Origin of the sequence: Streptomyces sp. T028, from assembly GCF_048159505.1 — a bacterium.
Lineage (GTDB): Bacteria > Actinomycetota > Actinomycetes > Streptomycetales > Streptomycetaceae > Streptomyces.
Map to the genome: position 1 here is coordinate 71140 of NZ_JBLRVZ010000034.1, position 57056 is coordinate 128195.

The window sequence follows — 57056 nt, forward strand, 5'->3', positions numbered from 1 at the left end:
CGCCCCTCCCCTTTTCCCCGGGTCAGGTGGTTTCGGGCGACTGCGTCGGCGACGGGAGGGTGCCCGTGCGCGCCGCCTCGCCGTACCAGTGGGCGCTCGTCTTCGGCGTCCGGGTGAGCGTCGCGTAGTCCACGTACACCGCCCCGAACCGCTTCCCGTAGCCGTACGCCCACTCGAAGTTGTCCAGCAGGGACCACAGGTAGTAGCCGCGTACGTCCGCGCCGTCCGCGATCGCGCGGCGGACCGCCGACAGGTGGCCGTGCAGGTACGCGACCCGCTCCGGGTCGTGGACGCGGCCGTCCGGGTCGGGCTTGTCGTCGTAGGCCGCGCCGTTCTCGGTGATGTAGACGGGAAGGCCGGGGGCCTCCTTCGTGTACCGCATGATCAGCTCGTGCAGGCCCGACGGGTCGATCGTCCAGCCCATCTCCGTGCGGTCGCCGGGGGTCTGGTGGAAGGCCACGTCGTCGGCGCCCGGCCACGGCGAGTGGTCGCTCGCGCCGTGCCCGTCCGTGCGCGGGCCCTTCACCTCCGCGTCCGCCGCCGAGACCAGCGTGGGCGTGTAGTAGTTCAGGCCCAGCGCGTCCAGCGGCTGGTGGATCGCGCGCAGGTCGCCGTCGAGGACGTACGACCAGTCCGTGAGGCCGGAGGTCGCCGCGAGCAGCGTCTCCGGGTAGGCGCCCTTCAGGATCGGGCCGTGGAAGACCCCGTTGGCCAGGTCGTCGATCTTGCGGACCGCCGCCGCGTCGTCCGCCGACTCCGAAAGGGGGCGTACGACCGAGGAGTTGAGGCTGATCGCCACCGTATTGCGGGCCGGCATGACCGCGCGGAGCGCGGAGGTGCCCAGGCCGTGTGCCAGGTTCAGGTGGTGGGCCGCGCGCAGGGACGCCGCCGGGTCGGTGCGGCCCGGCGCGTGCACGCCCGACGCGTAGCCCAGGAACGCGCTGCACCAGGGCTCGTTGAGGGTGATCCAGTTCTCCACGCGGTCGCCGAGCGCCTCCCCGGCGATCTGCGCGTACTCGGCGAACCGGTACGCCGTGTCGCGCTCCGGCCAGCCGCCCGCGTCCTCCAGCTCCTGCGGGAGGTCCCAGTGGTAGAGGGTGACGGCGGGCTTGATGCCCTTCGCCAGCAGCTCGTCGACCAGCCGGCGGTAGAAGTCCAGGCCCCGCTGCACGGCCGGGCCCCGGCCCGTCGGCTGGACCCGGGACCAGGAGATGGAGAAGCGGTACGCCGTCAGGCCCAGCTCCGCCATCAGCGCGACGTCCTCGCGGTAGCGGTGGTAGTGGTCGACAGCGATGTCACCGTGCTCGCCGCCGAGGGTCTTGCCCGGCGTATGGCTGAAGGTGTCCCAGATCGAGGGGGTGCGGCCGTCCTCCCGCACCGCCCCCTCGATCTGGTACGCGGAGGTCGCCGCGCCCCAGAGGAAGGCGGGAGGAAAGGTCACAGGGGTGACGGGATCAGTCATGGAAGCGCTCCCATGGATGGTCGTCGAGGCCGTGGAGGCCGACGAGGTTGGGGGGAAGTGGGGTGATCAGGGCCGGGGCGGCGGTGACCCGGCCCCTGTGTCGCAACAGGTCAGCCCTTCACCGCGCCCTGCATGATGCCGCCCACGATCTGCTTGCCGAAGATCGCGAAGACCACCAGCAGCGGCAGCGTGCCCAGCAGCGCACCCGCCATGATCAGCGACTGGTCGGGTGTGTACCCGCGGCCGAGGCCCGCGATCGCGACCTGCACGGTCGGGTTGCCGGTCTGGCTCAGCACCAGGAAGGGCCACAGGAAGTCGTTCCACGTCTGGACGAACGTCAGCATGCCGAGCACCGCCATCGCGGGGCGCGCCGCGGGGAACACCACGTGCCACACCACGCGCCAGCTGCTCGCACCGTCCACCCGGGCCGCCTCGATGATCTCGTCGGGCAGCGCCTGGATCAGGTACTGCCGCATGAAGAACACACCGAACGCGCTCACCAGCGACGGCAGGATCACCGCCTGCAGCTGGTCGGTCCACTCCAGCTTGGCGACCATCATGTACAGCGGGATGACGCTCAGCTGCGGCGGCACCATCATCGTGCCGATCACGATCAGCATCAGCGCGTTCTTGCCCTTGAACCGCAGCTTGGCGAAGGCGAAACCGGCGATCGTGGAGAGGATCACGATCGTCGCCGCGGACGTCCCCGCCACGATCGTGGTGTTGAGGAAGGCCTTGCCGAGGTTGGCGTCGGTCCAGGCGACGTCCAGCTTCGTGAACAGGTTCGAGCCGAACCACAGCGGCGGGGGCGTCTGCGCCAGCCGGTTGTTGTCGCGGGAGGCGGCGATCGCCGTCCACACCAGCGGGAACAGCGAGCCGATCGTGAACAGGATCAGGACGGCGTACGCGATCGGGCCGCCGTGCAGCTGCCCGCCCGCCCGCGCGGACTTCGGCCAGCGCACCCGGCGGGCCGCCGGTGCGGCGGCTGCGTCGTCGGGCTGGTGTTTGTTCAGGGTCGTCGTCGTCACGGCCGGTACTCCTAACTACTGGCGCGCAGCCGGCGCGAGATGACGTAGTTGACGATGCCGACGACGATCAGGATCAGGAACATCGTCCAGGCGATCGCCGAGGCACGGCCCAGGTGCTGGTTCACCCAGCCCTGCTCGTACAGATACAGACCGAGCGTCTGGAACTGGTGCTCCGCGCCGCCCGAGGCGCCCTTGTTGGCGTCGAACAGCAGCGGCTCGCCGAAGACCTGGCTGGCGCCGATCGTGGAGACGACGACCGTGAACAGGATCGTCGGCCGCAGCGACGGCAGCGTCACATGGAAGAACTGCTGCCAGCGGCTCGCGCCGTCCAGCGCCGCGGACTCGTACAGGTCCTGCGGGATCGCCTGCATCGCGGCCAGATAGATCAGCGCGTTGTAGCCGGTCCAGCGCCAGATGATGATCGTCGACACCGCGATCTGCGACGGCCACTTGTCGTTCTGCCAGTCGATCGCGTCGATCCCGACGAAGTGCAGCGCCCAGTTGATCATGCCGTAGTCACGGCCGAAGAGCAGGACGAAGACGAGGGAGGCGGCGGCGATCGAGGTCGCGTACGGGGCGAGCATCGCGACCCGGTAGAAGGTCGAGGCGCGCAGCCGGTAGTTGAGGATGTGCGCGAGGCCCATCGCCATCAGCAGCTGCGGGACCGTCGAGATGATGCCGATGGTCAGGGTGTTCTTCGCCGCGTTCCAGAAGAAGTCGTCGTCGAAGATCCGGGTGTAGTTGCGCATCCCCACCCACGTCATGTCGGTGGGGGCGGTCATCTCCACCTGGTGCAGCGACGCCCAGCCCGTGTAGACCAGCGGGAACAGACCGAAGGCGAGGAACAGCAGGAAGAACGGCGAGACGAAGGCGTACGGGGACCAGCGGATGTCCCGCTGCCAGCGGCGGGACAGCTTGGCCCGGCGCCGCCGCTCCGCCTCCGTGGCCTCCGCGGGCACGCGGCCCGGGGCCGCGCCCCCCTCCTTCGCGGGGGGCGCGGCGATGTCGTGGCGGGTGGCCATACGGGTCACTTGTCCAGGTTGTTGTCGATGGTCTTGGTGGCCGTCTCCCAGGCCTCCTTCGCCGACTTGCCCTTTGTCACGAGGAAGACGCCGTTGTCGGCCAGACCCTGCGCGATGATCTGGTCCTTCGGGCCGATCACCTGGACCGGGGCGGTCTTGGCGGCCTCGGCGAAGATCGTGCCGATCGGGGAGTCACCGGTCATCTCGTTCTTGGCGCCGGTCACTTCGGCGGAGGTGTACGTGCTCGGCGCGCTCGGGAAGTTGCCCTGCACCTTGAACAGCTTCGTCTGCTGCTCGGGCGCGGTCAGCCAGGTGATGAGCGCCTCGGCCTCCTTCACGTGCTTGCCGCTCTTCGGCACGGCCAGGAAGGAGCCGCCCCAGTTGGCGGACTTGGGGGCGGTGGCCACGTCCCACTTGCCGGCGTCCTCCGGCTTGGCCTTGCCCTTGATGGTGCCGAGCATCCACGGCGGGCAGGCGATGGTGGCGAACTTGCTGTTCGCGATCGTCTGCTCCCAGGTCGGCTGGAACTGGGTCTGGGACTGGACGAGCCCCTCCTCGGCGGCCTTCGCCGTCAGGTCGAAGGCGGTCTTCACGGCCGGGTTCGACTTGTAAATGATGTTGCCGGAGGAGTCGTAGAACTTCTCCTTCTCACTGCCGAGGATCGCGTTGAGCAGACCGCCGGGGGAGTCCATGAAGAAGGTGCCCGCCTTGGCCTTCTTCTTGTACTGCTCGCCGGCCTCGACGAACTTGTTCCAGTCGCCCGTCCACAGCTTGGCGACCTCCGCGCGGTCGGTGGGCAGACCGGCCGCCTCGAAGAGGTCCTTGCGGTAGCAGATGGCCATCGGGCCGACGTCGGTGCCGAGCCCGATCGTCGCGCCGTCCTTGGTCGTGGCCTGCGCCCACTTCCAGTCCAGCCACTTGCTCTTGTCCACGCCGGAGATCTTCGACACGTCCACGAACTTGTCCGCCTGCGTGGCCACGACCTCGGCGATGTTGCCCACCTCGATGGCCTGGACGTCCATCAGGCCGCTGTTGGTGGTGAGGTGGTTGACGAGCGCGGGGTAGTAGTTCTCGTTCCGCTCGGTGACGTTCTCGGCGATCTTGATGTCCGGGTGGAGCTTCTCGTACTCGGCGTAGAGGCCGGCCTCCTTGAAGCCGAAGGTGCCGAACAGACCCAGCGTGATCGTGGTCTTGCCCTTGCCGCCGCCGGACGACGAATCGTCGGATGCGTCGCCGCCGTCGTCGGCACAGCCGGCCAGCAGCCCGGCGCCCAGCGACGCGACGGCCGCGAGGACCACCGCCCGGCGGGCGGTTCGGGTACGTGCTCGCATTGCGTCCTCCTGTTGCCCTGACGTGCCGACCCCCCGGCCAACTGCATTGTTGGGCCCGTTTGTTTCTCGCTGCGGCTCGGGCGGGGAACGTGCGGGATGTGTATGTGTCAGGTACCGTGGGAGCGCTCCCACAAGTGATGTGTTGAAGAGTCGTCGGTTCGGGCGGGGGTGTCAAGGGCGGGGACAAGGAGAGGTGCGTTCAGTTATCCGGCCGTTAGCTAACCCCGGCGAGTGATGCACATTTGGTCCAGTTCGGCATATGTCCGACTGTTGGGCTCAGGAGGGGCCGAGCGGTCGGGACTGTTAGATTCCAGGCCAGCGTGATGACGACGGCGGGAAGGCGGAGCCCATGGCAAGCCACGGAGCGCGGGGCCGCAGCGGCGGCAGGCCCACCCTCGAAGAGGTGGCCGCCCGGGCCGGCGTGGGCCGCGGCACGGTCTCCCGGGTGATCAACGGGTCGCCCCGGGTCAGCGACGCGACCCGCGCGGCGGTGGAGGCGGCGGTCGCCGAACTCGGCTACGTCCCCAACACGGCCGCCCGCGCCCTCGCGGCCAACCGCACCGACGCGATCGCCCTGGTCGTCCCCGAGCCGGAGACCCGGTTCTTCGCCGAGCCGTACTTCTCGGACATGCTGCGCGGTGTGGGCGCCGAACTCGCCGACACCGAGATGCAGTTGCTGCTGATCTTCGCGGGTAGCGACCGTGAACGCCGCCGCCTGGCCCAGTACCTGGCGGCACACCGTGTGGACGGCGTGCTGCTGGTGTCGGTCCACGCCGACGACCCGCTCCCCGACCTGCTGGCCCAGCTGGAGATCCCGGCGGTGATCAGCGGCCCGCGCTCCGCCGCCGAGACGCTGCCCTCCGTGGACTCCGACAACTACGGCGGCGGCCGCTCGGCCGTCGAGCACCTGCTGGCCCGGGGCCGCACCCGCGTCGCCCACATCACCGGCCGCCTCGACGTCTACGGTGCCCAGCGCCGCGTCGACGGCTACCGCGACGCCCTGCGGGACGCCGGGTACGAGGCGGACGAGAGGCTGATCGAGCCCGGGGACTTCACGGAGGAGGGCGGGCACCGGGCGATGGCCGCGCTGCTCTCCCGTGACCCTTCGCTGGACGCGGTGTTCGCCGGCTCGGACGTGATGGCGGCGGGCGCCCGCCAGGCCCTCCGGGAGGCGGGCCGCCGTATCCCCGAGGATGTGGCCCTGGTCGGCTACGACGACTCGGCCATCGCCCGCCACATGGACCCGCCCCTGACGAGCGTGCGCCAGCCGATCGAGGAGATGGGGCGGCGCATGCTGGACCTCCTCCTCACGGAGATCGCGGACCGCCGCCCGGCGGTGTCCCGGGGGCTGGAGCGGCGGCAGGTGGTGCTGGCGACGGAGCTGGTGGGGCGGGCCTCGTCCTAGGGCGTGTCCGCAAAGTCCCGTCGTCCGCCCGGAGGGCGGGCCGGGCGGCGTCAGGTGCGTGCTCTGGGGGTCCCCCCGGCCGGAGGCTGGGGGAGTGCCGGGCACGGACCCTCGTACTGGTTGTACGTGGGTTCGTGCCCGGTGCGGCGAGTGGGGGTACCCCCCTCTGGGGGAGCGTGCATGGCGTCGCCCGGCAGGCGGGACTTTGCGGACACGACCTAGGGTCTGTCGGGGAGGGGTGGGGCGTCGAGGCGCCAGCTGATCTCGCCGTCCTGTTCCTCCTCGGTGGGGGAGAGTCCGGCGGCGCGGGCCACGGCGGCGGAGGCGTGGTGGTCGGGGTGGACGTGGGCGGTGATCGTACGGATGCCCTGTCGCCGTAGCTGCCTCACGAGCCCTCGCGCCGCCTCGGAGGCGAGGCCGCGGCCCTGCCAGGGCGTGCCGACGACCCAGGCGATCTCGGCCTGCTCCGCGCCGCTCACCGTGGCCTGGACGGTGCCGGCGAGAGCGTTCTCCCCGGTGAGCCGCAGGACCCAGTTGTGCCAGGAGACGGCCGGGTCGGGGGAGCCGGCTACGAGACGTTCGTAGCGGGTGCGAAGGGCTTCGGGGGTGCTGGGGGTGCCGCCGATGAAGGTGTGGAGGGCGGGGTCGGAGAGGACGGCGGCCATCTCGGCGGCGTGCTCCACTCGGAGGGGGAGGAGGGTGAGACGGGCGGTGGCGATCGGTTCCGTACGCAAGGCGGCTCCCCGTGCTTCCCCTTGTCTTTCTACTTGTCTTGCTTCGCTCCCCGGAAACGCATCAGCCGGTGACCTCCCTTTCGGGAAGTCACCGGCTGATGACTCAGGGTGAGTGACGGGACTCGAACCCGCGACATCCTGGACCACAACCAGGTGCTCTACCAGCTGAGCTACACCCACCACGACCGGCTGTTGACTTTGTGTCGTCCCCGACCGGCCGAGAAAAAGTGTACAGGGTCCGAAGGGGTGCTCGCGCACGGCTTTTCCCTGGCCGTCCGAGGGCCGCTCCCGGCGCCCTACTGGGCGGGCAGCACGTGCTTCGCGGCGATCGCCTTCGCGGTGTCGGAGTCGGGGCCGGGCTGCGGTACGAAGACGGCGTCGCGGTAGTAGCGCAGTTCCACGATCGACTCGCGGATGTCGGCGAGGGCGCGGTGGTTGCCGTTCTTCTCGGGACTGTTGAAGTACGCCCTCGGGTACCAGCGGCGGGCCAGCTCCTTGACGGAGGAGACGTCGACGATCCGGTAGTGGAGGTAGTCCTCGAGGGTCGGCATGTCGCGGGCGAGGAAGCCGCGGTCGGTGCCGACGGAGTTGCCGCACAGCGGGGCCTTGCCGGGTTCCTTCACGTGCTCGCGGACGTAGGCGAGGACCTGTGCCTCGGCCTCGGCGAGGGTCGTGCCGCCGGCCAGCTCGTCCAGCAGGCCGGACGCGGTGTGCATCTGGCGCACCACCTCCGGCATCGTCTCCAGGGCCTTGGCCGGCGGTCGGATGACGATGTCCACCCCCTCGCCGAGGATGTTCAGCTCGGAGTCGGTGACGAGGGCGGCAACCTCGATGAGCGCGTCGTCGGACAGCGAGAGGCCGGTCATCTCGCAGTCGATCCACACCATGCGATCGTTCATGCGACCACCCTAAAGCTGACGTCCGCTTTTGGAAGGCCCCCGTACGGCGGCGGACCCTCCCTGGGGGCTGCCGCCCGGTGCGGTTTCTTGGGGTGCGGGTAAGCGGGCACGCATGTCGACGCGCCTTTCACCAGTGCAGACACGATGACCACCGTATCCGTCGCCCTGGACGTCCTCACGGGCCGTGAGGACCCTTCCGAGAGGCCACTGGCAGTGTCCGGCACTCCCCTTCCGCGCGAACCCGGAGCCGTTCACGCGTGCCGGCGACCAGTCGGGTTGGTCGACCAAACTGCCCCGAAGTTTCATACGCGCGTCTTATACGAACGTCTTGTACATACGTATAGATGTCGTCTACGGTGAACCCATGAACACCGACAACGCCAAGCGTTCCGCGCTCACCATCGACGGCCGCACCCTGTCCTACGTGGACTTCGGCGGACCGGGCCGCCCGCTGCTCGCCCTGCACGGACACATGTCCGAGGGCATGTCGTACGCCGAACTCGCCGCCCGCCTCGCCCCGGACTGGCGGGTCATAGCGCCCGACCAGCGCGGCCACGGCAACTCCGACCGGGCGGCCGACTACAGCCGGGAGGGCTACCTCGCCGACCTGGAAGCCCTCATGGACCACCTGGGACTGGACCGCGCCGCCCTCCTCGGCCACTCACTCGGCGCGATCAACGCCTACCAGTTCGCCGCCCGCCACCCCGAGCGCGTGACCGCGCTGGTCAACGGCGAGGGCTGTGCCGAGCTCGGCCTGGACGGCAGCAACCCCCTGGCGTTCGTGCTGAACCTTCCGGAGGGCACCTGCCCCGGCCGGGAGGCATTCGTGGCGCAGCTGGGCCCGTTCGCCCCCTTCCTCGAATCTGCCGTTCGCGAGCGGCCGGACGGAACTTGGGGCCTGCACTTCCACCCCAAGGACATCTACGAATCCGAGGACCGGGTCCACGGCGACCACTGGGCAGACTGGACCGGCTCCGCCTGCCCGGCACTGCTGATACGCGGCGCCAAAGGCGGTGTGCTGTCGGCGGAGCAGGCAGCGCAGATGACCGCTCGGCGGCCGGGCACCCGTCTCATCGAACTGGGGACGGACCACTTCCTGTACGCCAACGACCCGGTCGGTTTCGCGGACGCGGTCCGGGACTTCCTTGCCTCGGCATAGCCATGGCCCGCGGCCTTTCCGGCCCCCACCGATGGATCATGATGCGGCGTTCTCGAGGCGCGGAGCTTGCCCAGGCCTTGATGTTCGGGGCGCCCTTACGGGAGATCACCGGCAGGATCCGGCGATGCCGTAGCGCAACGACATGCCACACGGGGCTGAATCCGACACATCGTCAGCTCCAGGCCGGCCACGGCGGAAACCTTCTGGCGCGTGACTCCGGCACAAGTGCCCCCGCTGTGCCGCCCAGTGCCCTACGGACCCTGAGAACGGGCGTCCCTGGTGCGCTCGGTGCAGGGTGCACTTCGGCCTCTCTCGACCGCGTGATCACTGAGATGCATGCCGCCCCCGGTCTCCTGCCGGGGGGCCGCCCCCAGACCCCCGGCCTATGCCCACCCACCACCCGACTGGGTTGGACAAAGGGCACCCCGTCCAGCCCGTCTGGGGGTGCCCCCTCTGGGGAGTTTGAGGACGAGGCCCGTTCAGGGCCGATCGGGGGTTCAGGGGGCGGAGCCCCCTGGGGATGGGAAGGGCAAGGGCGGCGGGGCGAGGGAATCGCCTCCGCCGCCCCGGGTGCCTACGGCGTCACATACCGCTCCGCTGCCCCGGCAGGCTCGCCCGAGAGGCCGCGTACGCCTCGCGGGCGTGGTCCGCGGACAGACCGGACGCGGAGCCCAGCGCGCCGGAGCCCGCCGTGCGCCTGATCTGCGGAGGGACCGGACCCGGCCCCTCCGGGTGGAGGGACGGAGGCGGCCCCGCCGGTGACGGCGACGGCGGCTCGGCCTCCAGCGGCCGGTCGCCCTGCGGCCGGCGCGCCCGGTACGCCGCCCGGTAGGCGGCCGGGGACGAGCCGAGCTGGCGGCGGAAGTGCCCGCGCAGCGCCACCGGGGAGCGGAAGCCGCAGCGCCCCGCGACCTCGTCCACCGAGTAGTCCGACGTCTCCAGCAGACGCTGCGCCTGGAGCACCCGCTGGGTGATCAGCCACTGCAGCGGCGCACTGCCGGTCAGCGACCGGAAGCGGCGGTCGAAGGTGCGGCGCGACATGTACGCGCGCGCAGCCAGCGTCTCCACGTCGAACTGTTCGTGGAGGTGTTCCAGCGCCCAGGCGACGACCTCGGCCAGCGGGTCGGCGCCGATCTCCTCCGGTAAAGACCGGTCGAGGTAGCGCTCCTGGCCGCCCGACCGGCGCGGGGGGACGACGAGACGCCGGGCCAGCGCGCCGGCCGCCTCGTTGCCGTGGTCCGTCCGCACGATGTGGAGACAGAGATCGATTCCGGCGGCCGTACCCGCGGACGTCAGGACGTCGCCGTCGTCCACGAACAGCTCTCGTGGATCGACGTGCACCGACGGATAGCGCTTGGCCAGCGTCGGTGCGTACATCCAGTGCGTGGTGGCCGGGCGGCCGTCCAGCAGACCCGCCGCCGCCAGCACGAACGCGCCGGTGCACAGGCCCACTATGCGGGCACCCTCTTCATGGGCCCGCCGCAGCGCGTCGAGCGCCTCCTCCGGTGGCGGAGAAGTGATCGAACGCCAGGCCGGCACGACGACCGTGCCCGCCCGTGAGATCGCTTCCAGGCCATGCGGTGCGGTGAGTTCCAGGCCCCCTGTGGTCCGCAGCGGGCCCTCTTCTCCGCCGCACACCAGCAAGCGGTAGCGCGGCACGCCGGCGTCCTGGCGGTCAATCCCGAACACCGACAGCGGAATGGAACTCTCGAAGATGGGGCCGCCGCTGAACAGCAGCACCGCGACGATCTCCTTGCGGCGTCGCCCGGAAAGCTTCCGGGCCGCGGCTTCCGGCGCGGCAGTGGAGTCGTGGCTCATCCTGCTAAGCCCCCCTCGGTGGTCGCGGCTCCTCGGTTGTGTCGCTCCTGCACGTTTCCCCTCGGTCCTGCACGAGTCCCCCGCCGTAGACAGTCAAGATCGAATCTACTGTGTCGCGCGACGCCGGAGTGGCCAGTTCAGCACCCGGCGGATTGTCGACTTGGCAACTTGGCGTGAAGCATTCGATCACGAAGCGTTGCACTCGTGGAGCGTGCAGGGAAGTGCGCCTCGTCGTAGTGGCCAATCCCCATAGGGTGCGCAGGGTTCCCGAGGGCTTATCCGTGCAGGTGGCACGGGGGGTGGGGGGTGGTTACGGCAAGGGATGCACGGGAGGCGGAAGTTGGCTGAAAAGCGCCGGTCCGGTGCGTGAAAACCGGTCAACCGGCCGGTGAGTTTCCCCCGGAGTGACGACCGCCACGATGCGACCCCGTTCCGGTGCGCTGATGGCGCCCCCGGTGGTGCGCCTGCGGCGCGTGCGGTTCTCCTTGTTTCTCCGCGAGGAGCCGGGCCGCGCCCCGCTCCGACTGGCGCAGCAGCAGTCGGCAGACGGCCGTGACGGCGGCGAGGCCGAGCGCGGTCCCGGCGGCGCCGGCGAGCGAGGTGCCGTACCAGAGGAGGACCACCGGGACGAGGACGCAGGAGAAGGCCGCCCAGCGGATCAGATCGTCGGTCGCGCGCTCGCCGGTCCTGCGCTCGCCGGTCCTGCGCCCGCCGCCGGGACGGTGGGCGGACGGCCTGCGCGACGGGGGCATGGGGCGGGCTTCTTTCCGGGGCGGCGGTGTACGGTGCGCGGGGACGGCCCCGGCGCACGGTGCTCAACGCGGGTGGGCGCGGTCGGTCACTCCGGAGCCCGCACCGGTCGGCCACGGGTATCGGCCACGGGTTGTCGGCCACGGGCATCAGTCGCGGGCATCGGCCACGGGTAAGTGAATCCTGTGCAAACCGCCTGTACCGGGCAGCAACCATTGCGTTACGGGCGCCCCCTCGTGCATGCTCCCTGGAACCCCCACCGAGGGTGCTCGGGGTCTGGGCGTAGGAGGAGTGGCGCCGTACCCTTGGGGGTATGGGGTTGGGAAGACAATTCCCGGACACAGCTCCGACGCTCAAGCCGTCCAACCCATACAAGGATCGATACGCCGAGACAGCCATGGCCGGTCACGAATTCTTCGAACCCGCGGACCGCAAGCGGCCCGTCGCCGACCCCACGGCGGCCGAGCCCCTGGCGGCGGAAGAGGCACGCCCCACCTGCGATCCCGCCTTCAAGCACGGCGTGGTCGTCGGCTTCGACGGCTCCACCTCCAGTGAACGCGCTCTCGCGTACGCCATCGGCATGGCCCACCGCTCCGGCTCGGGCCTGATCATCGTCCATGTCGCCAACCGGCTGCCCACCACCGTGTGGGCGGGCTGCGAGCCGCCGGTCTTCGTCGACGTGCCGGACCACCGCACCGAGGTGCTCGGGCTGGAGCTCGCCTGCGCGGACTACCTCGCCGAGGTGCCGTGGATCCTGGTCGAGCGCGGCGGTGACATCTGCCACGAACTCGAAGAGGTGGGGCGGGAGTACGAGGCGGACGCGATCGTCGTCGGCTCCACGCACGGCATCGTGGGCCGCATCTTCGGCTCCGTCGCCGGCCGGCTCGCCAAGCGCGCGAAGCGGCCGGTCATCGTTATCCCGTAGGTCTTCCGCAGCCCCCGTAGTTCTCCGGCGGCCCTCCCGGACTCCCTCTTCACGGCGTCTGCGCGATGTTCGAATTCACTTGCTCCCACAGGTATTTGTGCCCTTGTGAAGGGCATATATCGGTCACCGCGCATCGCACAAACGCATGAAGGGAGCCCGCCGTGGACAATGACGTCTCCGCGGGAAGCACCACCACGATCGTCGGCCGACTCGCCCTGGGCATCACCCTGTTGGCGTTCGGACTCGGGCACACCGACCTGATCGACGGCGTGACGGCGGCGGACGCCGTGACCATCGCTCACTACGTCGGCGGCGTAGCACTGTTCGTCGTCGGCCTGTTGGCCCTCCGCGACCGCGACTCGGCGGGCGGTACGGCCTACACCGTTCTCGGCGCGTTCTGGTTCACCTGGGCCCTCTCCGCGGGCTCCCAGGCCTCCGACAACGCCGCCGGACTCTTCCTCCTCCTGTTCGCCCTCGTGGCGCTCTCCCTGACCGCGGCGGGCGGGGACCAACTCACCCGTGGGACCTACGGGTTGTTCCTCGTCGCGCTCGTCCTGATGGCGGTCGCCTCGTTCGCCGACAGCGACTCGCTCACCAAGGTGGGCGGTTGGTTCGCCGTCGCGGCGGGGGCGGTCGCCTGGTACGCCGCCACGGCGGCGATGGCCCACTGGCCCACCGCGCTCCCGCGACGGGCTGCCGGCCGCGGTGTGACGGCCGCCGGCTGAAACGGCAGCCGACGCCGGGGAGTTCGGGCAGCCCCCGGCCGACCGAGCGGACCCCCGCGACCGATGGCGTCGCGCGGGGTCCGTTCCGCGTTGCGAGTCCCCTCGTGCCGCGTTCCCCGTTTCCCGTTGCGAGTCCCCTCGTGCCGCGTTCCCCGTGTCCCGTTCCCGGTTTCCGTGATCCTTGTTCCCTGTTCCACGGCTGGAGTTCACCGCTCCGCCATCTCGCCCCGGCGCGCCCCTGATCAGGTCTTTTTCAATCTTCCCAAGCCGATGACAGAACCTGACCCCCGCTTTAGCATCGCCGGATGCGTATGTCCCAGCTCCACGAATCCAACGCCCGCATGATGGCCCACGCACCATCCGTACGGCCGGTCTCCACGGGCGACATCATCCGCACGCACCGCAAGAAGTTCCCCTATCGGGGTTTCGCCGAGATCGACTCCCCGTACTGTCCGCCGTTCGTGATGTTCTGCGTGAACGACGACGCGGTCGCCCTCGACACCCTGTGGAACGGCGGGTTCGGCTACGAGCCGGGCAGCCTCGCCACCTGGTCCCGGCTGGCGGCGAAGAGCACGACGATCGCCGACGTCGGCGCCCACGTCGGCTACTTCTCGATGATCGCCGCCCTCGCCAACCCTCAGGCGACGATCCACGCGTTCGAGCCGGTGGACATGATCCACGCCCGGCTCTCGGTCAACGTCCGCTCCAACGGCGTCCAGAACGTCAAGCTCTACCAGGCGGGTGTGTCCAGCGAGGAGGGCTGGGCGGAGATCAGCGTCCGGTTTTCCGGGAACCTGCTGTCGACGGGCTCGACCCTGGAGCACGCCGCCGCCGACGCCGAGCAGAAGCGCATCCGGCTGCGCGCGCTCGACGAGGTCTTCGCCGAGACCAGGCTGGACCTGATGAAGATCGACGTCGAGGGGCACGAGCTGTCGGTCCTGCGTGGGGCCCGCCAGGTGCTCAAGCGCGACCGGCCGACCGTCATGCTGGAGGCGCTGCGCGACGCGCCCCTGGAGACGCTGACCTCCGAGTTCGACCCGCTCGGCTACGACTGCCACTGGGTCACCGAGGCCGACGGCACCCTGGTGCCCTGGCACCGGCCCCGGCCGCCGAAGACCCGGAACCTGATCTTCACGCCGCAGAGCTGAGAGCGCGCCGGGCGACACGTTCACGCCCGGCGCGCTGGACCTCGTACGGCTGCTTCCTGTAAGGCTTTCTGTACGGCTGGCCGCTACTCGACCGTGACCGACTTCGCCAGGTTGCGCGGCTTGTCGATGTCCCGGCCGAGGGCCTTCGCCGTGTAGTAGGCGAGGAGCTGGAGCGGGATGCCCATCAGGATCGGGTCCAGCTCGTCCTCGTTCTTCGGGACGACGATCGTGCGGTCGGCCTTCTCCTGCTCCTGGTGGGCCACGGCGATGATCCGGCCGCTGCGGGCCTTGATCTCCTCCAGGGCGGCGCGGTTCTTCTCCAGCAGGTCGTCGTCGGGGACGATCGCGACCGTCGGCAGGGCGGGCTCGATCAGGGCCAGCGGACCGTGCTTGAGCTCGGAGGCCGGGTAGGCCTCGGCGTGGATGTACGAGACCTCCTTGAGCTTCAGGGAGGCCTCACGGGCCACCGGGTAGCCCCGGACGCGGCCGATGAAGAGCATCGAGCGGGCCTCGGCGAGCTCGTCGGCCAGCTTCTGGATCTCGGCCTCCTGCTCCATGATCTCGGAGATCTGGCCGGGCAGCCTGCGCAGGCCCTCGATGATCCGCTTGCCGTCGCGGACCGAGAGGTCGCGGGTGCGGCCGAGGTGCAGGGCGAGGAGGGCGAAGGCCACCGTGGTGTTGGTGAAGCACTTCGTCGAGACGACACACACCTCGGGACCGGCGTGCACGTACACGCCGCCGTCGGCCTCGCGGGCGATCGCCGAGCCCACCACATTCACGACACCCAGCACCCGCGCGCCCTTGCGCTTGAGCTCCTGGACGGCGGCGAGGACGTCGTACGTCTCACCGGACTGGGAGACGGCGATGTACAGGGTGTCGGGGTCGACGACCGCGTTGCGGTAGCGGAACTCGGAGGCGGGCTCGGCGTCGGCGGGGATGCGGGCCAGCTCCTCGATCATCTGGGCGCCGATCATGCCCGCGTGGTACGAGGTGCCGCAGCCGAGGATCTTCACGCGGCGGATCTGACGGGCCTCACGGGCGTCCAGGTTGAGGCCGCCGAGGTGCACGGTGGAGAAGCGGTCGTCGATGCGGCCGCGCAGCACGCGGTCCACGGCGTCGGCCTGCTCGTGGATCTCCTTGTGCATGTAGGTGTCGTGGCCGCCCATGTCGTAGGAGGCGGCCTCCCACTCCACGGTGGTGGGCTCGGCCGTGGTGCGGGTGCCCTCCGTGGTGTAGGTGCGGAAGTCGTCGGCCTTGAGGGTGGCCATCTCGCCGTCGTCCAGCGTGACTATCTGCCGGGTGTGGGCGACCAGCGCGGCGATGTCCGAGGCGACGAACATCTCCTTCTCGCCGATGCCGAGGACGACCGGGGAGCCGTTGCGGGCGACGACGATACGGTCCGAGAAGTCGGCGTGCATGACGGCGATGCCGTAGGTGCCCTCGACGACCCGGAGGGCCTGGCGGACCTTCTCCTCCAGGGTCTGAGCCTGGGAGCGGGCGATCAGGTGGGTGAGGACCTCGGTGTCGGTCTCGGAGAGGAACTCGACACCGTCCGCCTCCAGCTTGCGGCGCAGGTCGGAGGCGTTGTCGATGATGCCGTTGTGGACGACGGCGACCTTGTTGTCGTCCGACATGTGCGGGTGGGCGTTCACGTCGGAGGGGGCGCCGTGGGTGGCCCAGCGGGTGTGGGCGATCCCGGTGGTGCCCTTGAAGCGCGCCGGAACCTTGGCCTCCAGGTCCCGGACCCGGCCCTTGGCCTTGACCATCTTCAGACCGGCCGTCTTCGGCGAGGTCACGACGATGCCGGCCGAGTCGTAGCCGCGGTACTCCAGCCGCTGCAGGCCTTCCAGCAGCAGCGGGGCCACGTCACGCTTCCCGATGTATCCGACGATTCCGCACATATAAGAGGTATCCCCAAGCTGTTTCTGTCACCCGTGGTCTCCCGCGGGTGAGTCACCCGTAGACGATCCGCCGCAGCTGCCGGATGGACAGCTCCGGCGGCGCGACCGCCCGGTACTGAAGGTCCGCCGCGATCCGTTCGAAGATCTCCGCGTTCACCAGGCCGCCGGCCTGGAGCTCGCGGTGGCGGCGACGGACGTAGTCCTCGGTCGTCTCGTCGAAGAAGGCGAGCACGTCCTGGATCACCCGCAGTGCCTCGCCCCGCTGAAGGGGCGTGGACCGCGTCAGATGATCAACCAGTTCGTCGTGCACCCGGTAGATCCTGAGGTACGCGAGCCGGTTTCGCAAGAAACCTGCCCGATTTCGGGCAGAGTCCTGTTAAGAGGCCTTGGGGGAACCTTGAATGTGTTATGAGCGTGTGTTCGTGAACCGTCCATTCGGCGTCTTGCGATCCGTCGCCCGGGGCGACGACTTTCAGACGCCAAGGTCCCCGTCGGCGGGACGGCGTACCCCGAGACCGAGGGGGTTGTGTACGTCATGGCGGGCGCGGCCGCGCGACGCGAGGCGTCGCGGTGACTTTCCGGCGGAGCCGGACAGGAAGCAGCGGCCGGTAGCCGGTGACACGTTGAACGAATGTGGACGTCACCCCCGCGCCGAAGGGCCACCACACCACCCTGAAGGTCCAGGGCATCGCCGAGACCGGCGACCGCATCGACCACTTCACGGTGGCCCGCAAGGCCAAGTAGCACAGCCGTACGCCCGGCAGGCGGTCCTCCCAGGAGTCACAGGCGCCGGAGGACCGCCTGTTTGGCCATGGTGAACTCGTCGTCCGTCAGCACCCCGTCCCGGTGCAGCTCGCCGAGCTCGCGCAGCCGGCGCAGCAGCGCGTCGTGGTCGTCGCCGGAGGCGGCCGGGGCGGGGATCTCCGGCTCGGCGCCGGACGGCAGCGCGGTGGGCCGTAGGGTGTCGTCGGGGGCTGCGGCGGGATGCGGCAGCCGGGCCTGCACGGCCGCCGCGACCAGGGCCATCAGCGGGTCCTTCTTGAAGCCCCACAGCTCGACGGCGTTCGGGTCGTACTTCGGCGGGGCCTTCGTCGGCGCGTGGCGCACGGTGAACCGCAGATGGCCGTTCTCCAGGCCGACGGCCGGCTGCCACTCCACGCCGATGACGTCCTCGACGCGGATCGTGCGGGCCCCGGCGGAGGCCTTCGCGTCCTCCGTCTTCCAGTTCCACTCCAGCCGTACGAGGTCGCCGTCGAAGCTCGCCGTGCCGTCCCCGGCGGAGAAGGACAGCGGCACGGCCGGCCCGGGCAGCAGATACGCGTCCACCGGACCGGACGGCACCCGGTCCAGCAGCAGCGCGTGCCGCACCTCGTCCACGAAGTACTCGGCGACCCCGTACCGGTCGGAGTCGACGAGCAGCTGATACGGGTCGTGCGGCTCGGCCAGCCGGCCGCCGGTGGCGTGCAGCAGCGGATCGGCGCCGTCCCGCAGCCGCAGCCTGAGCCGCCCGCTCTTCTTGCCCTGCTCGAACGAGATCCCCGCCAACGCCCCCAGCGGGACCACGAGTTCGCCCAGTTCCTTCCGCAGCAGCCCCACGCCCCTGTCCCGGCCCGGCGTCAGCCGCAGCGCGTCACCGTCGAAGACCCAGGTGCCGTCCTTCTGGAGGATTTCCGCCATGGGGCGATTCTGGCACCGGGCCGTCAAAGCCCCAACGCGTTCGCCGTCGCGTCATCGACACCGCCGCCGCCGTCGAGCGAGAAGCGAACCGCCTTGCCCGCGGCGGCAGTCGACCGCATCCCGACCTCGCCGGAGCGCACCCCGAGCGCGATCTCGGGGTTGTCCTGGCAGACGAGGGTGAACGCGTCGTCGCCCGCCCGCTCCGGCAGGAACGCCTGGTCCTCCGGGAAGGGCGCGTCGGCCTGCTCGTTCGCGCACGGCCGCTGCTGCATCCCGTCGCCCGCGACCCGCTCGCCCGCGATGTCCAGGCAGAGCCGCGACGCGACGTTCACCAGGGCCACCGCGCCGTCGTCCAGGGCGACCACCCGCCACTGCTGGGCCTCGCCGCCGTCACAGGCGGCCAGGACGGGGTCGGGGGCGGGCACGGGGCCCTGGGTCCGGGGCTGGGTTTCGGTCCGGGACTGGGGCTCGTCGGGGGCGGCACCGCCCGTGGGGCCGGTGACACAGCGCCCGTTCGCCACGCTCTTCAGGACGACCGGGGCGGCGGAGGCGCCGGTCGTCGAGGGCGACGGCGACGCGGAGTCCCCGACGGCGGCGGACGGGGACACGGCGCTCGCGTCGGCCGCGGGCTCGGCGCCCGCGGCGGGGTCGGAGCCGGACAGCAGCCGCAGGACGGCGGTGGTGAGGAGGGCGGTCAGGACGACGGTGACCGCCACCGTGACCACCGGCCGTCTGCGGCGGCGGACGGGCGGGCCGGCGGCGGGCTCCTCCGGTGATACGGGCGGATCCACCGGTGTACGCCCCGCCGCTCGCCCCGCCTCCCGGGCCGCCGCTCGCCCCTTGCGATAGGCGCCCCCGCCCCACACCAGCACCTGGTCCACCAGCAGCCGCCGTGCCTCCTCCGTCTCGCCCGAGGCGAGCGTGCGCAGCAGCCGCAGGTCGTGGGCGCAGAAGCGGCAGATGTCGAGGTGCTGCCGGAGATCGGCGGGGGCCTCGCGGTGCGTGCCGCGGGCGATGGCGCCGAGCATGCCGCCGTAGTGGAGGCATCGAGGGTCGGCGGTGCGGTCGGCGCGCACCCGCAGGAAGGTGTCGACCAGTCGGCCGCGGGCCGACTGCGCGAGGGACTCGGCGAACTCCTCGCTGGTGTTCAGGAGCCGGGCCGCCTGCGCCGACTCGCCCTCCTCGGCGAGGCACAGCCACAGCGCGGCCCGTGACTGGTCGGCGAGTTGCTCGAAGGCGGCCAGGAGCACCGAGCTGTTCTCCACCCGGCGCAGGGTGTCGATGGGGCCGAAGGTGTCGGCTGCCCGCTGCGACCAGGCGCGGAACTCCGGGCGCAGCAGCGCGGAACGCTCGTCGCGCAGCCAGCCGTCGGCGGTGCGGCGTACGTCGGCGAGGAGGGCGGTGCGTAGGGCGGGGCCGCCCGGTTGCCGGGGGCCGCGGGCGAGGACCTGGGCCGCCAGGTCGGTGGCGTCGCGCGGTTTCGCGCAGAAGGCGTCCGCGTAGGCGTGGACCGCGGGGGCGTGTTCCGGCAGGAGCCCGGACACGGCCGGCGGGTGGTGCGGGGCTTGCTGTGCAATGTGCTCGGACATGAAGTCGGCTCCCCGAAAGCAGCGGGCACGGCAAGGTGTGGACCGTAGTTCCGCTCTCTGTGAGGGGAGTGTGCGGACGGACAGGTTCCCCCGAGGACCGTACTCGGGGGAACCCGCCGTCCTGATCAGAACCCTGTGACGGGATTTTTCAGGGTGCCGATCAGTTGGAGGGCGCCCGAGGGGTCGGCCAGGTCCACCATCTGCTGGTTGTTGCGCAGCTGGAGCCGGTTGAGGCAGGACCGGGCGAACTCGGGGGCGAACATGTCGTACTGGCGGAACTTGTCGGCGAGTTCGGGGTTCGCCTCCTGGTAGGAGCGGGTGACCTCGGCGACCGTGCGCCAGAAGTCGTCCTCCTCCAGGATCCCCTCGGCGGCGAGGTCCGCCGCGAGGAAGCGGAAGAAGCAGTCGAAGACGTCCGTGAAGATGGACAGCAGCTTCTTGTCCTCGGGCACCTCGACGCGGATCCGCCGCACCTCGGGCGGCAGCACCGCGTCCGGGTCCATGACGGCGATCTCCTCGGCGATGTCCTTGTAGATCGCCCGCTGCACGACCCCGTCCCGCAGCACGAGGATCGTGTTCTCGCCGTGCGGCATGAAGACCAGGTCGTAGGCGTAGAAGCTGTGCAGCAGCGGGGTGTAGTAGGCCTCGAGGTAGTGGCGCAGCCACTCCGCCGCCGCGAGCCCCGACTGCTCGACGAGCGCGCCGGCCACCGACTTCCCCTCGTGGTCCACATGGACCAGGGACGCCATGGTCGCGAGCGACTCGCCGTCCCGGAGCGAGGGCACCGGGCTCTCCCGCCACAGCGCGGCGAGCATCTTGCGGTACGGCGAGTAGCGGTCCGTCGCCGCCTCGTACTCCAGGTGCCGGTAGCCCACGGCGGCCCGCTCGCGGATGATCGACAGACCCGTCGACTTCAGCACCGGGTCGTTGTCGATGAGCTGGGCCAGCCAGTCGTTGATCGCCGGGGTCGCCTCCATGTACGCGGCGGAAAGTCCGCGCATGAAGCCCATGTTGAGGACGGACAGGGCCGTCTTGACGTAGTGCTTCTCGGGGTGCGAGGAGTTGAAGAAGGTCCGGATGGACTGCTGGGCCAGATACTCGTCGTCGCCCTCGCCCAGGCACACCAGGTTCCTGCGCGCGACCTCGGCGGCGAAGGTGACGGTGAGCTTGTTCCACCACTGCCAGGGGTGCACGGGGATGAGGAGGTAGTCGGCGGGGTCGAGGTCCTGCTCGCGCAGGATCCCCTCGAACCGTTCGACGGTCGCCGCGCCCAACTCCTCCCGCAGGAAGGTCTCGTACTCGATCCCGACGCCCGCCGTGAAGGCCGCCCGCGACCGGTGCGCTGCCAGCCACACCAGCCGGACCGGGCTCGCGGTCTCCGGGGCGTACGACAGGTACTCGTGGACGCCGAAGCCGAGCCGCCCGTTGTTGGCGACGAAGCAGGGGTGGCCCTCGGTCATCCCGGTCTCGATGGCCTGGAAGCCGCTCCTGACCAGCTCCGCCGAGGTGATCCGCGGTTTGGTGAGCTTGTAGCAGGTGCCGGAGAGGGTGGAGGAGACCTCCTCCAGGTACACCGGCAGGATCTCGTCGCTCAGCCCGAGGGCCTGCCGCAGCTCGATGAAGAAGTCCAGTGCGGCGACGGGGAGTTCGGCGCCGTCGCGGGTGCGGGTGATCGAGTCGGCGTCCACCTGCCAGTGGTCGAGGGCACGGCGTACGGCGGTGAAGCGGTAGGACGTCAGACCGTCGTCGCTGCGGACGACGTACCGCCCGCCCTGCTGCCCTCCCTGCTCCTCGGGCTGCTCCCCGGGCTGCTCCTCGGGTGTGATGAGCCGCTCGTGTGCGAACTCCGCGAGGGCCTTGCGGACGAGGAGGCGGTTGGCCGTCTCCCAGCGTTCGGGGGAGAGGTGGGCCACGGCGGCGGTCGGGCTCACGCGGCCACCCCCGTCGCCGCGAGGAACTGTTCTCGGGTGCAGAAGCTCAGCAGGGCCATCTTCTCCGGCTTCTGGATCTCGCGTTCGGCGACGAAGCCGACGGCTTTGTTCAGGGCGTGGACGGCCGTGTTGGCGAGGTCCGGTTCGACGACGACCCGGGAGGTGGCCGGGTCGTCGAAGAGGTGCGCCATCACGGCGGTGATGACGGCCCGGGTGAAGCCGTGCACGGGCGTGTCGGTCGCCGGCGTGAGGAAGTGCATGCCGACGTCGCCCGGCCGGGGCTCGTACAGGCCGACGAGCTCCCGGTGGGCGGGGTCGTACTTCTCCATCAGGAAGACCGGTGTGCCGTTCTCGTCGAGGCCCAGCAGCGCGTGGTGGTGCGGGTCCGCGGCGATCTCCATGTAGGCGCGCTCGACGTCCACCAGCGAGGCGTCCTGCATCATCCAGTAGGCCGCTTTGGGATGCGTCACCCAGGAGTGCAGCAGCTCGGCGTCCCTCAGCGGGTCGAGCGGGCGGAAGGTGAAGGTCATACGGAGAACTCCTGGAACGCGATGGTCTTCTCGACCGGGTAGTACTCGCTGCCGAGCAGCTCACGGATGATGAGGCTGTTGCGGTACGGGCCCATGCCGAGGTCGGGGGACGTGACGGAGTGCGTGTGCACGCCGGCGTTCTGCAGGAACACGCCCCGGCCGGTGGTGTCGACGGCGTAGTTGCGGGCCACGTCGAAGCGGCCGTGCTCGTCGAAGCGGAGGCGGTCGCGGACCGGCTCCAGGAAGGCCGGCTGCTCGTAGTGGTAGCCGGTGGCCAGCACCAGGCCCTCGGTGGTGATCTCGTAGTCCTTGCCCTGCTCGTCCTGGCGGAAGCCGAGCCGGTAGACGCCGTCCTCGTGACGGGCGCTGTGCAGCGTGGAGTTGCTGAGGAGGCGGGTGGGGACGGGCTGGTCGCCGTGCTCGACGTTCTTCTGGTAGAGCAGGTCGAAGATCGAGTCGATCAGATCCGAGTTGATGCCCTTGAAGAGGCCCTTCTGCTGCTTCTCCAGCCGGTAGCGGGTCTCCTCGGGCAGCGCGTGGAAGTAGTCGATGTAGTCCGGGGACGTCATCTCCAGGGTCAGCTTGGTGTACTCCAGCGGGAAGAACCGCGGGGAGCGGGTGACCCAGTTGAGCTGGTAGCCGTGGACGTCGATCTCGGCGAGCAGTTCGTAGTAGATCTCGGCGGCGCTCTGGCCGCTGCCGACGATCGTGATGGACTTCTTCGACTGGAGCTCGGCCTTGCGCCGCATGTACTCGGCGGTGTGGAGCAGCCCGCCGTCGAGGTCCCGGCAGATCTCCGGGACGTACGGGGTGGTGCCGGTGCCGAGGACCAGACGGCGGGCGCGGTACACGTCCCCGTCCGTGGTGCGTACGGCGTACAGCGCGTCGGTCTCGTCGTACGTCACCTCGGCGACGGTCGTCGAGAAGCGCACGTTGCTCAGCTTGGCGGCCGCCCAGCGGCAGTAGTCGTCGTACTCGACGCGCAGCGGGTAGAAGTTCTCGCGGATGTAGAACTGGTAGAGCCGCCCCTTCTCCTTCAGGTAGTTGAGGAAGGAGTACGGCGAGGTCGGGTCGGCCATGGTGACCAGGTCCGACATGAACGGCGTCTGGAGGTGGGCGCCGTCGAGGAACATGCCGGCGTGCCACTCGAAGTCGGGCTTGGACTCCAGGAAGAGGCCGTCGAGCGCGTCGATCGGCTCGGTGAGGCAGGCGAGGCCGAGGTTGAACGGGCCGAGCCCGATGCCCACGACGTCGTAGGTGCGGCTGGCTTCAGGAAGCGCGGTCAAGGGACTCTCCCAGGTACTGCTCGGCATGGCCGGCGATCAGATCGAGGACGGCGGCGATGTCGGCCGCGGTGGTCTCGGGGTTGAGCAGGGTGAACTTCAGGTAGTGACGGCCCGCGACCTTCGTGCCCGCGACCACGGCGTCACCGGAGGCGAACAGGGCCTTGCGGGCGTAGAGGTTGGCGCGGTCGATCTCGGCCGGGTCGGTGACGGCCTGCGGGATGTAGCGGAAGACGAGGGTGGACAGCGACGGCTGTACGACGACGTCGTAGCGCGGGTCGGCGGCCAGCAGGCCCCAGCCCCGGGCGGCGAGGTCGCACACCTCGTCGAAGAGCTGCCCGATGCCGTCGGCGCCCATGGTGCGCAGGGTCATCCACAGTTTGAGCGCGTCGAAGCGGCGGGTGGTCTGCAGGGACTTGTCCACCTGGTTGGGGATACGTTCCTGCACCATCCGGCGCGGGTTCAGGTACTCGGCGTGGTAGGTGGCGTGCCGCAGCGTGGCCGCGTCCCGGACCAGCACGGCGGACGAACTCACCGGCTGGAAGAAGGACTTGTGGTAGTCGACGGTGACGGAGTCGGCGCGCTCGATGCCGTCGATGCGGTCCCGGTACTTCAGGGAGGCGAGCAGCCCGCAGCCGTAGGCCGCGTCGACGTGCATCCAGGTGCCGTACTGGGCGCACAGTTCGGCGATCTCGGGCAGCGGGTCGATGGAGCCGAAGTCGGTGGTGCCGGCGGTGGCGACGACGGCCATGGGGACGAGGCCGGCCTTCTTGCAGCGCTCCAGCTCATGGGCGAGCGCGACGGTCTGCATCCGCTTGTCGTGGTCGACGGGGATCGACACGACCGAGTCCTGCCCCAGACCGAGCAGTTTCGCGGACTTCTTCACGCTGAAGTGGCTGACCTCGGAGGCGAAGATGCGCAGTTTGGCGGACGAGTCGCTTTTGGCCTCCTCCCGGGCGAGCAGCAGCGCCTGGAGGTTGCTCTGCGTGCCGCCGGAGGTGAACACCCCGTCGGCGGCCGGGCCGAGGCCGATGCGCTCGGTCGTCCAGTCGATCAGTTTCCGCTCGATGAGCGTGCCGCCGGCCGACTGGTCCCAGGTGTCCAGGGAGGAGTTGACGGCGGACAGCACGGCCTCGCCGAGCACGGCGGGGATGACGACCGGGCAGTTGAGGTGGGCGAGGTAGCGGGGGTGGTGGAAGTAGATCGCGTCGCGGAGGTAGACCTCCTCCAGCTCGTCGAGCACCGCGGCGGTGTCGTACAGGGGCTGGTCGAGGTCGATGCCGTCGATACGGGGGGCGAGGGCGTCGACCGTGACGCCGGTGAACGGACGGTCGGTGGCGGCGAGTTTGGCGGCCACCCGCTCGACTCCTTCGGTCACGGAGCGGCGGTACTGCTCCGCGGTGGTGTCGTTGAGCAGGTGCGAGCGCATGGGGAGCCTTCCGGGGGTGGGGGACGGGTCCGCTGCGGGACGGACTGAGGGGCGGAGCCCCGGGTTCAACTTAGGTTAGCCTAACCTAATTAACACCCTGGGAAACTCTGCCCCTCCGGTGACGGTGATCACGTCACTCACTCGCGCTCGCGCAGCTGTTCCTCCGTCAGCCCCTCACGCCAGTACCCGACGAAGGTGACCCGACGCCGGTCGATCCCGCACTCCTGCACGAAGTGCCGCCGCAACGCCTTCACGGACCCGGACTCGCCGGCGATCCAGACGTACGGCTGTGCGGCGGAGGGCAGTTGGGCGTCGCGGACGGCATCCAGCGACTCCCCGGGGCCGACCCAGTGGATCTCGGCGTCGGCGAGGGCCGTCAGCTCCTGCCGGTTCCCGGGATCACGCACCTCGATCCAGGCCCGCACCCGCTGCCCGGACGGCAACGACTCGAGGATGGCCGAGATGGCCGGGAGCGCGGTCTCGTCGCCCCACAACACCACCGGACCGGTGTCCTGCGGCGGCCGGAACCGGATCGCCCGGTTGTCGGCGACGGCGGGCCCCAGCAGCACCACCCGGTCCCCGGGTACGGCCCGCGCGGCCCAGGCGGAGGCGGGCCCGGCGGGCGTGTGCAGCACGAAGTCGATGTCGATCTCGATCTTGCCGGGATCCCGCCGCAGGGCCCGAAGCGTGTACGACCGCATCACGGCCCGCACGTCATCGGGCAGTTCCCGCCACCCCTGCCACCACCCGTCCCCGAGCTCGAAGGGAACGGCGGGAGCGTCCTGCCCCGGATGCGGCAGAAAGAGCGACAGCGACTGATCCCACCCACCGGAGAAGAAGTACCGAAGGTCTTCCCCACCGAACGAAACCCGAACAAGCGACGAACCGAGCCGCCGAGTCCGAACCACCTGGAGCGAGAAAAACCGGAACGGGGCGGCAACGGCCGTGGTCATAGGGCCAACTCCTGGAACGTGGGGCAGAGCAACTAACCCAGGGGCGCGGGGAACTGCGCGTTTTTCAGGGGCGCGGGGAACGGCGCATCCTTCAGGGGCGCGGGGAACTGCGCGTTCTTTAGGGGCGCGGGGAACGGCGCATCTTTCAGGGGCGCGGGGAACGGCGCGACCAGCCACAACCGGACCCGCAGCTCCCCCACAACATCAGGCCCCTGATCAGGCAACCTTCTTCGCCGTCTCCAGAGCCTCGGCCAGGCTCTCCAGCAGCGGCACACACTTGTCGTAAGACAGAATCGGCTCCGGCGACCGCCCGACAACCTGCCCCGCCTTCACCGCAGGCAGCTTCTTCCACGTCGCCTCAGTGATCGCCGAAGGCTGCAGCGCCGAGGTCCGGTCGTCCATCATGATGATGTCCGCCGCGTACTTGTCGACGTTCTCCCAGCTCAGCGACTCGTACCAGCCGCCGCCCTGCTTCTTCGCGCTCTCCGGCGGCTCCACGAAGTTCACGCCGAGCGCCTTGAAGTACTCGAGGTCGATGGAGAGGTTGGAGCCGGAGACGTAGAACAGCTCGGCGCTGGCGGACCCGGCCATCACCTTGATGTCGGGCTTGGCCTTCGCCGCGGCGCGCAGCCGCGTCGCCGCGGCCTCGAACCGCTTCTTCGCGTCGGTGACGTCCGCCGCGGTCATGTCCGCGCCGAGCGACTCGGCCAGCTCCCACATCCGCTCCAGCGGGGCGGTGAGCTGACGGTCGTAGACGGAGATGCCGACGCTCGGCGCGAGCTTGGCGATCTTGTCCTTGGACGCCTCGGGGACGTACCAGAGGGTGCCGGCGTCGTCGAACATCGTGGAGATGAGGACGTCGGGCGCGAGGGCGGCGTACTTCTCGACGTTGAACTCGTCCCAGACGTTGCCCAGGATCTCCACCTTGGAGATGTCCATGTCGCCGGCCTGGACGTCGGCCTTGCCGTCGGTGGTCTTCGTCGGGCCGAACACGCCCTTGACCTGGATGCCGTAGTCGTAGAGGGCGGCGCCGACACCGGTGAACGCGACGATGTTCGCCGGTATCTTGTCGAGCTTCACGGTGGTGTCGCGGTCGTCCTTGAAGGTCCAGGGACCGGACTTGGCGGAGGCGCTCGCCGAGGAGTCCGAGCCACTGCTGTTCGCGTCGTCGTCCCCGCAGGCTGCGAGCACGGCACCGAGGCCGAGGGCGCCACCGGCGGCGAGGATGCCGCGGCGGGTGAGGTGGTTGGCTCTGGCGTTGGGCATGGGAGTGGCTGCTTTCGAACGTGCGGATCACCGCCGGACAATTCGAAGATAGGTTAGCCTAACCTCAGATCTTGTCCAGGGCGGGGGTGATGTGATCCCGAACCTGTGGGATGTCTGTGCACGTTCTGATTCCGTCAACTTGCCGGAATTGACGGCAAGTTGACGGTGTAAAAGGGATGACTTCCGGTCAGCCGGCGAGCCCCAGCTCACGGGCGATCAGCATCCGCTGCACCTCGCTCGTGCCCTCCCCGATCTCCAGGATCTTGGAGTCGCGCCACATCCGGGCCACCGGATACTCGTTCATGAAGCCGTACCCGCCGTGCACCTGCGTGGCGTCCCGGGCGTTGTCGACAGCGATCGTCGACGAGTACAGCTTCGCCAGCGCTGCCTCCTTCTTGAACGGCTCGCCCGCCACCAGCCGCGAGGCCGCGTCCCGCCACGCCAGCCGGGCCGTGTGGGCCTTCATCTCCATGTCGGCGATCTTGAACTGGATGGCCTGGTTGGCGCCGATCGGCCGCCCGAACGCGTGCCGTTCCCGCGCGTACTTCACCGACTCGTCCACACAGCCCTGGGCCAGCCCGGTGGCCAGCGCGGCGATCGCGATCCGGCCCTCGTCGAGGATCCGCAGGAACTGCGCGTATCCGCGCCCCTCCTCGCCCAGCAGGTTCGCCGCCGGCACGCGTACGTCGGAGAAGGACAGCTCCCGGGTGTCGGAGGCGTTCCAGCCGACCTTGGAGTAGGGCTGGGCGACCGTGAAGCCCGGGGTGCCCGCCGGGACGATGATCGCGGAGATCAGCGGCCGGCCGTCCGGCCCCCGCCCGGTGACGGCCGTGACCGTCACCAACCCCGTGATGTCGGTGCCCGAGTTGGTGATGAAGCACTTGGTGCCGTTGATCACCCATTCGTCGGTCTCGGGGTCGAGGCGGGCCGTCGTCCGGGTCGCCCCCGCGTCGCTGCCGCCGTCGGGCTCGGTCAGCCCGAACGCGCCCAGCATCTCGCCGGAGCACAGCCGCGGCAGCCACTGACGCTTCTGCTCCTCGGTGCCGAACAGATGGACCGGCATGGCGCCCAGCGAGACACCCGCCTCCAGGGTGATCGCCACCGACGAGTCGACCCGCGCCAGCTCCTCCAGGGCGATGCCGAGGGCCAGATAGTCGCCGCCCATGCCGCCGTACTCCTCGGGGAACGGCAGCCCGAACAGGCCCATCCGGCCCATCTCGCGGACGATCTCGTACGGGAACTCGTGCCGCTCGTAGAAGTCGCCGATCTTCGGCGCCACCACGTCGTGCGCGAACTCCTCCACCGTACGGCGGAGTTCCTCCAGCTCGGGGCTGAGACGGTGGTCCATGCTGATCACTGGTCCTTGTGGGAGAGAGCGCGGACGGTGCGGGACGGGCTGGGCCGGCCCAGTTGTTCGGCCATCCACACGCTGGTGGCGACGAGGCGGCCGAGGTCGACCCCGGTGTCGACACCGAGGCCCTGCAGCATCCACACGAGGTCCTCGGTGGCGAGGTTGCCGGTGGCGGACTTCGCGTACGGGCAGCCGCCGAGGCCGCCCGCGGAGGCGTCGACGGTGGTGACGCCGTGTTCCAGAGCGGCATAGGTGTTGGCCAGTGCCTGCCCGTAGGTGTCGTGGAAGTGCACGCCGAGGACGTTCGTCGGCACGCCCTCCTCGTTGAGCAGGGAGAGCAGTTCGAGGACATGGCCGGGGGTCGCGACGCCGATGGTGTCGCCGAGGCTCAGCTCGTCGCAGCCCATGTCCCGCAGCGCCCGGCACACCCGGACGACCTGGTGGAGCGGGACCGCGCCCTCCCAGGGGTCGCCGAAGCACATGGAGACATAGCCCCGCACCCGCACGCCCTCGTCCTTCGCCCGCCGCACGACCGGTTCGAACACCGCGAGCGACTCGTCGAGCGTGCGGTTGAGGTTGGCCTTGGCGAAGGACTCGGTGGCGCTGGCGAACACGGCGACCCGGCGGGCGCCGAGCGCGAGGGCGCGGTCCAGGCCGCGCTGGTTCGGCACCAGGACCGGCAGCGCGACGGGAAGGTCGGCGACCTGCGGGAACAGGTCCTCGGCGTCGGCGAGTTGAGGCACCCACTTGGGGTGCACGAAACTCGTCGCCTCGATGGTCGTCAGGCCCGCGTCGGCGAGCCTGCGGATGAACTCGGCCTTCACCTCGGTCGGCACGGCCGACTTCTCGTTCTGCAGACCGTCGCGCGCGCCGACCTCGTGGATCCGCACCCTGGCGGGCAGATCCTGGGCGGGCACGGTCATGGGGAGCCCTTCAGCGGTCATTCCGCGACCTCCTCGTACGGGGTGACGACGGCCAGCACCTGGTCCATGGCGACCGTCGTGCCCGGGGTGACGTCCAGTTCGGCGACCGTGCCGGCGTGCGGGGCGCAGATGACGTGCTCCATCTTCATCGCCTCGACCACCAGCAGACTCTGCCCGGCGGCGACCTCGTCCCCGACGGCCGCCTTCACGACCGTCACCGTGCCGGGCATGGGCGCGGTGAGGGAATCGGCGCCCGCGTGCGCGGAGCGGGTCAGGGAGGCGGCCACCGGGTCGTGGTCGCGGACGTGCCAGGAGTCGCCGTCGCGGCCGAGCCACGTGCCGTCCGGCAGGGCGGCGAAGGTATGACGGACGCCGTCGAGCGTGAACTGGAACCGGTGTCCGGTGTCGCGCTGCGGGGGCACGCCCCCGGACCCCCGGAGGGGGTGGTCCGCTCCGGGCAGGAGCAGCTCCGCCGCATCGCCCGGCGTGCTGCGCACGCGCACGGTCACCGGCTCGTGGCCGGGCACCTGCACGGGGTGCGGTGTCCAGGCCCGCTCGCCGCCCAGGCGCCAGCCGTCGGCGGCGGCGAACGGGTCCGTCCAGCCGGAGCCGTCGGCGGGGGCCAGCGCGCTGTGGCGCAGCAGCGCCGCCGCCGCGTAGACCTCCGGCGGTACCGCGTCCGAGACCAGCCCGTCCACCTCGCGCTCCACCAGGCCCGTGTCCAACTCGCCCGCCACCACCGCCGGATGCGCGAGCAGACGTCGCAGGAACCCGGCGTTGGTCTGCACGCCCAGCGTCACCGTCTCCGCGAGGGCGGCCCGGAGTTTCCTGAGCGCGGTCGGGCGGTCCGGGCCATGGGCGATGACCTTGGACAGCATGGGGTCGTAGAGGCTGCCGACCTCGGTACCCTCGCTGAGCCCGGAGTCGGTGCGCACGCCGTCGCCCTGGGGTTCGCTCAGCCGCAGGACTGTCCCGCCGGAGGGCAGGAACCCGCGCGCCGGGTCTTCCGCGCAGATCCGCGCCTCGATGGCGTGCCCGGTGAGCCGTACGTCCTCCTGCGCGAAGTCCAGCTTCTCGCCCGCCGCGACCCGCAGCTGCCACTCCACCAGGTCCAGCCCCGTGACCAGCTCGGTCACCGGATGCTCCACCTGGAGGCGGGTGTTCATCTCCATGAAGTAGTACGAGGAGGGGTCGCCGCCCGGGACGATGAACTCGACCGTGCCCGCGCCCCGGTATCCGCAGGAGCGCGCCGCCTGTACGGCAGCCTCGCCCATCGCGGCCCTGGTCTCCTCGTCGAGGAGAACGCTCGGCGCCTCCTCGATCACCTTCTGGTGCCGCCGTTGCAGCGAGCACTCGCGCTCGCCGAGGTGGACGACGTTGCCGTGGCCGTCGGCGAGGACCTGGATCTCGATGTGCCGGGGCCGGTCCACCCAGCGTTCGACGAGGAGCGTGTCGTCGCCGAAGGAGGCGCGGGCCTCGCGGCGGGCGGCGGCGATCTCCTCCTCCAGCAGGGTCAGGTCCCGCACCAGCCGCATGCCCTTGCCGCCGCCGCCCGCGGACGGCTTGAGCAGGACGGGCGCGCCCAGCTCACGGGCCGCCTCGGCGAGGTCGGGGTCCCGTCCGCCGGGGACGACCGGGACCCCGGCGGCCCGCACGGTCTCCTTGGCGCGGATCTTGTCGCCCATGAGGGAGATGGCCTCGGCGGGCGGCCCGACGAAGACCAGCCCCGCCGCCTCGCAGGCGCGCGCGAAGGCCGCGTTCTCCGCGAGGAAGCCGTATCCCGGGTGGACGGCCCGGGCGCCGGTGCGGGCGGCGGCCTGAAGCAGCCGCTCCGCCGACAAATAGCTCTCGGCGGCCGGCGCCGGACCGAGCCGTACGGCGGTGTCGGCCTCCCGGACGTGCCGGGCGTCGGCGTCGGCGTCGGAGAAGACGGCGACCGAGCGCACGCCCAGCGAGCGCAGCGTACGGATGACCCGGACCGCGATCTCGCCCCGGTTGGCGACCAGTACTGTCTCGAACATCGGTGGCAAGCCCCTCACATCCGGAAGACGCCGAACTGGGGGTCACCCAGGGGCGCGTTGGCGCAGGCGGTCAGGGCGAGACCCAGCACCTGGCGGGTCTCCAGCGGGTCGATCACCCCGTCGTCCCAGAGCCGGGCGGTGGCGTAGTAGGCGTTGCCCTGACGCTCGTACCGGTCGCGGATCGGGGCCTTGAAGGCCTCTTCCTCCTCCAGTGGCCAGCTCTCGCCCCCGGCCTCCAGCTGGTCCCGCTTGACGGTCGCGAGGACCGACGCGGCCTGCTCGCCGCCCATGACGGAGATCTTGGCGTTGGGCCACATCCACAGGAAGCGGGGGGAGTAGGCGCGGCCGCACATGGAGTAGTTCCCGGCGCCGTACGACCCGCCGACCACGACGGTCAGCTTGGGCACGCGCGTGCAGGCGACGGCGGTCACCATCTTGGCGCCGTGCTTGGCGATGCCGCCGGCCTCGTAGTCCTTGCCGACCATGAACCCGGAGATGTTCTGCAGGAACACCAGCGGGATCCCGCGCTGGTCGCACAGCTCGATGAAGTGGGCGCCCTTCTGGGCGGACTCGGAGAACAGGATGCCGTTGTTGGCGACGATCCCGACCGGGTGGCCGTGGATCCGGGCGAAGCCGGTGACGAGGGTCTGCCCGAACTCGGCCTTGAACTCGGCGAACCGCGAGCCGTCCACCACGCGCGCGATGATCTCCCGTACGTCGTAGGGGGTACGGGAGTCGACCGGGACCGCGCCGTACAGCCCGTAGGGGTCGACCTTGGGCTCGACGACCGGGGCGACCTTCCAGGGGAGCGGCCCGCGCGCGGGGAGCGTGGCGGCGATGGTCCGCACGATCCGCAGGGCGTGCGCGTCGTCCTCGGCGAGGTGGTCGGTGACGCCGGAGATCCGGGAGTGCACCTCGCCGCCGCCCAGCTCCTCCGCGGTGACGACCTCACCGGTGGCGGCCTTCACCAGCGGCGGACCGCCCAGGAAGATCGTGCCCTGGCCGCGGACGATCACGGCCTCGTCGCTCATCGCCGGGACGTACGCCCCACCGGCCGTGCACGAGCCGAGGACGGCCGCGATCTGCGGGATCCGGGCCGCCGACATCCGCGCCTGGTTGTAGAAGATCCGCCCGAAGTGCTCGCGGTCGGGGAACACCTCGTCCTGCATCGGCAGGAAGGCGCCGCCGGAGTCCACCAGGTAGAGACACGGCAGGCGGTTCTCCAGCGCCACCTCCTGAGCCCGCAGGTGCTTCTTCACGGTCATCGGGTAGTACGTGCCGCCCTTGACCGTGGCGTCGTTGGCGACGATCACGCACTCGCGCCCGCTGACCCGCCCGATCCCGGCGATCACCCCGGCGGCCGGGGCCTGCCCCTCGTACATCCCGTCGGCGGCGAGCGGGGCGAGTTCGAGGAAGGGCGAGCCGGGGTCGAGTAGACCGTCCACCCGGTCCCGGGGCAGCAGCTTGCCGCGCGCGGTGTGCCGGGCGCGCGCCTTCTCCCCGCCTCCCAGCCGGGCGGCGGCCAGCTTGGCGCGCAGCTCCCCGACCAGCGCCAGGTGGGCTCCCTCATTGGCCCGCCAGGCCTCCGACGCGGGATCTGCCGCGCTCGTCAGCTCCGGTGCCTGCTCCATCTGCGGTTCCCCTCACCCGTCGTCGGTCACGAGGATCGTCTGTTAATGAGCGTTAACCATTTCCATCAGGTTAACGACCGCTAACCTCCCTGTCTAGAATTACTTCCATGGCCACCAGAACCGACGCCCCCACCCGCCGCGAGCAGATCCTCAAGGAGGCCGCGCGGCTGTTCGCCGAGCGCGGTTTCCACGGCGTCGGGGTCGACGAGATAGGGGCCGCGGTCGGTATCAGCGGCCCGGGTCTGTACCGGCACTTCGCGGGCAAGGACGCGATGCTCGCCGAGTTGCTGGTGGGGATCAGCGGCCAGCTCCTGACGGGCGCGAAGCGGCGTCTGGCGGAGGCCGACGGGGGTTCGGCGGAGGTGGTCCTCGACTCGCTCATCGAGGGGCACATCGACTTCGCGATCGACGACCGCCCCCTGATCACCCTGCACGACCGGGAGCTGGACCGCCTCCGCGACAGCGACCGCAAGCTGGTCCGCCAGCTCCAGCGCCAGTACGTCGAACTGTGGGTGGAGGTGGTCCGCGACATCTACCCGGGCCTCACCGAACCGGCGGCCCGCTCGGCCGTACACTCCGTCTTCGGCCTCCTCAACTCCACCCCCCACCTGGCCCGCCCGGGCTCCCTCCCGGGCCGCACGGCGACGGCGGCACTGCTGCACCGGATGGCGCGGGGGGCGTTCGCGGCGGCGGGCGGCGACGCGGCGGCGCGCGGCTGACGTGGTCACCTGCCTCACCGAGGCAGGCACTCTCACTCACCCTTTGCACGTGCTCCGTTCGGGCACACGCTTTTCGTCCGGGTCTCTGCCCAGAACCGGCCATGCCTGGTCGCGGCCTTGGGGTGACAGGAGGGGGCCCAGTAGTGCGTCCCGTTGACTGCGCGGGACTGTCAGTGTCAATCCCCTCGAATCGTGGAGACCTTCCTATGCAGCCAGCCCCTCACCGAGGCTGGCCCAGTAGTCGTGTTCGTAGTCGATCGGGCTCTTGAAGCCACACACGCCGTGTAGCCGACGGCTGTTGTAGAAGTCGGTGATCCAGGTCGCGATCCGGATCCGGGCCTCGGTGCGTGTGGCGAAGGCGTGCCGGTGGACGTACTCGACCTTCAGCACACTGTTGAACGCCTCGCTGACGGCATTGTCGAAGCACGAGCCGACCCGGCCCATGGACTGGAAGACGCCCAGCCGGCGACAGGCCCGGCGGAACCTCCGGGAGCCGTACTCGCTGCCGCGGTCCGTGTGGAAAATGACACCGCGGACGTCCCCGCCGCGGGTCGCCGCAGCCATGTGCAGAGCCGCGACGACCAGTTCGGCATCGTGACGGGCACCCATCGCATAGCCGAGCAGGCGGCGGGAGAACAGGTCGATGACCGTGGCCAGGTACAACTTGCCCTCACCGGTTTCGATCTCCGTCATGTCCCCGCACCAGACCAGGTCGGGTGACTCTGCGGTGAAGTCGCGGCGCACGAAGTCCGGGGCGGCCGGCCGTTTGCCCGGCCGGGTCAGCCCCCGCCGTCTGCGCACCTTCCGCGCGACCAGGCCCAGCTCGGCCATGATCTTCGCGATGGTGTTCACCGAGACCCGCCAGCCCTGCCTCACCAGCCTGATCCAGATCTTCGGCGAGCCGTAGGTGCCACCGGACGTGTCGAACTCTCCCTTCACCGCTTCGATCAGGTGCTGTCTGCGCAGCTCACGCCGGGTGGGCTGACGGGTGCGGTGTTTGTAGAACCACGACTCGCTCACGCCCAGGGCGCGGCAGGAGACGCGGTGCGAAACGCCGTGCTCGGTCCTGAAGTCGCTGATCACCCCGACGACGGACGCCGGGTCCGCCACGGCTACTTCACCCACAGGACCATGCAGCGTTTGAGGACATCACGCTCCATGACCAGTTCCTTGTTGTCCCGCTTGAGCTGGGCGTTCTCCCTCCGCAACCGCTCCAGCTCACCACTCCCGCCGGCCGGTGCGGCCCCTGCCTGACGGGCACGGGAGACCCAGCTCGCCAGGGTGGTCTCGTTGATCCCCAGGTCCTCGGCGACCTCGGCGATCGTCTTGCCGGTCTCCGTGACGATCCGCACAGCCCCCTCACGGAACTCCGGATCGAACTTCCGTCGCTTCTCCGCCATGACTCTCAACTTCCCCTGCAGTCACGGTCTTCACGCTACGAGGGGAGGGACACCGGTAGTGGGCTGCGGCATCATGAGAAATCTCACTGGCTGGTCTTGTACGGAGCGTCGAGCGCCGCAGTTTTTGCAATTCATCAGGGGCACGGTATCTGTTCCAGTGCCAATTTGAAGGACCTCTGCAATTTCTCTTCAGTGGGGGACTCGAACCAATCGCCGAGCGTTTGCCAGGCCGCAGCGTATCCTCGGCAGATTTTCTCCAGTTCTCCGTACGGCAGTTCAGATGTTCCTGAGGCGTCGGCATCGCGCAGCCAGTCACGCCACTCCCTGCTATTCTTGGACGCTGAGTTTTTTCCAATGAGTTCCCGCAGATTTTTCAGAAGGTCGCAGATATCATGCGAGGCGTTTATGGATTCCGGTATGTCATCCAGCTCTTCCGAGGACGGTATGCCTGGGAGTACCTTGCCTCTGATAGCCCCTTCGGCTATAGATGCATTTTTCACATTTTCGATCAGGTCAACCCTGATTGGCCAGTCGCCGGCCTGAGTTTCTGCAATCTTCTGCATAGAAATCCAGACTCTTTCTTCACTACGGAACCACTCGACCACGGAGTGAATGTCGACCTTGATCTGTTTGCCTCGCTGGTGCCAGATTTGCTCCATCGCGTGCGCTTCAGCTGCTAGGAATTTCTCTTCATATGTAGCCATCTGGGATCGGACTACATCTGGAAGTGTTCGGCGTCCTTTTTTATGCGGGTACATCTGGCCGACGAAGTGCTTGAAGGCCTGATGCTGCCGAAGGGCTGTTAGGTCGGGGTCGCGGTCGATCAACCAAATGTGCTTCTTGGTTTTGACGGTTGTGTACGCGCTATCGGAGGTGTGCAGCGCTTTCATCAGCTCGTCGACAGCAAATTTGGCTAGACGATCGTCACACGTTACCTTGTTCGCTTCCCCCTGCATGTTTCGGATGTCCCGCATCGCCAACGCGTACACACAGGCTGCGTTGTAGTGATCCTGCCATTGCCTGCTTTCAGTCCGAACTGGCCAATCCATTCGTAGCGGCCAATTAGGCCAATGCAGATGAGCCCTTACCCGCTTATTGAGGTCGGAGACAGGCATCGATGAAAGATCTTGCAAGCACTCCACCTGCTGATACGGCTTTCGATGCCAATTGAACACAGGAAGCATTCGATCTGACTTATCGAAGTAGTGGCGCTGGTTCCATGCGCGTGACAAGCCCATGGGGGCTAGCAGATCACGGACGAGCCGCAGATCGGTCCATGTTCGGTAAGGTCGAACGCCTGGGACGATATAAGCCAGTGGGCGATCTGAGGCGAGCCTATACAGCTCCTGTGCGCGGGCCTGCTGGAAGAACAAGCGAACTTCCTCGATGGAGCCACTGCGGAGAATATTCTCGATGCGAGTTCGCGCTTCCTTGTCGACCTCTCTTGGTCTCCACCGTCTCTTGGTGTCCTTCTCTTTGACAGCGAAGGGCCAATACCGATCCGCAAGTACTTGAATCAGTCGTTGGTGAATCTTTCCAGTCTCGGTTCCATGGCGATTGCACCACTGGCTCGGCAAGTCATCGTAGAGGCCAAGGAGGCTGGCGTAGTTATAGCGCACGTCAATCACGTCTGGGCGCCGCCGGAGATGCAGCAGATAGCTGGGGCGGCGGAGATGTCCGAACGACTCCCAGAGTCGCTGTTTGTAGTCCTCTTCTCGTTGTCCGTCGAAGATCAGCGACCCTTGGATCATGTCAAGGGCCTCGATGTAGAGGCCAATTTCCTTCTGGACCACCGACAGGCTATGCCGGATGTAGGGATTGAGCGGATCAAGTTGCAGCGCCCTGAAGAACCAATCCATCGCTTCGTCATATTTCCTGTCACCCGCCAGCTGACTCGCTTTCTGGAAGGCCGCGAACAAGTCTGGGGGCAGATTGCGGCCTACCCAGTTACGCCAGGGCACGCGCTTGCAAGCGGAAGTGACGGGCAGGATCGACGCCACCACCCAGTACACAGCGCTGCGGACAGTCTCTTCCCAGTCCCGTTGCCACACCGTCGTCACTCGGCAGCCCCCGAGCGCGTACGAAGTGACTGTCACCGTCATACCGCAGCACGGTTCCTGGGTACGGACCTGCAATTCTCCCTTAACCCGATATGCGATCTTCGGCCGCAAGCTCGCAAGGAAACGCATCACGCTCGCCCCGAAATGTTCCGGAGTAGGGTCGACGTCACCCACCAGGTCGAGGACACTTCCCGCAGGTGCTTCAGGGACACCAGGCGGTGGGTACAAGCTGGTTTCCGACAGCTGTTTGCGGAACTGAGCCGTTAGATCAGCGAGTGGCGGAGTTGCAGCCTCCCCGGTCGCATTCTCGAGCGCCTGCACGTCAACCGGGCCGGGCTTGTACGCACTGTGCGCGAACATCGCACGCCGCCAAATAACGAAGAAGCACACGAGCAAGGCGAGTGCCGCCAACCGAGCGCTTGCTGGTACGTTCTCCCCGCCATTGCTCCCAGTCACCAACCCTGCTACACCGCCGAAAAATTCATTCAGCCATTCCCATGAGTGCCAGTCAGCTGCTCTGCCGTCACTCCACGTGTGACCTGCCCAATAGGCCATGGCGAGCAGCCCCGCGAGCAGTCCCCCAAAGAGCAACCACCGGCGACCTGGATACCGGAGAGGCAGGGAGGACGGAGCCACTTGGGCTCGTTTCGGATGGACCATGGTGGACTCCGCATCCAGCTCACGGCGCGTATAAACCAAGCCTGCGCCAAAATTCAAAGTTGTGCATTTCGGGCATGGTTCGCCGGTCAGCTTCACTGTCGAGCAACTGCGAGAGCACCGGGCTTTCGCTGCCCAGCGGGCAGAGCAGAGTTTGGAGTCGTGGCATGCGCCGCAATCCCAAGTTGCACTGGCTGGCCCGAGACGACGGCGTAGGCCCTCAGCTTGGGAAGCTTCGGTCTCATGGCGGCAGATGCTGCGCTGACCTGCGGCGGAGTGGCGTTGGAGCCCTGGCCGCACCCGGGGCCAATCCCCGCGGTTCCCCGCACGATTTGGCACGCGATTGGCACGGTCTTTTCGCCTCGAATGTCCGTGGACGGAGCTGGGACCCGGAGTGTCTGAGCCTCAGCCGACGACAGTCAGCCACGATGGTGGGTGCGCCGACTGACCACGCAGGCGTGTGCCTCACCGCACCCCCACCGGCCTCAGCCACGTTGCCATGCCGTCGACCAGAGCGAGCGCGCCGGCGGAAGCGTGGCGGTAAGACCTTGGGCGCGATGACCTCTTCGTCCCGAAGCAACTTGGGTAGGGGCGCTGCCTTGGGCTGGGGTGGCTCCTACCTGCGCTGATGGTCCGCAGACGTTCGCGGTTGTTCGCCGCTGTTCGTGTGCGTTGTCACGCAGTTAGACACTCACCCGCCCCTCGATGCGAACTACGGGCGGGGAGGTCGCTGAGGTCTGCTGGGCCGCTCAGCAGGGTTGTCGGCGGTGCCAACGGCCACCAGTGGGCAGTGGAGTTGCTGTACTCCGCTGCTGTACCGCAAGGACTCCGTATGAGGTGACGACAGACTCAGACGCTTACTCGAGCACGTGGCCACAGAGAAGAGGAGATGGCTGGCCCGCCCTGGCACAACCCTGATTCATCTCAGAGAACAGCAATGTTGAATGCGTCGTTCAACTACAAGGGAAATACATTGGGCTAGGTCTTTCACGAAGACCATGTACGATTCGACTTCGAACGGGGTCGGCTTCTCCGCCCGATCCCCATGGGCAATCTTGTTCCTTCTTTCTACGATCTCGGTCAGCTTGACGTCGACCTTAAGGCTTGTTGCTCCGTCCCCTCGCGCGAGGATTGCAGCATTCACATGAGCGTCTGCCTCGGTAATGACGTTATTCACGTCAAGAAGGGAAAAAACCGCCTCTAGTATTTCTGGCTTGGCGTTTGTGAACTGCCTCGTGAGCAACTTTGCCGACAAAAGCTGCGGGTTTACGGCTCGATCGGCATCCCATAGTTGTGCGTAGGTAGTGAACAAGCGACGAGTCCGATGGATTCGGTCAGGCCCCTCAGTGCCGAATATCTCCTGAAGGCGTTCTCTGGTGTGCAGCTCCAATAGGCCTTCAGGCAGCCGACGGGCCGGCGGTTTCGCTTGACAGATCTCATCAATGAGCTCCGTCAACGCAGCTTTCACAAAACCTTCGAAGTGGGCTACCAGCATTACTACGCAGGCTCGCGTAATTGCGTTAACCAGTTCGCGTTCCTGCGTGTGGCTGGCAGTCGATCCGCTACCAAGCGGGGCGGTAGGGCGCGCACCAAGCAAAGTCTCGACCTCGCGGAGACTGTCAATAAATTCGGAGTACGATTCCAGAGCAGGCTCGGCCATCAGCCCTCACAGTTCAGGGAGGTCGGGAAGCTCACAGCGCACACCCAGCCGCGTCAACCCGGTGGCGAACGCCTTGATGCGGCCGTGCATCCTGGTCCTGTCGGCCGTCGCTCGACCGATAGACGTCTGGAAACTTTCCCGGTCTAGCAACTCTTCGCGCAGCGTGCGAACTTCGTCTGCTTTGCTGATAGCAGCCCCTCGATCCGAGAAGGAAAGTGCCATCATGATGGAGTCAAAGAGTGCCTTATTGAACGCCCCCAACTTACCGTCACGCATGATCCGGAATGCCTCGGAGCCGAAGATCTCGTGTACGGCGTTACAGGTCTCTTCAAATACCTTGACCGCATCTTCGGCAGGCCTACCCTTTCGATGCTTCCGCATGTACGAGTTAAGGAGCTGCCGCAGCGGGGGCTTATATGAAGGGAGATCCTCATGAAGAGAGAAGAATCGCAGCGCCAGTTCCTCATAAGCCATACGATTATTTTTGATGCCGCCAAGAATCTGACTAAAGTACGACTCGTTGGCAATCTCCTTGAGGAAGGAGTTCAACGGCCCTCGATAAATGCAATTTCGGAGTTCTTGGGCTGCAAGCATCGCAGAACCGGTGTTCAACCGCTCGAACACATCGAACTTGATATCGGGGTGAGAGTCGTCGGTGATGACGATGCAGCGGATCGTTCGATTTCCGAGCCGCCGCTGCTCCTTCAAAGGCAGATCTTCAAAGTGCAGGCCCTCAAATTCGGTAACCACCGAGACCCCCCGAAGGGAGAACTTTCCGGTCAGGAAGTCGTTTACCGTTTGAATGCGCTGCAATCCGTCGATTACCTCGTACGTCCCGTCTTCATTTTCCGCAAAATAGCAGACGGGTACAGGAATGTTGAGGAGGAAGCTTTCGATCAGCCTGCTTGCTTTAGATCGATCCCATACGTATTTCCTCTGATATTCGATACTCAAGAGCAGTCGCTGTCGGCGAATGTCATCAACGAGGGTCGTGAGGGACAGGTCGTATGGTTGCGTAACGAGCCGTCGCTCTTCGATGGGAACAGACAGGGCTTCCCCTTGCTCTGCGGTCACGTCCTCCTCTTCGCCGTCGAAGAGGGCGTCTTGATCCGGCTGCGTCGCCACGCTTCTCCCACACCTTCTGAGTCAACTCGTCACGGATGCTTAGCTTATGGGATGTCGACGACCTCGAGCGTGTGCTTGCCGGACCTGCCCTGACGGCCCGACAGGAAACCGCGCGAAGGTCGGTGGAGCGACTTTGGACTGGAGCTGCTTTGGCGCGAGTGATCATGGCCCCGTAAGCTTCCGGCGCGTCGGGCAGTCTGTGGACCTGCCCGCTAAAGCACGACGCTGGGGCCATGATCTTCGAGGCTCGCGCCAAAGTGGCTGTCTAAAGTCGTGGAGCCGACCGCCCCGGCCACGACGTGTTCTGACCCCATGCCGCCGGCCAACCCTGACCAGGGCGCGCAGCGGAGCCGGGAGCGCGCCCGGCGGAGCGGAGCGCAGCCGGGGCTTGAACCAGTAGGGAAAGTTTGAATCATGGGCTGGGTGGTTCATGTGTCCAGTCCCGGGAGATGCTTGACACTTCGGTCCCAGCTGATGGTTGACAGTGGCCGTGATCGGCTTTTCTGTGCGCGTCGTTGCGGCGTGTGGCGGGAGGCCGGGATTGGCGCTGGTGGAGTTGTCGGTTGTCGAGCAGAGATACCGGGCTGTGCTTGCGGTGTTGGCGGGTGCGACGGAGGTCGCCGCCCGGCTGGGGGTGTCCAGGCAGGCGGTCAGCGGGTGGAAGTCGAGGTATGAGGCTTCGGGGCTGGCCGGGCTGGTGGACCGGTCGCGTAGGCCGGTGGCGTCCCGCTGGATGGGGGTGCCAGTGAGTGCCTGCTGGCCGCAGCTCACGGTGTGGCATGGCATGGCCTCTCACGAACCGACCTTCTTGGCAGTGTTTGGCAAACGGTGCAGGAGGTGGACCTACGGGCTCGTGACGTAGCTTCGTTGGGTACCGCTCTCGCGTGCAAGGTTCCGGGCGGTCCGCGCGGGACGAAGGCAGGAAATGCGGCCGGAGAGCCATACCGCTTCCCGGTGGCCCCGGCCGCTCTCGCCTACAGCAGATGGTCCGCCTTGCCCGCCTTGATGTCCAGGATGAGGGTGCGGAGGGCTTCGCGGGTGTCGGTGAGGGGGGTGTCCTCCTGTCCGGCGACGGCGATGTAGGCGTTGCCGTGGGGGTCGGTGCCTATGCGGAAGCAGTTGTTGCCCTCGGCGCAGAAGGGTTCTTCCCAGGTGATGTCGGTTCTCACGGCCGTTCCTCAGAGTTGGCGGGCGATGTCGTGCATGAAGTCACGTGAGGCCTGCTGGTCCAGCGATTTGGCGTGCCACCAGTCCATGTGGGCACGGTACTTGGCGAGTTGTGCCTTGGCGTGAGTGAACTCGCCGCCATGTGCGGAGTCCAGCTGGACGGTGTCGAGTTGGGGGACGGCGCCGTGGGCGTACAGGACCGCGTGTCCCGCGCCCGGGAAGGCACCGACGTCGGTTGTGAGGACGCGGATGTCGATGTTCTCCCGTTCGGACATCTCGCACAGGTGCTGAAGTTGCTCCCGGGTAGTGCGTCGCCCTCCGAACTGCATGCGCAGAGCGCATTCGTGGACGTACGCGACGTAGTGGACGGCGTTGTCACGCTCCAGGACCTGTTGCCGCTGTGTGCGTTGGGCCACTCGTAGTTCGACGTCGGACTTGGGGAGCGCCGGCAAGGCCGCGTCGAAGATGGCGCGGGCGTATCCGCTCAACTGGAGCAGTCCGGGTACGTGGACTGTCTGGAGGGTACGCAGCCGGGTGGCGAACCACTCCAACTCGGCTACATCAAGCAGGCGTTGCGGGAGGACTCCCCGATATTGCTCCCACCATCCGCGCTTGCCTGAGTCGGCCATGGCGACGAGGGCCTCGACGTAGGCGCGGTCAGCGCATTCGTAGTTGCTGGCTAGGACATGGATGCGTTCGGCCGAGGTGGCGCGGACGCCGGTCTCCATGTTGGACACCTTCGTCCGGTCCAGGCCCAGCAGCCCAGCGGCGTACTCGGTGGTCCGGCCTGCCGCGAGCCGCATGCTCCGCAACTCTGCTCCCAGGCGCCGCTGGCGTTCACTTGGTGTGGGACGTGTCGGCATTGGCACCTTCCTGCTTGCTCGGTCGAGCTCAGTTTGCCCTCAGAGGGGCGCATGGGTCCAACCAAGGGAGGCAATGCTGAAGTTCATGTGGCACGTGTGCCAATCATTGCTCTACAGTCGGTAATGGCTCGATCGCATATCCGTTACGACCCTCCGGAAGCGCATCACGCGTGCCCGCCCGCCTTCTCCTCCCCTGGGAGCGGTGGGCCCGCGTCAGGGAGACAAGCCACCGGCACGGGTCTTGGCGGCGATTGAGCTGTCTGGGCGGCACAACTTCACGCGCCCGCTCAATCCCCGTACCACGACACGACACAGGAGTTGCCGTGCAGCCAGAAGCCGCGTCCGGCCCCTCTCCCGCCCCCCGGCCCAACCTCACCTCGGGCCCGCCGCCCGCGCCCTCCGGGTTCTGTCTCTCCCCGACCCTCGCCCCCACCGAACTCCCCTTCACCCCGCCCCTCCCCGAGTCGCTGTCCTGCAGCCTCACCCTCCCCGCCGCCTCGCAGAGTCCCGGCATTGCCCGTGCCGCCACGCGCACGATCCTCCGGGCGCACGGGTTGGCCGAATTGACGGACGCGGTGGTGCAGGTGGTGAGTGAACTGACCGCCTGCGCCTGCCGGTTCTCGCCGTCCGCTCAGGTGTACGTGTCGCTGCGGTACCGGGATGGAGCGATGCGTGTCACCCTCTACGACGACCACCCGCGGCACGCCAACGTGCACCTGGGCGCTGCCTGTGAGATGTATCGAGGGGTGACGCTCCAGGTGTTGGACCAGGTGGTGCGGGCCTGCGACGGGGAGTGGGGGATCGGCGGCGCCCGTGAGCCGAGCACCGGCACCCGTATGTGGGCGGTGCTGCCGCGTGAGGGTGCTCGCGCCTACGGATGCCCACCCGCTGTAAGCGACCGTCAGTGACCACCGAGTGGTGGCAGTCAAGCGCTCCACACTCTCCGGCGCAGCGCGATCGCGCCAAGCTGCCGACTGCCCATACGCCTGCTTCCGAGCCCGGTCCAGCGCCGGTAAACTGCACGCGCGAGCGGTCAGGTCGGCGTGGCCTCATGTGGCCCTGTTCTTCAGAGGGGGGCCATCATGCGTTCGGGCCGGCTCTCCTTACGTACCTCACTGAGCCACCGCATCAGACGCGAGCGGCAGATCCGTTCCCTGCACCGAGAGTACGCACGGCTTCGTTCCGCAACGTCGACTACAGACAGCCCCGCGGACATCCTGCTCCGGGACGGACTGGCCGTGTTCCCCAAGTTCTTCGACACGGCTCAGGTCGACCGCATGAGGGCGGCTGTCCCCTCCGTAGAGGAATGCAGACTGTCCCCTGAGGGCACACTGACCCGCTTCTATTCCGACGCGGCGACCATTCCGGAACTAAGCCCCTTCTTCGCGTGTGATCTCGTCACCGACACCATGCGAACGGTCCTCGGCCCCACTGTCACCATGCACCGATCGACCGTCCAGTACCGCACTGTCGAAGGCCACACCGGAGCCTTCGAGCACTTCTTTCATATCGACTCCTGGCGTCCCCGCTACAAGGCGTTCCTCTACCTTGTCGATGTGACAGAGGACAACGGTCCCTTCACTTACATTCCGGGAACCCAGTTCGGAACCTGGCGGAGACGCTACGACCGCGATATCGCCCGTGTTTTTCAGGCCGGCGCGGACGGATACATCCATGACGAGGCCTCGGCCTATGTCGGCTGTCTCTGGCCCCACGAACAGGCCGCCCTCTGCGCCCGGCTGCGCACCGAGCCCCGCACCGTCACCGGGAAGGCCGGAACACTGATCCTCTTCGACGCCAGAGGCCTGCACCGGATCCGCCCGTTGGTGCACGCCCCTCGGATCATCCTCTCCAGCTACTGGATCCGTGAAGGACAGCACACATGACCGTACAGGCGGCGGACGGACTCGCTCTGGCGGGTGAACTGGACATTCCTGTCCATGACTTCACGCCGTCGGACTTGGCGCGCGGGCGCTCCGTCTACCTCCAGGGACAGCTGCATGCCAACGAGAGCGCCGCCATGCTCGTCCTGCACGAACTGGTGCGCAGACTGCGATCGACCGCGCCCGCCAACCAGGTACGCGTGGTCCCCAACGCCAATCCTGTCGGCTGGAGTCGTTACCTCGCGTCCGGGGCAACCAGCCAGGGGCGTATCTCAGCCGGTGGCACCAACTGGAACCGCATGTTCACAGACCCTCGTCAGCAGGGCGGCGCCGTCGACGCGTCCCTGGCCTCGACTCTGTGGCGGCTCTCCGACACCTACGACGTCATCATTGACGTCCACACGCCCGAGTTCGGCTGGCCGCACCTCTACGCGACCTCGGCTGATCGTCGCCTCGCCACGCTGGACGACATCCCGCACGTTCTGTACGGGGAGCCGACACCGGGGGCCTTCGACGAATGCCATCTGCGCCTGCGTGCCCATGGCGACGGGGCCGTGCGGACATCGGTCACGCTGGAGATCCCCAGCCACGAACTGCCGACCGACGCACTGGTGTCCCGTTGGGCGGACCGGCTGATGCGTGAGATCGACGCGCAGTCGGAGTGCCTTGAGGCCCAGGGAACGCCGCAGTTCGCAGGCACCATGACCGATCTGATTTCCCGTATCTCGGGAGCCGTCGTCCTTCGCTGTCGGCCAGGGGAACCACTGTCGGCCGGTTTGCCAGTGCTGATCGTGCGAGGCAGGAAAGGCGAAGAGGAAACACTGATCGCTCCCTCGGACTGTGTCCCCGTGTGCTTTCGCAGGGCGACTGTCGTGGAGGCCGGATACTGGGCGTGCAGAGTGATTTCCCTCCACTGAAACCGTCGAAAAACCAGCGAACAACAGGAAGTAACACATGCGTGCAGCGGTGGCGATCGAAAGCCTCAAGGACAATCCGTATTTCGCCGAGAGAGTCAAGGGGATCGCGGACGAGGTGAACTACCTGCCCGCGCGGCCCGATCACGATCAGCTGCAACTGCTCCTCGGTGAGTACGACCTGCTGATCATCGGCGCGCGTGAGCGGATCACCGGGGACATGGTGAGGCAGGGATCGGTACGCGCCAGTGTTGTCGGCACGCTCTCAGTCGGCACGGACCACCTGGACCTGCCGGCACTCGCCGAGGCAGGTATTCACGTGGAACGCTGCCCCACCGCCAACGTCCAGTCCGTGGCCGAACATGCCCTCACGCTTCTCCTCGCTCTGTCCAAGCACCTGAAGTGGGGCGACCGGCTCGCTGCCGACGGAAGGCCGCGCACGGAACTCCCCTCACTGCCCTTCGAGGTGAGTGGTAAGACCCTGGGGCTGATCGGTTACGGGAACATCGGAAGGACTCTGGGAACGCTGGCGTCCGCCATCGGAATGCGGGTGGTCGCGACCAGTCGTAGCAGGCAGTCCGGAACCGAGGGCGACGTGCGGTTCGCCTCTCTGCGGAATGTCCTTGAGGAGAGCCAGCTGCTCTCGGTCAGCGTGCCCCTGACCGAAGAGACCCGCGCCTTCCTCAATGCCGACACCCTTGCCGACGTGCGACCGGGTGCGATTCTCGTCAACACGTCACGGGCCGAGGTCGTGGACGAACAGGCCGTCCGCCAGGCCCTCGACAGCGGACGTCTCGCGGCATACGGCGGGGACTACGACCACGCGGCACCCGACCTGGTGGAACGGCCCAACGTGATCGTCACACCGCACGTGGCGGGGCTGACGGTGGAGTCCAACGACCGTCTCGACAACGAACTGATCGACAGACTTGTGGCGTACCTGAAGGGATGAGGATGCTCACAGCGCTTCCGGTCAGCGACACCGCCAATGACTGGATCGGGCTCATCGCGAACCTGATCGGCATCGGAGGTGTCGTCGTCTCCGTCATCATCCTGCTCCGCGTCCAGCGGATCAGTACGGCCAGAAAGGACGAACGGGAACTGGTCTCCAAGGCTCTGCGGCTGCGAGATCTCAACTCATCGCTCACGGCCGACGCCGAGACACTGGACGGAAGCGCCACACCACGGCAGCAGGAACTGGTCAAGTCCGACCTGCTGAAGCTCAGCGCGGAACTTGAGGCGGCCACTCGCATACTCGTGCCCGGAACCACCGACGGCCCCGGCCTCACCGGCACCCAGCTCTATCGTGACGGGTACTGGACGGACGCCTTCGCCAGTGACGCCGTCAAACGCGTGACACGGCGCCTGTGCATCGTTACTTGGCGCAACTCGCGCGTGCTCAACGTCGGCTTGCTGGAGGAGATCTTCCGACAGCTCAAGAAGCACCCGCGCCTTGTGGTCGAGGTCTTCGCGGTCGCATGCGACGCCAATGACGAGACGTACACGAGCATGTCCAAGATGCTCACCCTGGGCAGCCCCGACGTGATGCGACGCGAGCAACAGCACTATCGGGACGTCCTGACCGATATCTGCCGTGACCGAGTGGCTGAGGGGTCTCTGCAACCGGAGGTGGTGGACCGCTTCCGGTACTTCGAGACCCGCGTCGGCCCGGTGATGCACTGCATCATCGCGGACGACGACGCCTACTGGGGAATCAACTTCTTCATGAACCCCGGATCGGGTGCCACCGAACTTCTCAACCGGGCGTACATCACCTCCAATTGCCGGAGTGAGTTCGGCCGGAAGGTGCTGGAGCAGATCGACATCATGCGCCACATGGACTCGACGAGCAGGTACGCCCTCCACTGAACGCTTCCGGGAGCACACGCCATGCACATCGACCTGGTCTTCCCTCCCGCCCATGATCCCGCGATGCCGCACTCCGCACTGCCCCTGCTCAAGGCGTACGTCGAGCGCAACTCGGGACACACGGTCGCATGCCACGACGTCAACCAGCGCTTCTTCTCCGGCCTAGTGGGGAACGGACCGGCCGGCGATCTGGAAACGTACCGCGAGGAGTACTTCCGCGCGGACGAGGTCGTGCCGGCTGTTCTGTCAGCCCTGAGTTTCGACTCCTGGATGAAGGAGGCCTTTTCGCGCTGGGGCGACCAGCACGAGGGGTATGCCATCTCCTTACGAGGCCTACGGACACCGTACGACCGCAGAGAGCCGGAGTCCGTTCGGCAGTTCGCCATGGCCGACCGGACTCCCTTCGACTCTCTCTACGCCGAACTGCTGCGACGGGTCGGACCGATCGTCGGCATCAATCTCAGCGTGGAGGACCAGATCCTTCCCGCGTTCCGGCTCGCCTGGTGCATCCGACGCGCACATGGTGCCGCCTCCCGCATCATCTGGGGCGGTTCCCTGCTGGCCCGGATCCATCCGGTGATCGCCGCCGAACTGGACGAGTTCTGGGACCACTTGGTCATCCGGGAAGGCGAGATGCCACTGCTGTCCCTGCTCCAGTCACTGGACAGCGGCGAGCCGTTGCCCACTGACGAGGATCGCGTCGTCTCCAGGACGACCACCCGGCCTGGCCGTGCAGCCATCCTCCACCCGTTCACCAGCCGCAGTGTCACGCCGATCGCGCAGACGGGCGGAGCGGACTTCGCGGACTATCCGGTGAGGAGCTACCTCAGCCTCACTCCCATGCTGCCGGTCCTGGCGAGCCGGAAGTGCTACTGGGGCAAGTGCAGCTTCTGCACGATCCATGAGTCCTGGGACCCGCTTGCCCGGCAGCGTTCCGCTGAGAGCGTCGCCGAGGACATCGCCGTGCTGTCCGCCGCACATGGAATCCAGCACTTCCGGTTCGTCGACGAGGCCATGCCCCCGGATCTGCTCGACGAACTCCTCCCGCTCATCGAACCGCACGGGGTCGCCTTCGAGATCTACGCGATCGCGGAGCGACGCTTCCGGGACGCCGACTTCGTGAGTCGCCTCGGACGAGCCCGCTGCCGCCAGGCCTATTTCGGGCTGGAGTCGGCGGACGAAGCCGCGCTGGTCGCGCTGGGGAAGAGGATCAACCAGCACCGCCACTACGCGGACATCTTCGGAAACTGTGCCACGGCAGGCATTCACGTCTACACCTACACGCTGTTCGGATTCCCCGGCTCGTCCGACCTCGCTGAGCAGCGGACGGTGGACTATCTCATCCATGAGGAAGCCATCCAGTCGGCGACCATTTCCAGCTTCATTCCGGTCACGGGGTCCCCGTTCGCCCTCGACAACGCGGGGCAGCTGGCCCACAACCTCCGTATGACCGAGGACTTCGAGAATGTGACCATCGGTCTCGCCAGGGAAGATCTGGCGCAGAAGGCGAACGGCATCGCGGCGGCCGCCGTCGACGCGGTCTACGCCGCTCGGCCCGACCTGGCTCTCACGGCCCTGCTCAACGACGAGATCCGGTTCAGTCTCTCGGACCGTTTCGGATCGGACTTCGCCGCTGCGGCGGTCTCCTCGGGGAGCCTGGACGTCGAATCCCTGATCCGCGCGGGCGACGAGGCGATGAAGAGAGAACGGATCGCCAGAGCTCTCGAAGCGTGAGAAGGCCCGCTCCGACGGTCAGGCCGCCCGCCTGCCGAGCACGTGACGAGCGTTACGGGCGCTGTGCCCCGAAGGCTCTGGACGCCTCTCCCTACCCACCGGTACGGTAATCATCTGAGCAAGCGCTTAGATATGACCTTTTGAGCCAGGTGGAGGTGGCGGCGGTGCGCCGTACGGTGTTCAACGAGGATCACGAGGCGTTCCGGGAGACCCTCCGGGCCTTCATCGAGGCCGAGGTCGTCCCCGTCTACGACGAGTGGCTCGCAGCCGGCCAGGCGCCGCGCGACTTCTACTACAAGCTCGCCGAGCTCGGCGTCTTCGGCATCCGCGTCGACGAGGAGTACGGCGGCGCCGGCATCGACTCCTACAAGTTCGAGGCCATCCTCTACGAGGAGACCGCCCGCGCGGGCATCACCTTCGGCGGCTCCGGCGTGCACGTCCTGCTGGGCCTGCCGTACGTCAAGCTTCTCGCCACCGACGAGCAGAAGAAGCGCTACCTGCCGAAGTTCGTCTCCGGCGAGGAGATGTGGGCCATCGCGATGACCGAGCCGGGCACCGGCTCCGACCTCGCCGGCATGCGCACCACCGCCAAGCTCTCCGAGGACGGCACGCACTACGTCCTCAACGGCGCCAAGACCTTCATCACCGGCGGTGTCCACGCCGACCGCATGATCGTCTGCGCCCGTACCTCCGCGCCGACCGCCGAGGACCGCCGCCACGGCATCTCCCTCTTCGTCGTCGACACCAAGGCCGAGGGCTACTCCGTCGGCCGCAAGCTCGACAAGCTCGGCCTGAAGACCTCCGACACCGCCGAGCTGGCGTTCGTCGACGTCAAGATCCCCGTCGAGGACCTCCTCGGCGAGGAGAACAAGGGCTTCTACTACCTCGGCCACAACCTCGCCTCCGAGCGCTGGGGCATCGCCTACGGCGCCTACGCCCAGGCCAAGGCCGCCATCCGGTTCGCCAAGGACTACGTCCAGCAGCGCACCGTTTTCGGGCAGACCGTCGCGTCCTTCCAGAACACCAAGTTCGAGCTGGCCGCCTGCCAGGCCGAGGTGGACGCCGCCGAGGCCGTCGTGGACCGCGCCACCGAGGCCCTGGACGCCGGCGAGCTGACCGCCGCCGAGGCCGCCTCCGCCAAGCTGTTCACCACCGAGGTCGCCCACCGCGTCATCGACCGCTGCCTCCAGCTGCACGGCGGCTACGGCTTCATGAACGAGTACCCGATCGCCCGCCTGTACGCCGACAACCGCGTCAACCGGATCTACGGCGGCACCAGCGAGATCATGAAGACGATCATCGCCAAGGACATGGGTCTGTAAGGTCCCGGCAATTACCGCCCGGTACAACCAGACGTCATGAGCCAGGCACTTCAGGATCTCCTCGATCTGCTCGACCTCGAGCAGATCGAGGAGAACATCTTCCGCGGCCAGTCCCGCTCCGCCGTCGTCCCCCGCGTCTTCGGGGGACAGGTGGCGGCGCAGGCGCTGGTCGCCGCCGGACGTACGGTCCCCGCGGACCGGCACGCCCACTCCCTGCACGCGTACTTCCTGCGCATGGGCGACCCGGGCGCGCCCATCGTCTACAACGTCGAGCGGATCCGCGACGGCCGCTCCTTCACCACCCGCCGCGCGGTCGCCGTCCAGCACGGCCGGCCGATCTTCGCGCTGTCGGCGTCCTTCCAGTCGTACGAGGAGGGCCTCGACCACCAGGCCCCCATGCCGCCCGCCCCCGACCCCGAGACGGTCCCCACCGGCCAGGAGCGGCTGCGCGGCTACGACCATCTCGACCCGGCGATCGTCGAGCGGTTCCTGGAGGCCCGCGAGGCGATCGACCTGCGGTACGTCGACGACCCGCCGTACGGCAGGTTCGGCGAGCCGCGCGAACCGCACAGCCAGGTCTGGTTCCGCACCAACGGCAAGCTCGCCGACGACCCGCTGCTGCACGTGGTCCTCGCGACCTACGTCTCCGACATGACCCTCCTCGACTCCGTCCTGCTCGCGCACGGGCGCGGCGGCTGGGCCGTCGGGGACGTCGTCGGGGCCTCCCTGGACCACGCGATGTGGTTCCACCGCCCGTTCCGCGCCGACGAGTGGCTGCTCTACGACCAGGAGTCGCCGTCCGCGTCCGGCGGGCGCGGCCTCGGCCAGGCCCGCATCTACACACAGGACGGACGGCTCGCGGTCTCGGTGATCCAGGAGGGCGTGGTCCGCGTCCCGAAGTCCGGGGCCTAAGCGCTCCGCGGGATGTGCCGTCGATCGTCTGCGGCGCCATCGTGGCTGGTCGCGCAGTTCCCCGCGCCCCTTCAGGGCGCGGCCGAACCGCACCGGACTTCACCGAAGCCGCTTAGCGGTCCTTGAGGCCCGCCTCCGTCAGCAGGTACGCGACCATCAGGTCGTAGTGGCGCGGGTTGGGCACATGGTCGTCCAGGGGGACCGCCACCTGTACGGTCCCCTCGGCCTCCGCGAGGAACAGCGCCGGGTCGTTGCAGTCGGCGTACCCGACGGAGTCCACGCCGTGCTGTCCGGCGTACCCCGCCCAGCCGTGGTCGGCGACCACCAGGTCGGGCAGCGGGCGGCCCGCCAGCTCCAGCGCGGTGAGGATCGCCTTCATCGGCGCGCCCGAGTGGGTGTGCCACAGGGTCGCCCCGTGCTCCAGCACCGCCACCCCGGCGACCTGCCAGACGTATCCCTCGTCCGTCTGGAGCCCCTCCGGGATCTTCACGATCTCGCAGCCGGCCGCCCGCAGCGCGGCGGAGGTCTCGTGGTGCACATCCAGCAGACCGCCCGGGTGACCGGTCGCGAACAGCACCCGCTGCCGCCCTTCGGCGGCCTTGCGCAGCCGGGCCGCCATCCGGTCCAGACCGTCCACGGTCAGCTCCGGGTCGATGGTGTCCTGGCCGTAGCGGTGCTCGGCGTCGTCGTTGACGCCCACCCGCTCCGCCATCACCGCGAGCACGTCCTGCTCGTCCGTCCAGCGGTCGCCGAGGTCCAGGCCGAACCAGTAGTTGCGGTTGCCGTTGGCGAGCTGGCGGTAGTGGGAGAGGTTGTTCTCGCGCGGCGTGGCGACCTCACCCGCGATACGGGTTCTGACGAGGTGGTCGACGAGTTCGGCGCGGCTGGGGGTCCCGGGTATCGGCATGGTCCCCATTGTGGGGCAGCGGACTGTGGCCGTCGTCACCGTTCCGGGCGCTGGGACGTGCGTCACTGACCGAGCACGAAGACGGCAGGTGCGCTTCCTGTGCACTTCCTCCATCCGATGGCCGCTCCCTGGACGAAACGTATGATTCGCAGCCGTCGGTCGGCCACCTACCGTGGAGGCACCCCCCCCCAGAAAGAAGGCATGTGACCATGAGCGGCAACGACACGCCTCGCGGCCCCGTCGACTCCTCCCGCATCCCGCGGTACGCCGGTCCCGCGACCTTCGCCCGGCTGCCCCGCCTCGACGAGGTCGGCCGGGCCGACGTGGCCGTGGTCGGGGTGCCGTTCGACTCCGGTGTCTCGTACCGGCCGGGCGCCCGTTTCGGCGGCAACGCGATCCGTGAGGCGTCCCGGCTGCTGCGCCCCTACAACCCCGCGCAGGACGCCTCCCCCTTCGCCCTCGCGCAGGTCGCGGACGGCGGGGACATCGCCGTGAACCCGTTCAACATCAACGAGGCCGTCGAGACGGTCGAGGCCGCCGCGGACGAACTGCTCGGCACCGGCGCCCGGCTGATGACCCTGGGCGGCGACCACACCATCGCGCTGCCGCTGCTGCGGTCCGTGGCGAAGAAGCACGGCCCGGTCGCGCTGCTCCACTTCGACGCCCACCTCGACACCTGGGACACGTACTTCGGGGCCGAGTACACGCACGGGACCCCGTTCCGCCGGGCGGTGGAGGAGGGCATCCTCGACACCGAGGCCCTCTCGCACGTCGGCACCCGCGGCCCCCTGTACGGCAAGCGGGACCTCACCGACGACGAGAAGATGGGCTTCGGCATCGTCACCTCGGCGGACATCTACCGGCGCGGCGCCGACGACGTCGCCGACCAGTTGCGGCAGCGCGTCGGCGACCGGCCGCTGTACATCTCCATCGACATCGACTGCCTGGACCCGGCGCACGCCCCCGGCACCGGCACCCCCGAGGCCGGCGGCATGACCTCGCGCGAGCTCCTGGAGATCCTGCGCGGTCTCGCCTCCTGCAACCTGGTCTCCGCCGACGTCGTCGAGGTGGCCCCCGCGTACGATCACGCGGAGATCACGTCGGTGGCCGCGTCCCACACGGCGTACGAACTGACCACCCTCATGTCCCGGCAGATCGCGGAGGCTCGCGCGCAGTGACCCACGACCACGACCTGGTGCTCCGCCCGACGGCCGCGCAGACGGAGGCCGCGCTCAACCCGCCGCCCGGCCGGATCGGCGGAGACCTCGTCGTGGAGACCCTGGCCGCGCTCGGCGCGACCACGGTGTTCGGGCTGCCCGGCCAGCACGCGCTGGGCGTGTTCGACGCCCTGCGCCGCTCCTCCCTCCGCTATGTCGGCCTGCGGGTGGAGAACAACGCGGGCTTCGCGGCGGACGCCTACGGCCGGATCACCGGGGAGGCCGCCCCGCTGCTGCTGTCCACCGGGCCGGGCGCGCTGACCTCGCTCGCGGCGCTGCACGAGGCGGCCTCCGCCTCCGCTCCCGTGCTGGCGATCAGCAGCCAGATCCCGACGGCGGGACTGGGCGGCGGCCGCCACGGCTATCTGCACGAACTCCCCGATCAGGCGGCGTCGTTCCGGGGCGTGGTGAAGTCGGTCCACACGGTCCGCACCCAGTCGCAGATCCCCTCGGCGATCGCGGAGGCCTGGACGTCGGCGCTGACCGCCCCGCACGGCCCGGTGTGGGTGGAGATCCCCCAGGACGTGCTGCTCGCCGAGACCGCGATCCCCGTCGTGACCGGCGTCGACGCCTTCCCGGAGGACCTGCCGCCCCGCCCCGAACTGACGGCGGTCGCGGCCGACCTGCTCTCCCGCGCGGCCCGGCCGGTGATCGTCGCGGGCGGGGGAGTGGTCCGCTCGGACGCCTCCCGCAAGCTGCGGCAGCTGGCGGAGCGGATCCAGGCCCCCGTCGTCACGACCTTCGGCGGCAAGGGCGCCTTCCCCTGGACGCACCCGCTGTCCCTGCAGTCCTGGCTGGAGGACCGTCACACCACCGACTTCCTCGAGGACGCCGACGTCCTGCTGGTGATCGGCTCGGGCCTCGGCGAACTCTCCTCGAACTACCACACGTTCAAACCACGCGGCCGGGTCGTCCAGATCGAGGCCGACCTCGGCAAACTGGAGTCCAACCACCCGGCCCTCGGCATCCACGCCGACGCCCGCCTGGCCCTCCAGGCCCTGCTGGAGACGGTGACCCGACGCGAGGACCCGGAGGCCCCGGAGCGCGTACGCGCCCTGCTGTCCCGCGTCCGGGAACGCATCGCCGCCCAGGAACTCACCCTGGAACAGGACCTGTTGACCTCGATCCGCAAGGCCCTGCCCGCCGACTCCCCGTCGTTCTGGGACATGACGATCCTGTCCTACTGGGCCTGGTCCGCCTTCGACCCCAAGGCACCGGGCGCCATGCACTCCGCCCAGGGCGCGGGCGGCCTCGGCTACGCCTTCCCGGCGGCCCTCGGCGCGGCGGCCGCCGACCCGACCCGCCCGGTCCTGGCGGTCTCCGGCGACGGCGGCGCCCTCTACTCGATCGCCGAACTGGCGACGGCGAAGCAGTACGGCCTCCCCGTCACCTGGCTCGTCGTCGACGACGGCGGCTACGGCATCCTCCGCGAGTACATGACCGACACCTTCGGCGCCACCACGGGCACCGAGCTGACCCGCCCCGACTACGTGGCCCTCGCGGAGTCCTTCGGCGTACCGGGTGTGCTGACGTCCCCGGAGACCCTGGAACAGGACCTGACCAAAGCCCTGTCCGCACCCGGCCCCTCGGTGGTCGTCCTCCCGGCGCTGCTGCGCATGTTCGCGCCGACGCACCTGGACGCGTAGGCCGGACCGATGGCGGGAGGGACCCCTGTCCTGGGCGTCGTGGTGGATCATGGTCATGATGATCGCCGGGGCCGGCGTCGGAACGGGGAGGACGAACCAGTGAGCTACTGCCTGGAGATGAGCACCGGTGACATGCGCGGGGTGATCCGGCTGCTCACCGCGGTGGAGCGAACGCAGGAGCAGGAGCGGATGTTCGCCATCGTGCGTGAGCGGTGCGAGAAGGCCGACGCGCGGCTGCGGGAGCAGGGCATCGACCTGGAGGTGTCGGTGGCGCGGGCGCTGGAGGAGTTGGTCGAGGGCACCCCGCCCAGCGTGGACCTGTGCCCCGCGTACACGTACGCCTTCCACGAGGCCGTGGCCCCGCACTTCTCCGACACCACGGACCTCGGGGCGTGGCGGCGGCCGTCCTGGTTCTTCGCGCTGGACTCCGAACTCGCCCGGCACGGCGTCCCGGCGGACATCCGGCCGGCGTCCTTCCTCTTCAGCGGCCCGCCGCTGCGGCTGCCGCATCCCGGCGACGTGGTGCCGCAGATCGGCGTGCTGCCGGCGCAGCGGGCCGGTGCGCTGGCGGAGGCGTACGAGGGGGTGCTGAACCGGCTGGACCGCGAGTTCACGGAGACGGCGGGGAGGTTCGCCGAGCTGATGCGGTTCGAGGCGGAGGAGTGGGAGACGGCACAGCGCCTGGGGCGCACGGACGACACGGTCTTCTTCTGGTTCTGCTGAGCGGAGCCGCACCCGATCAGGGCTCGTAGCGGGCCCTGCGCGCGACCGGAGTGAAGCCCAGGCCAGGGACCTTCAGGCGGCCAACAGGGCACACCCGCGTGGCGGGCCGGGCAGCGACCATGGTCCCTTCGGGCGAACTCCCGTTGTGTTGCAGGGGAGATGGCCGAGAATCGGACGCATGCGCCCACGCGATCCGCAGGACGACGCCGCTCGGTCCGCCGCCCGGCCGGCCGCTCAGTCCACTGCCCGTCCCTCCACACCGGCCAGAGCGAGCGGCGCCGGCGACGGCGGGCCGGTCGCGCGGCACCTGCTCGCGGTGCAGCGGTCCGCCGGGAACGCCGCCGTGGTCCGGGCGCTCGAACAGCAACGGCAGGTGCAGCACGAAGTACAGCGCCATGTGCACGACCCCTCCTGCGGTCACGACCCTTCGGCGCCGGTGCAGCGCTCGTCCGTGCCGGGGGTGCTGAGCGGCGCGGGGCAGCCGCTGGACGGGGCGGTCCGTGCCGAGATGGAGGCACGGCTGGGGGCCGACTTCTCCGACGTACGGCTGCACACCGGCCCCGCCGCCCAGCGCTCGGCCGCCGAGATCGGCGCCCGTGCCTACACCTCGGGCAACCATGTCGTCATCGGCGCGGGCGGCGGCGACCGGCACACCCTCGCCCATGAGCTGACCCATGTCATCCAGCAGCGTCAGGGCCCGGTCGCGGGCACCGACAACGGCTCGGGGCTCAGCGTCTCCGATCCCGCCGACCGCTTCGAACGCGCGGCGGAGGACAACGCCCGCCGGGTCCTCGCCGGTCCGGTGCCGGCCGCCGGAGAGCCGGTGCAGCGGGCGGCGGACACCTCCCCTCGTCCCCACACGTCCGCGCGGACCGGGGGCGAGCCCGTCGCCGTACAGCGCTACGGCGACGGCGCGGCCCCCTTCGACCACGCCCAGTACTACGCGAAGACGGACTGGCAGGCCGCCGCCGAGGAGTTCGAGAAGCGGCTCGGGGCGTACACCTTCCGGCATCCGCGGGCGCTGGACGCGGCGCGCAAGACGGTGGCCCGGCTCAAGCAGCTGCTCATCGCCTACTCCCGTCTGGAGCACAAGGACGGCGCCCTCGCCAACAAGTCGTTCTTCAAGAACGACCCGACGAGCGGCGGCCAGGTGGGCGAGGGGATGGCCACCGCCCAGATCAAGGAGTTCTTCGCCCGCGACGGCAACGTCCGGGAGCTGATGACGGCCGTCTACAACGCCGCCTACTACAACACGACCGGGCCGGACAAGGGCGCGGGCAAGCTCTCGCTCAAGGAGATCCTCAACCACATCATCGGCCCCAAGCCGCAGCACGCGGCGACCCTCGGCATGAACGTGGAGGAGCTGAAGAAACACTCCGCCTTCCTC

Annotated in this window: 48 protein-coding genes, 1 tRNA gene and 2 pseudogenes (1 of these 51 running past the window's edge); 20 read left to right on the forward strand and 31 right to left on the reverse strand. The window is 68.6% G+C overall.

Translation table 11 applies throughout. The features are described 5' to 3' along the window. Positions 1 to 22: 22 nt before the first annotated feature. The 4 genes from ACLZN2_RS31515 to ACLZN2_RS31530 all read right to left on the reverse strand — a co-directional run bounded on the left by ACLZN2_RS31515 (position 23) and on the right by ACLZN2_RS31530 (position 4843). Complete coding sequence (locus tag ACLZN2_RS31515; RefSeq protein WP_416982799.1) at positions 23 to 1462, reverse strand: GH1 family beta-glucosidase; 1440 nt, start codon at positions 1460 to 1462, stop codon at positions 23 to 25. Positions 1463 to 1572: 110 nt separating this feature from the next. Beyond that, positions 1573 to 2475 (reverse strand): carbohydrate ABC transporter permease, encoded by a 903-nt coding sequence (locus ACLZN2_RS31520; RefSeq protein WP_416982867.1) that lies wholly within the window; start codon positions 2473 to 2475, stop codon positions 1573 to 1575. A 26-nt stretch (positions 2476 to 2501) separates the two neighbouring features. After that, complete coding sequence (locus tag ACLZN2_RS31525; protein WP_416982868.1) at positions 2502 to 3512, reverse strand: carbohydrate ABC transporter permease; 1011 nt, start codon at positions 3510 to 3512, stop codon at positions 2502 to 2504. Between the two features lie 5 nt (positions 3513 to 3517). Beyond that, positions 3518 to 4843: an ABC transporter substrate-binding protein gene (locus ACLZN2_RS31530; RefSeq protein ID WP_416982800.1), complete on the reverse strand. Its 1326-nt coding sequence runs from the start codon at positions 4841 to 4843 to the stop codon at positions 3518 to 3520. Between the two features lie 349 nt (positions 4844 to 5192). Between ACLZN2_RS31530 and ACLZN2_RS31535 the strand changes: the two genes are divergently transcribed. Continuing rightward, positions 5193 to 6248, forward strand: a complete 1056-nt coding sequence (locus ACLZN2_RS31535) for a LacI family DNA-binding transcriptional regulator (RefSeq protein ID WP_416982801.1) — start codon at positions 5193 to 5195, stop codon at positions 6246 to 6248. Between the two features lie 218 nt (positions 6249 to 6466). On the opposite strand, the gene ACLZN2_RS31540 is transcribed toward ACLZN2_RS31535, so the two are convergent. The 3 genes from ACLZN2_RS31540 to orn all read right to left on the reverse strand — a co-directional run bounded on the left by ACLZN2_RS31540 (position 6467) and on the right by orn (position 7881). Continuing rightward, entirely contained in the window at positions 6467 to 6982 is a 516-nt protein-coding gene (locus ACLZN2_RS31540) for a GNAT family N-acetyltransferase (RefSeq protein ID WP_416982802.1), read from the reverse strand. 107 nt (positions 6983 to 7089) lie between these two features. Further along, a tRNA-His gene (locus tag ACLZN2_RS31545) sits at positions 7090 to 7162 on the reverse strand. Positions 7163 to 7278: 116 nt separating this feature from the next. Further along, positions 7279 to 7881, reverse strand: coding sequence for an oligoribonuclease (gene orn, locus ACLZN2_RS31550; protein WP_416982803.1), 603 nt, complete (start codon positions 7879 to 7881; stop codon positions 7279 to 7281). A 364-nt stretch (positions 7882 to 8245) separates the two neighbouring features. On the opposite strand from orn, the gene ACLZN2_RS31555 reads away from it, so the two are divergent. After that, positions 8246 to 9040, forward strand: coding sequence for an alpha/beta fold hydrolase (locus tag ACLZN2_RS31555; RefSeq protein WP_416982804.1), 795 nt, complete (start codon positions 8246 to 8248; stop codon positions 9038 to 9040). 582 nt (positions 9041 to 9622) lie between these two features. On the opposite strand, the gene ACLZN2_RS31560 is transcribed toward ACLZN2_RS31555, so the two are convergent. Both ACLZN2_RS31560 and ACLZN2_RS31565 read right to left on the reverse strand, forming a co-directional pair. Further along, entirely contained in the window at positions 9623 to 10858 is a 1236-nt protein-coding gene (locus tag ACLZN2_RS31560; RefSeq protein WP_416982805.1) for a helix-turn-helix domain-containing protein, read from the reverse strand. 377 nt (positions 10859 to 11235) lie between these two features. Continuing rightward, positions 11236 to 11610 (reverse strand): hypothetical protein, encoded by a 375-nt coding sequence (locus tag ACLZN2_RS31565; RefSeq protein WP_416982806.1) that lies wholly within the window; start codon positions 11608 to 11610, stop codon positions 11236 to 11238. A 395-nt stretch (positions 11611 to 12005) separates the two neighbouring features. On the opposite strand from ACLZN2_RS31565, the gene ACLZN2_RS31570 reads away from it, so the two are divergent. From ACLZN2_RS31570 to ACLZN2_RS31580, 3 genes are all read left to right on the forward strand, one after another. Continuing rightward, the gene (locus tag ACLZN2_RS31570) at positions 12006 to 12533 is read left to right on the forward strand and encodes a universal stress protein (protein WP_352343681.1); all 528 of its coding nucleotides are present in this window, start codon (positions 12006 to 12008) and stop codon (positions 12531 to 12533) included. A gap of 161 nt (positions 12534 to 12694) precedes the next feature. After that, a complete protein-coding gene (locus tag ACLZN2_RS31575; protein ID WP_416982807.1) occupies positions 12695 to 13258 on the forward strand; it encodes a GPR1/FUN34/YaaH family transporter in 564 nt (187 codons plus the stop codon). A 305-nt stretch (positions 13259 to 13563) separates the two neighbouring features. Continuing rightward, entirely contained in the window at positions 13564 to 14406 is an 843-nt protein-coding gene (locus tag ACLZN2_RS31580) for an FkbM family methyltransferase (RefSeq protein ID WP_416982808.1), read from the forward strand. An 83-nt stretch (positions 14407 to 14489) separates the two neighbouring features. Here ACLZN2_RS31580 and glmS read toward each other — a convergent pair whose 3' ends face one another. Together glmS and ACLZN2_RS31590 are read right to left on the reverse strand one after the other, a co-directional pair. Then, positions 14490 to 16307, reverse strand: a complete 1818-nt coding sequence (gene glmS / locus ACLZN2_RS31585; RefSeq protein ID WP_416982809.1) for a glutamine--fructose-6-phosphate transaminase (isomerizing) — start codon at positions 16305 to 16307, stop codon at positions 14490 to 14492. Between the two features lie 52 nt (positions 16308 to 16359). Next, complete coding sequence (locus tag ACLZN2_RS31590; protein WP_416982810.1) at positions 16360 to 16617, reverse strand: hypothetical protein; 258 nt, start codon at positions 16615 to 16617, stop codon at positions 16360 to 16362. A 171-nt stretch (positions 16618 to 16788) separates the two neighbouring features. Here ACLZN2_RS31590 and ACLZN2_RS31595 point away from each other — a divergent pair. Beyond that, positions 16789 to 17051: pseudogene (locus tag ACLZN2_RS31595) on the forward strand (phosphoesterase); the annotation flags it as partial. A gap of 36 nt (positions 17052 to 17087) precedes the next feature. Here the strand turns inward: ACLZN2_RS31595 and ACLZN2_RS31600 are convergent. The 12 genes from ACLZN2_RS31600 to ACLZN2_RS31655 all read right to left on the reverse strand — a co-directional run bounded on the left by ACLZN2_RS31600 (position 17088) and on the right by ACLZN2_RS31655 (position 32891). Then, positions 17088 to 17984, reverse strand: a complete 897-nt coding sequence (locus ACLZN2_RS31600) for a DUF4429 domain-containing protein (RefSeq protein WP_416982811.1) — start codon at positions 17982 to 17984, stop codon at positions 17088 to 17090. Between the two features lie 23 nt (positions 17985 to 18007). Continuing rightward, the gene (locus ACLZN2_RS31605; RefSeq protein WP_416982812.1) at positions 18008 to 19573 is read right to left on the reverse strand and encodes an RICIN domain-containing protein; all 1566 of its coding nucleotides are present in this window, start codon (positions 19571 to 19573) and stop codon (positions 18008 to 18010) included. 125 nt (positions 19574 to 19698) lie between these two features. After that, complete coding sequence (locus ACLZN2_RS31610; protein ID WP_416982813.1) at positions 19699 to 21504, reverse strand: IucA/IucC family protein; 1806 nt, start codon at positions 21502 to 21504, stop codon at positions 19699 to 19701. Continuing rightward, entirely contained in the window at positions 21501 to 22034 is a 534-nt protein-coding gene (locus ACLZN2_RS31615; RefSeq protein ID WP_416982814.1) for a GNAT family N-acetyltransferase, read from the reverse strand. Before ACLZN2_RS31615 ends, ACLZN2_RS31610 begins: the two co-directional genes overlap by 4 nt. Continuing rightward, positions 22031 to 23320, reverse strand: coding sequence for a lysine N(6)-hydroxylase/L-ornithine N(5)-oxygenase family protein (locus ACLZN2_RS31620; protein WP_416982815.1), 1290 nt, complete (start codon positions 23318 to 23320; stop codon positions 22031 to 22033). Before ACLZN2_RS31620 ends, ACLZN2_RS31615 begins: the two co-directional genes overlap by 4 nt. Further along, a complete protein-coding gene (gene desA, locus ACLZN2_RS31625; RefSeq protein ID WP_416982816.1) occupies positions 23304 to 24746 on the reverse strand; it encodes a lysine decarboxylase DesA in 1443 nt (480 codons plus the stop codon). The genes ACLZN2_RS31620 and desA overlap by 17 nt, the downstream gene beginning before the upstream one ends. A 137-nt stretch (positions 24747 to 24883) precedes the next feature. After that, complete coding sequence (locus ACLZN2_RS31630) at positions 24884 to 25699, reverse strand: siderophore-interacting protein (RefSeq protein WP_416982817.1); 816 nt, start codon at positions 25697 to 25699, stop codon at positions 24884 to 24886. A gap of 216 nt (positions 25700 to 25915) precedes the next feature. Beyond that, positions 25916 to 26965, reverse strand: coding sequence for an ABC transporter substrate-binding protein (locus tag ACLZN2_RS31635; protein WP_416982818.1), 1050 nt, complete (start codon positions 26963 to 26965; stop codon positions 25916 to 25918). A 187-nt stretch (positions 26966 to 27152) separates the two neighbouring features. After that, a complete protein-coding gene (locus ACLZN2_RS31640; protein WP_416982819.1) occupies positions 27153 to 28313 on the reverse strand; it encodes an acyl-CoA dehydrogenase family protein in 1161 nt (386 codons plus the stop codon). A gap of 5 nt (positions 28314 to 28318) precedes the next feature. Next, positions 28319 to 29260 (reverse strand): hydroxymethylglutaryl-CoA lyase, encoded by a 942-nt coding sequence (locus tag ACLZN2_RS31645; protein WP_416982820.1) that lies wholly within the window; start codon positions 29258 to 29260, stop codon positions 28319 to 28321. After that, positions 29257 to 31260 carry an acetyl/propionyl/methylcrotonyl-CoA carboxylase subunit alpha gene (locus ACLZN2_RS31650; RefSeq protein WP_416982821.1) on the reverse strand — a complete coding sequence of 668 codons (2004 nt, stop codon included), beginning with the start codon at positions 31258 to 31260 and terminating at the stop codon, positions 29257 to 29259. Before ACLZN2_RS31650 ends, ACLZN2_RS31645 begins: the two co-directional genes overlap by 4 nt. A 14-nt stretch (positions 31261 to 31274) precedes the next feature. Then, positions 31275 to 32891 carry a carboxyl transferase domain-containing protein gene (locus ACLZN2_RS31655; protein ID WP_416982822.1) on the reverse strand — a complete coding sequence of 539 codons (1617 nt, stop codon included), beginning with the start codon at positions 32889 to 32891 and terminating at the stop codon, positions 31275 to 31277. 107 nt (positions 32892 to 32998) lie between these two features. On the opposite strand from ACLZN2_RS31655, the gene ACLZN2_RS31660 reads away from it, so the two are divergent. Next, positions 32999 to 33610: a TetR/AcrR family transcriptional regulator gene (locus ACLZN2_RS31660; RefSeq protein WP_416982823.1), complete on the forward strand. Its 612-nt coding sequence runs from the start codon at positions 32999 to 33001 to the stop codon at positions 33608 to 33610. 204 nt (positions 33611 to 33814) lie between these two features. Here ACLZN2_RS31660 and ACLZN2_RS31665 read toward each other — a convergent pair whose 3' ends face one another. From ACLZN2_RS31665 to ACLZN2_RS31685, 5 genes are all read right to left on the reverse strand, one after another. Next, the gene (locus ACLZN2_RS31665) at positions 33815 to 34735 is read right to left on the reverse strand and encodes an IS3 family transposase (protein ID WP_416982824.1); all 921 of its coding nucleotides are present in this window, start codon (positions 34733 to 34735) and stop codon (positions 33815 to 33817) included. Beyond that, a complete protein-coding gene (locus tag ACLZN2_RS31670; RefSeq protein ID WP_416982825.1) occupies positions 34723 to 35010 on the reverse strand; it encodes a transposase in 288 nt (95 codons plus the stop codon). The genes ACLZN2_RS31665 and ACLZN2_RS31670 overlap by 13 nt, the downstream gene beginning before the upstream one ends. Before the next feature lie 134 nt (positions 35011 to 35144). Beyond that, positions 35145 to 37826: a hypothetical protein gene (locus ACLZN2_RS31675; RefSeq protein WP_416982826.1), complete on the reverse strand. Its 2682-nt coding sequence runs from the start codon at positions 37824 to 37826 to the stop codon at positions 35145 to 35147. An 820-nt stretch (positions 37827 to 38646) separates the two neighbouring features. After that, positions 38647 to 39387 carry an MAE_28990/MAE_18760 family HEPN-like nuclease gene (locus ACLZN2_RS31680; protein ID WP_416982827.1) on the reverse strand — a complete coding sequence of 247 codons (741 nt, stop codon included), beginning with the start codon at positions 39385 to 39387 and terminating at the stop codon, positions 38647 to 38649. Positions 39388 to 39393: 6 nt separating this feature from the next. Then, positions 39394 to 40512, reverse strand: coding sequence for a DUF262 domain-containing protein (locus ACLZN2_RS31685; RefSeq protein ID WP_416982828.1), 1119 nt, complete (start codon positions 40510 to 40512; stop codon positions 39394 to 39396). Positions 40513 to 41068: 556 nt separating this feature from the next. On the opposite strand from ACLZN2_RS31685, the pseudogene ACLZN2_RS31690 reads away from it, so the two are divergent. After that, positions 41069 to 41236 (forward strand): annotated as a pseudogene (locus tag ACLZN2_RS31690) (helix-turn-helix domain-containing protein); the annotation flags it as partial. Between the two features lie 250 nt (positions 41237 to 41486). Here the strand turns inward: ACLZN2_RS31690 and ACLZN2_RS31695 are convergent. Together ACLZN2_RS31695 and ACLZN2_RS31700 are read right to left on the reverse strand one after the other, a co-directional pair. Then, positions 41487 to 41681, reverse strand: coding sequence for a hypothetical protein (locus ACLZN2_RS31695; protein ID WP_055539604.1), 195 nt, complete (start codon positions 41679 to 41681; stop codon positions 41487 to 41489). A 9-nt stretch (positions 41682 to 41690) separates the two neighbouring features. Beyond that, the gene (locus ACLZN2_RS31700; RefSeq protein ID WP_416982829.1) at positions 41691 to 42542 is read right to left on the reverse strand and encodes a helix-turn-helix domain-containing protein; all 852 of its coding nucleotides are present in this window, start codon (positions 42540 to 42542) and stop codon (positions 41691 to 41693) included. Between the two features lie 323 nt (positions 42543 to 42865). Here ACLZN2_RS31700 and ACLZN2_RS31705 point away from each other — a divergent pair, with 323 nt between their 5' ends. The 8 genes from ACLZN2_RS31705 (at position 42866) to ACLZN2_RS31740 (ending at position 51176) form a co-directional block, all read left to right on the forward strand. Next, entirely contained in the window at positions 42866 to 43450 is a 585-nt protein-coding gene (locus tag ACLZN2_RS31705; RefSeq protein WP_416982830.1) for an ATP-binding protein, read from the forward strand. Between the two features lie 174 nt (positions 43451 to 43624). After that, on the forward strand, positions 43625 to 44428 hold the full coding sequence (locus ACLZN2_RS31710) for a phytanoyl-CoA dioxygenase family protein (protein ID WP_416982831.1): 804 nt from the start codon (positions 43625 to 43627) through the stop codon (positions 44426 to 44428). Further along, entirely contained in the window at positions 44425 to 45342 is a 918-nt protein-coding gene (locus tag ACLZN2_RS31715) for a succinylglutamate desuccinylase/aspartoacylase domain-containing protein (RefSeq protein ID WP_416982832.1), read from the forward strand. The genes ACLZN2_RS31710 and ACLZN2_RS31715 overlap by 4 nt, the downstream gene beginning before the upstream one ends. Positions 45343 to 45379: 37 nt before the next feature. Continuing rightward, entirely contained in the window at positions 45380 to 46291 is a 912-nt protein-coding gene (locus ACLZN2_RS31720) for a 2-hydroxyacid dehydrogenase (RefSeq protein ID WP_416982833.1), read from the forward strand. A gap of 2 nt (positions 46292 to 46293) precedes the next feature. Then, complete coding sequence (locus ACLZN2_RS31725) at positions 46294 to 47208, forward strand: hypothetical protein (RefSeq protein WP_416982834.1); 915 nt, start codon at positions 46294 to 46296, stop codon at positions 47206 to 47208. A gap of 21 nt (positions 47209 to 47229) precedes the next feature. After that, positions 47230 to 48942, forward strand: coding sequence for a B12-binding domain-containing radical SAM protein (locus ACLZN2_RS31730; protein WP_416982835.1), 1713 nt, complete (start codon positions 47230 to 47232; stop codon positions 48940 to 48942). A 164-nt stretch (positions 48943 to 49106) separates the two neighbouring features. Further along, on the forward strand, positions 49107 to 50264 hold the full coding sequence (locus tag ACLZN2_RS31735; RefSeq protein WP_416982869.1) for an acyl-CoA dehydrogenase family protein: 1158 nt from the start codon (positions 49107 to 49109) through the stop codon (positions 50262 to 50264). Between the two features lie 36 nt (positions 50265 to 50300). Continuing rightward, positions 50301 to 51176 (forward strand): acyl-CoA thioesterase, encoded by an 876-nt coding sequence (locus ACLZN2_RS31740; RefSeq protein WP_416982836.1) that lies wholly within the window; start codon positions 50301 to 50303, stop codon positions 51174 to 51176. 112 nt (positions 51177 to 51288) lie between these two features. Here ACLZN2_RS31740 and ACLZN2_RS31745 read toward each other — a convergent pair whose 3' ends face one another. After that, complete coding sequence (locus tag ACLZN2_RS31745; protein WP_416982837.1) at positions 51289 to 52083, reverse strand: phosphatase; 795 nt, start codon at positions 52081 to 52083, stop codon at positions 51289 to 51291. Between the two features lie 209 nt (positions 52084 to 52292). On the opposite strand from ACLZN2_RS31745, the gene speB reads away from it, so the two are divergent. The 4 genes from speB to ACLZN2_RS31765 form a co-directional block, all read left to right on the forward strand. Then, positions 52293 to 53261, forward strand: a complete 969-nt coding sequence (gene speB / locus ACLZN2_RS31750; RefSeq protein WP_416982838.1) for an agmatinase — start codon at positions 52293 to 52295, stop codon at positions 53259 to 53261. Then, positions 53258 to 54946 carry a thiamine pyrophosphate-binding protein gene (locus ACLZN2_RS31755; protein WP_416982839.1) on the forward strand — a complete coding sequence of 563 codons (1689 nt, stop codon included), beginning with the start codon at positions 53258 to 53260 and terminating at the stop codon, positions 54944 to 54946. Before speB ends, ACLZN2_RS31755 begins: the two co-directional genes overlap by 4 nt. Positions 54947 to 55063: 117 nt before the next feature. Further along, positions 55064 to 55669, forward strand: coding sequence for a hypothetical protein (locus ACLZN2_RS31760; RefSeq protein ID WP_416982840.1), 606 nt, complete (start codon positions 55064 to 55066; stop codon positions 55667 to 55669). A 178-nt stretch (positions 55670 to 55847) separates the two neighbouring features. Beyond that, positions 55848 to 57056 carry the start of an eCIS core domain-containing protein gene (locus ACLZN2_RS31765; protein WP_416982841.1) on the forward strand. 1644 nt of this gene lie beyond the right edge of the window, so only the first 1209 of its 2853 coding nucleotides appear in the window; the start codon lies at positions 55848 to 55850; the stop codon falls past the right edge of the window.

What these genes read in the sequence shown, in the direction of transcription:
- ACLZN2_RS31515 (WP_416982799.1), bottom strand. Translation starts at nt 1,462, where the DNA reads ATGACTGATCCCGTCACCCCTGTGACCTTTCCTCCCGCCTTCCTCTGG.
- ACLZN2_RS31525 (WP_416982868.1), bottom strand. Translation starts at nt 3,512, where the DNA reads ATGGCCACCCGCCACGACATCGCCGCGCCCCCCGCGAAGGAGGGGGGC.
- ACLZN2_RS31530 (WP_416982800.1), bottom strand. Translation starts at nt 4,843, where the DNA reads ATGCGAGCACGTACCCGAACCGCCCGCCGGGCGGTGGTCCTCGCGGCC.
- ACLZN2_RS31535 (WP_416982801.1), top strand. Translation starts at nt 5,193, where the DNA reads ATGGCAAGCCACGGAGCGCGGGGCCGCAGCGGCGGCAGGCCCACCCTC.
- orn (WP_416982803.1), bottom strand. Translation starts at nt 7,881, where the DNA reads ATGAACGATCGCATGGTGTGGATCGACTGCGAGATGACCGGCCTCTCG.
- ACLZN2_RS31555 (WP_416982804.1), top strand. Translation starts at nt 8,246, where the DNA reads ATGAACACCGACAACGCCAAGCGTTCCGCGCTCACCATCGACGGCCGC.
- ACLZN2_RS31560 (WP_416982805.1), bottom strand. Translation starts at nt 10,858, where the DNA reads ATGAGCCACGACTCCACTGCCGCGCCGGAAGCCGCGGCCCGGAAGCTT.
- ACLZN2_RS31565 (WP_416982806.1), bottom strand. Translation starts at nt 11,610, where the DNA reads ATGCCCCCGTCGCGCAGGCCGTCCGCCCACCGTCCCGGCGGCGGGCGC.
- ACLZN2_RS31570 (WP_352343681.1), top strand. Translation starts at nt 12,006, where the DNA reads ATGGCCGGTCACGAATTCTTCGAACCCGCGGACCGCAAGCGGCCCGTC.
- ACLZN2_RS31580 (WP_416982808.1), top strand. Translation starts at nt 13,564, where the DNA reads ATGCGTATGTCCCAGCTCCACGAATCCAACGCCCGCATGATGGCCCAC.
- glmS (WP_416982809.1), bottom strand. Translation starts at nt 16,307, where the DNA reads ATGTGCGGAATCGTCGGATACATCGGGAAGCGTGACGTGGCCCCGCTG.
- ACLZN2_RS31600 (WP_416982811.1), bottom strand. Translation starts at nt 17,984, where the DNA reads ATGGCGGAAATCCTCCAGAAGGACGGCACCTGGGTCTTCGACGGTGAC.
- ACLZN2_RS31605 (WP_416982812.1), bottom strand. Translation starts at nt 19,573, where the DNA reads ATGTCCGAGCACATTGCACAGCAAGCCCCGCACCACCCGCCGGCCGTG.
- ACLZN2_RS31615 (WP_416982814.1), bottom strand. Translation starts at nt 22,034, where the DNA reads ATGACCTTCACCTTCCGCCCGCTCGACCCGCTGAGGGACGCCGAGCTG.
- desA (WP_416982816.1), bottom strand. Translation starts at nt 24,746, where the DNA reads ATGCGCTCGCACCTGCTCAACGACACCACCGCGGAGCAGTACCGCCGC.
- ACLZN2_RS31630 (WP_416982817.1), bottom strand. Translation starts at nt 25,699, where the DNA reads ATGACCACGGCCGTTGCCGCCCCGTTCCGGTTTTTCTCGCTCCAGGTG.
- ACLZN2_RS31635 (WP_416982818.1), bottom strand. Translation starts at nt 26,965, where the DNA reads ATGCCCAACGCCAGAGCCAACCACCTCACCCGCCGCGGCATCCTCGCC.
- ACLZN2_RS31640 (WP_416982819.1), bottom strand. Translation starts at nt 28,313, where the DNA reads ATGGACCACCGTCTCAGCCCCGAGCTGGAGGAACTCCGCCGTACGGTG.
- ACLZN2_RS31645 (WP_416982820.1), bottom strand. Translation starts at nt 29,260, where the DNA reads ATGACCGCTGAAGGGCTCCCCATGACCGTGCCCGCCCAGGATCTGCCC.
- ACLZN2_RS31650 (WP_416982821.1), bottom strand. Translation starts at nt 31,260, where the DNA reads ATGTTCGAGACAGTACTGGTCGCCAACCGGGGCGAGATCGCGGTCCGG.
- ACLZN2_RS31655 (WP_416982822.1), bottom strand. Translation starts at nt 32,891, where the DNA reads ATGGAGCAGGCACCGGAGCTGACGAGCGCGGCAGATCCCGCGTCGGAG.
- ACLZN2_RS31660 (WP_416982823.1), top strand. Translation starts at nt 32,999, where the DNA reads ATGGCCACCAGAACCGACGCCCCCACCCGCCGCGAGCAGATCCTCAAG.
- ACLZN2_RS31670 (WP_416982825.1), bottom strand. Translation starts at nt 35,010, where the DNA reads ATGGCGGAGAAGCGACGGAAGTTCGATCCGGAGTTCCGTGAGGGGGCT.
- ACLZN2_RS31680 (WP_416982827.1), bottom strand. Translation starts at nt 39,387, where the DNA reads ATGGCCGAGCCTGCTCTGGAATCGTACTCCGAATTTATTGACAGTCTC.
- ACLZN2_RS31700 (WP_416982829.1), bottom strand. Translation starts at nt 42,542, where the DNA reads ATGCCGACACGTCCCACACCAAGTGAACGCCAGCGGCGCCTGGGAGCA.
- ACLZN2_RS31710 (WP_416982831.1), top strand. Translation starts at nt 43,625, where the DNA reads ATGCGTTCGGGCCGGCTCTCCTTACGTACCTCACTGAGCCACCGCATC.
- ACLZN2_RS31715 (WP_416982832.1), top strand. Translation starts at nt 44,425, where the DNA reads ATGACCGTACAGGCGGCGGACGGACTCGCTCTGGCGGGTGAACTGGAC.
- ACLZN2_RS31720 (WP_416982833.1), top strand. Translation starts at nt 45,380, where the DNA reads ATGCGTGCAGCGGTGGCGATCGAAAGCCTCAAGGACAATCCGTATTTC.
- ACLZN2_RS31725 (WP_416982834.1), top strand. Translation starts at nt 46,294, where the DNA reads ATGCTCACAGCGCTTCCGGTCAGCGACACCGCCAATGACTGGATCGGG.
- ACLZN2_RS31730 (WP_416982835.1), top strand. Translation starts at nt 47,230, where the DNA reads ATGCACATCGACCTGGTCTTCCCTCCCGCCCATGATCCCGCGATGCCG.
- ACLZN2_RS31740 (WP_416982836.1), top strand. Translation starts at nt 50,301, where the DNA reads ATGAGCCAGGCACTTCAGGATCTCCTCGATCTGCTCGACCTCGAGCAG.
- ACLZN2_RS31745 (WP_416982837.1), bottom strand. Translation starts at nt 52,083, where the DNA reads ATGCCGATACCCGGGACCCCCAGCCGCGCCGAACTCGTCGACCACCTC.
- speB (WP_416982838.1), top strand. Translation starts at nt 52,293, where the DNA reads ATGAGCGGCAACGACACGCCTCGCGGCCCCGTCGACTCCTCCCGCATC.
- ACLZN2_RS31760 (WP_416982840.1), top strand. Translation starts at nt 55,064, where the DNA reads ATGAGCACCGGTGACATGCGCGGGGTGATCCGGCTGCTCACCGCGGTG.